Here is a 56,380-nt window from a genome sequence, read left to right as displayed (position 1 = left end):
CCGGATCACATTCACCGCCGATCACCAGCATCGGCAGGTTGGGATCGATCTGCGCGAGGTTACCCGGCTGGCTGATCTGCGCCAAGCCTTGCAGCAGGTCGAGCCACAACTGGTTGGTGCAGCGAAAGCCGCATAACGGGTCATTCACGTACTGATCGACCTCGCCCGGGTCGCGGCTGAGCCAGTCGAATGCCGTGCGGTTGGGCTTGAAGGCGTTGTTGAACGAACCGAAGGACAACCATTCGATCAGTGCACTCTTGCCCAGTGGCCCCTGGCGCCAGGACTCCAGCCGGGCAATCAGCCGCGCAACGCGGTACAGCACGGCCGGTTGGTAGTTGGAGCCGCTGAGGATCGCCCCGTGCAGGCTGCCACTGTGATGCAGCAGGTAGGCCTGGGCGATGTAGCTGCCCATGCTGTGGCCGAACAGGAACAGCGGCGTGCACGGGAACTGCTGGCCGATGTGCTGGGCCACGCATCCCAGGTCGTTGACCACGGCATTCCAGCCATGATGGCGGGCGAACAGGCCGAGGTTGCCCAGTTCGGCAGTGCGCCCGTGGCCACGCTGATCGGCAGCGAACAGAGCAAAGCCGGCCTCGCTCAGGGCCTGGCCCAGGCGCTGGTAGCGCCCGGCATGCTCGGCCATGCCATGGGCCAGCAGCACCACGGCCTTTACCGGTGTGGCCGGCAGCCATTGGTATACATACAGGCTGCAGTGCTCACTGGCGGGCAGCCAGAAGGCGTCGTGGTGCATGGCGGGTCCTTGTGCGCGCGGTTACCCGAACAGTGTATGCACAACCGGCCGGATTGCAGGAGGGGCACAAATAAGATTCACAATGTTAATGGCGGGACTTGGCGTATATGCCACCTTGGGTTTACCTGCTAACGTCGAATCAACGCCTTTTCGCCAGTAGGCGGTCAGGCAAAGGACTAAAGGACGCAGTGCAGGTCCAGGCAGAGGAACAATAATAAATGCAAGCCGACTTCTGGAATGACAAGCGCCCGGCGGGCGTGCCTTCCACCATCGACATCAATGCCTACGCCTCGGTCGTCGAGGTGTTCGAACGCTCCTGCAAGCGCTTTGCGGACCGCCCGGCGTTCAGCAACCTGGGCGTGACCCTCAGCTACGCGGAACTGGAGCGCCATTCGGCAGCCTTCGCTGCCTGGTTGCAGCAGCACACCGACCTCAAGCCGGGTGAGCGCATCGCCGTGCAGATGCCCAACGTGCTGCAGTACCCCATCGCCGTTTTCGGTGCCATGCGCGCCGGACTGATCGTGGTCAACACCAATCCGCTGTACACCGAGCGCGAGATGCGCCACCAGTTCAAGGACAGCGGCGCGCGTGCGCTGGTGTACCTGAACATGTTCGGCAAGCGCGTGCAGGAGGTGCTGCCCGATACCGGTATCGAGTACCTGATCGAGGCAAAGATGGGCGACCTGCTGCCGACCGCCAAGGGCTGGCTGGTCAACACCGTGGTCGACAAGTTGAAGAAGATGGTGCCGGCCTACCAGTTGCCTCAAGCGGTGCCGTTCAAGCAGGTGCTGCGCGAGGGCCGCGGGCTGTCGCCCAAACCGGTGTCGCTGAACCTCGATGACATCGCTGTGCTGCAGTACACCGGCGGCACCACTGGCCTGGCCAAGGGCGCCATGCTCACCCACGGCAACCTGGTGGCCAACATGCTGCAGGTGCTGGCCTGCTTTTCGCAGCACGGCCCCGATGGGCAGAAGCTGCTGAAGGACGGCCAGGAGGTGATGATCGCGCCGCTGCCGCTTTACCACATCTATGCATTCACCGCGAATTGCATGTGCATGATGGTGACCGGCAACCATAATGTGCTGATTACCAACCCGCGGGATATTCCCGGCTTCATCAAGGAGCTGGGCAAATGGCGTTTCTCTGGCTTGCTGGGCCTCAATACCCTGTTTGTCGCACTGATGGACCACCCGGGCTTCCGTCAGTTGGACTTCTCGGCGCTGAAGGTCACCAATTCTGGTGGCACAGCGCTGGTCAAGGCCACCGCCGAGCGCTGGGAAAACCTTACCGGGTGCCGCATCGTTGAAGGCTACGGCCTGACAGAAACCTCGCCTGTAGCCAGCACCAACCCATACGGCCAGCTGGCGCGTCTGGGGACGGTGGGCATCCCTGTGGCGGGTACTGCGTTCAAGGTCATCGATGATGACGGCAACGAACTGCCGCTGGGCGAGCGGGGCGAGCTTTGCATCAAAGGCCCGCAGGTCATGAAGGGGTACTGGCAGCAGCCCGAGGCAACGGCCCAGGCACTGGATGCAGAAGGCTGGTTCAAGACCGGTGATATCGCGGTGATCGACCCGGACGGCTTCACCCGCATCGTCGACCGCAAGAAGGATATGATCATCGTCTCGGGCTTCAATGTGTACCCCAACGAAATCGAGGATGTGGTGATGGGGCATCCCAAGGTCGCCAACTGTGCGGCTATCGGCGTGCCGGACGAGCGTTCAGGCGAGGCGGTCAAGCTGTTCGTGGTGCCGCGCGAGGGCGGGGTGAGCGTTGATGAGCTGAAGGCCTACTGCAAGGCCAACTTCACCGGCTACAAAGTACCCAAGCACATCGTGCTGCGCGAATCGTTGCCGATGACGCCGGTGGGCAAGATATTGCGGCGGGAGTTGCGCGATATAGCTTGATACGGGGATGGCGTCTTCGCGGGTAACCCGCTCCTACACCGCCCAATGTAGGAGCGGGTTTACCCGCGAATGCCTTAAACCGCTCTAACAGGCTCTATACAGCCTTATCTGCGACATTTTGGATAATTACTCTAAAAATGACCTGTATTGTTCATTGAGTCACTTTTGTGACCGTAAGGCCTGTTTTGGCCTCTAGGCGACCCCGGACAAAGCTGTTACTCTCGGCCCGCTTCCAGATGATCCGGTTTGCAACGAACCGTCATCCCATATCAATAATAAGCGCATCGACGCGTGAATCGAACTTCGCTGTTGCTGAAGGAGTGGGCTTCCATGATCGAAAATTTTTGGAAGGATAAGTACCCAGCCGGGATTACGGCGGAAATCAATCCTGACGAATTCCCCAATATCCAGGCGGTACTCAAGCAATCCTGCCAACGCTTTGCCGACAAACCGGCCTTTAGCAACCTGGGCAAGACTATCACTTATGGCGAGTTGTATGCGTTGTCGGGGGCGTTTGCCGCCTGGCTGCAGCAGCATACCGACCTCAAGCCGGGTGACCGCATTGCCGTGCAATTGCCCAATGTCCTGCAATACCCGGTCGCGGTCTTCGGTGCCATGCGTGCCGGGCTGATCGTGGTCAACACCAACCCGCTGTACACCGCGCGGGAGATGGAACACCAGTTCAACGACTCCGGTGCCAAGGCCCTGGTGTGCCTGGCCAACATGGCTCACCTGGCCGAGAAAGTGGTGCCAAAAACCCAGGTCAGGCACGTTATCGTCACCGAAGTGGCCGACCTGCTGCCGCCACTCAAGCGCTTGTTGATCAACAGCGTGATCAAGTACGTGAAGAAGATGGTGCCGGCCTACAGCCTGCCGCAGGCCGTGCGTTTCAATGACGCCCTGGCGTTGGGCAAGGGCCAGCCAGTGACCGAAGCCAACCCGCAGGCCAACGACGTGGCGGTGCTGCAATACACCGGCGGTACCACCGGCGTGGCCAAGGGCGCCATGCTGACCCACCGCAACCTGGTGGCCAACATGCTGCAGTGCCGGGCACTGATGGGCTCCAACCTGCACGAAGGCTGCGAAATCCTCATCACCCCGCTGCCGCTGTACCACATCTATGCGTTTACCTTCCATTGCATGGCGATGATGCTGATCGGCAACCACAACGTGCTGATCAGCAACCCGCGAGACCTGCCGGCGATGGTCAAGGAACTGGGCAAGTGGAAGTTCAGCGGCTTTGTCGGCCTCAACACCCTTTTCGTTGCCCTGTGCAACAACGAGGCATTCCGTGCCCTGGATTTCTCGGCGCTGAAGATCACGCTGTCGGGTGGCATGGCCCTGCAGCTGAGTGTGGCCGAGCGCTGGAAGGCCGTTACCGGTTGCGCCATCTGCGAAGGCTACGGCATGACCGAAACCAGCCCGGTGGCGGCGGTGAACCCGTCGGAAGCGAACCAGGTGGGTACTATCGGTATTCCGGTGCCGTCGACCCTGTGCAAGATCATCGACGACGCCGGCAAAGAGCTGCCGCTTGGCGAGGTGGGCGAACTGTGCGTCAAGGGCCCGCAGGTGATGAAGGGCTACTGGCAGCGTGAAGACGCCACGGCCGAGATTCTCGACAGCGAAGGCTGGCTGAAGACCGGTGACATCGCCCTGATACAGGCCGATGGCTACATGCGTATCGTCGACCGCAAGAAAGACATGATTCTGGTCTCGGGCTTCAATGTGTACCCCAACGAGCTGGAAGATGTGTTGGCGGCCTTGCCGGGCGTGCTGCAGTGCGCAGCCATTGGTGTGCCGGACGAGAAGTCGGGTGAAGTGATCAAGGTCTTCATCGTGGTCAAGCCGGGCATGACCGTGACCAAGGAACAGGTGATGGAGCACATGCGTGCCAACGTTACCGGCTACAAGGTACCGCGCCATATCGAGTTCCGCGATTCGCTGCCAACCACCAACGTGGGCAAGATCCTGCGCCGCGAGCTGCGTGATGAAGAGCTCAAGAAGCAAGGCTTGAAGAAGATCGCCTGACTATAAGCCTGCACGCTCAGTGTGGCAGCGGCCTCGTGTCGCGAAAGGGCCGCGAAGCGGCCCTGGGATTTTGGCGGCGATGCGACAATGGTTGGGGGCGCTATGCGCCCCTTTCGCGACACAAGGCCCCACAATAAGATGCGGCGCCGTCTTCAGACATTGTGAGCCCCTGTAGGAGCGGGTTTACCCGCGAATACGGTAGTGGCGACAACGGTGAACGGCGGGTGGAGATCGGTCAGCAGGGCCGGCCCTTTCGCGGGTAAACCCGCTCCTACATCCGCGCAACTCAGCGCAGCTTCTCGAGCATCTGGTAGTACCACATCCCCGCCGCCAGCAGCGGGTTCCCCAGCAAGTCCCCCATCGGCACCCGCACATGCTTGCACTGGGCGAAGGTGTCGAACTTCTCCAGCGTCCCGGTCAACGCTTCGGCCATGATCTCGCCCATGATGTGGCTGGTGGCAATGCCGTGCCCCGAGTAACCCTGGCAGTACCACACGTTGTCCGACAGCTTGCCCAACTGCGGAATGCGGTTGACCACGATGCCCATGGCGCAGCTCCACTGGAATTCGATCGGCACCCCCTTCAATGCCGGGAAGGTGCGTTCGATGCAGGGGCGCAATTCGCCTTCGATGTCGCGTGAATCCTTGCCGGAGTAGTTGGCGCCGCCGCCGAACAGCAGGCGTTTGTCGGCTGTCAGGCGATAGTAGTCGAGGACGAAGCGGCAGTCGTACACCGCCAGGTCCTGTGGGTTGATCTGCTCGGCCAGCTCACCCAGGGGCGCGGTGGTGACGATACCGCCCATGGCCGGGAAGATCTTGCCCTTGAGCTGGCGCTTTTCCAGCTTGTGATACACATCACCGGCCAACATCACCTGGCGTGCTTCCACCCGGCCGTGGGCGGTAACCACCGCCGGGCGCGGGCCGTGGACGATGTCCAGCACTTCCGAATTTTCGAATATCAGTGCACCCAGGCCATGCGCGGCACGGGCTTCGCCCAGGCACAGGTTGAGTGGGTGCAGGTGCAGGTTGCGCAGGTTCTTCAGCGCGCCCAGATAAAGCGGGCTTTGCAGATGCTCCGCCACTGCAGAGCGGTCGAGCAGTTGCACCTGCTCGCCCATGCCACGGCGTCGTGCTTCGGCCTCGAACGCACGCAGCTCGTTCATGTGCGAAGGCTTCATGGCTGCATGCAGGTGGCCACGCTTGAGGTCGCAATCGATGCCATAGCGCGCCACGCGCTGCTCGATCACCTGGTGCCCGCGCCAGCGCAAGTGCCAGATGAAATCGTCGACTTCGGCGCCCAGGTGGTTGCGCATCTGCGCGCGCATGGCCTCGTCGCCCGACAGGCTGCCGGTGACCTGGCCACCGTTGCGCCCGCTGGCGCCCCAGCCGATGCGGTTGGTTTCGACGATGGCGACCTTCAGGCCGCGCTCGGCCAGTTCCACCGCCGTGGCCACGCCCGTAAAGCCACCGCCGATGATCGCCACATCCACCTGCACTGTGCCCTTGAGTTGCGGGTACTCGCTGTGGTCGTTGAGGGTAGCGCTGTAATAGGACGGCGCGCGCTGCGCCGGGCCGTTGTTCAATGCTGCATTCATGGGTGTTCCTTGTTATGTGGGGGCTCAGGCCTGGTGCAGGTACCAGCGCCAGTCCTGTTCGCTGACTTCGGCCATGAACTGGCGGTACTCGGCGCGCTTGACCTTCAGGTACACGCCAAGGAAGTCTTCGCCCAATGCTTCGCGGGCCCAATCGGAATGTTGCAGGGCGTCGAGGGCGGTCAGCCAGTCGGTGGGCAGGTGTTCGGTGGCCTGGGCATAGCCGTTGCCTTCAACGGGGGCGCCTGGGTCAAGCTGTTCGCGGATGCCCCGGTGGCTGGCAGCAAGGATCGCCGCTGCAGCCAGGTAAGGGTTGGCATCAGCGCCACAGATGCGGTGCTCCACATGCCGGCTGTTGGCCGGGCCACCCGGCACGCGCAGGCTCACGGTGCGGTTGTCCACGCCCCAGGTTGGCGCCAGGGGCGCATAGCTGTTGGCCTGGAAACGGCGGTACGAGTTGGCGTTGGGGCAGAACAGCAACAGCGAGTCGCGCAGGTGACGCAGCATGCCGGCCACGGCCTGGCGCAGCAACGGGGTGCCGGCCTTGTCTTCACTGGCGAACAGGTTGTTGCCAGCGCTGTCGGCCAGGCTCAGGTGCATGTGCATGCCGGTGCCGGCCAGTTGGGCGAATGGCTTGGCCATGAAGCAGGCCTGCATGCCGTGAGCATGGGCCACACCTTTTACCAGGCGCTTGTAGCGCACCGCCTGGTCCATCGCCTGCAGCGCATCGCCATGCTCCAGGGTGATTTCTACCTGGCCGGGGGCGTACTCGGAAATGGCCGTGCGCGCCGGGATGCCTTGGGCCTTGCAGGCAGCGTACAGGTCGGCGAGGAACGGTTCGATCTGCTCCAGTTCGCGCAGGCCATAGACCTGGGTGCTGCGGGGGCGACCACCATCGTTGTCCAGCGCCGGTTGTGGGCGGCCTTGGGCATCACGCTGCTGGTCAAGCAGGTAGAACTCCAGCTCGCAGGCCATCACCGGGTGATAACCGTCAGCCTTCAGCGCTTCGATGGTGCGCAGCAGCACATGGCGTGGGTCAGCGATGCTGGCCGGCAGCCCCTCGCTGGGGTGCATGCTCACCTGCACTGCGGCAGTTGGCACCCGGCGCCAGGGCAGGCGCACCAGGCTGCCGTCAAGCGGGTAGGCACGGCAGTCGATATCACCGACGTCCCACACCAGGCCGGAGTTTTCCACGTCGTCGCCATTGAGGGTCAGGCCCAGGATGGTGCTGGGCAGTGGCCGGCCGGTCTGGTACACGGCCAGCAGTTCCTCGCGGTGCAACAGCTTGCCGCGTGGCACGCCGTTGGCGTCGAGGATGAACAGTTCGAACAGCTCGATATCGGGGTTGTCGGCCAGAAAACGGGTAGCCTGCTCTACAGGGGCAAAGTGCATGATCAATTCGCTCATAGACGCGCAGGGCCACCGCGCAAGCAGGCGGCCCGGTTGAGTCAAACGGCCAGAAGGTGGCCGGGTTTGGTCACAATGGCGTGAGCGAGGTGTCCGGTGGGCGCGCGTGACGGCAGTGCCACAAGGCCCAGAAGGCGAGGATGATGTGGACCAGCGGATTTTCCCCGGCACGCCTCCGGGCCTTCGGCAGCGAAGGGCGGGACGACGGTGGGGCGATGGGCTGGGCGGGAGTCATGCCTTTGATACTCACATGCGGCGTAAGGTTGATTAAAGCAGTGAATGGCAACCTTTACATCGCACTTGGCTAAACATTCGTGTTGAAAGCATCACGGTCAAAGTGGGAGCGGCCTTGCGTCGCGAAAGGGCCGCGTAGCGGACCCCGGCCATCAGCGACCACGCAGAAATTGCTGGGGCCGCTTTGCGGCCCTATCGCGACACAAGGCCGCTCCCACAGGGAGCGTGCAGGCAGCAGAGAATCCGCAAATCTGCGACAATCGCCCGACTTTCCGAATGCCGATCATGAAAAAGCAGGCTCACCTGCATCACTAAAAAGCCCCATGACTGACCACGCCATCGACAAACTGCTGCAAAACCTCGACCACGCCATGATTGCCGACCGCCATCGCCTGCGCCGGCAACTGCACGAACTGCGCAAGCGCCCCGACGAGGCGAAGCTGGCGCAGTGGGTGGAGAAGGTCCAGGCCTCCTGCGCTCAGGTCACCGCGCGTCAGCAGAGCGTGCCGACCGTACGCTACGACGACAACCTGCCCATCGCCGCCAAGCGTGACGAAATCAAGAAGGCCCTGGCCGAAAACCAGGTGTTGGTGATTGCCGGCGAAACCGGCTCTGGCAAGACGACCCAGTTGCCGAAGATCTGCCTTGAGCTTGGCCGTGGCAGCCATGGGTTGATCGCCCATACCCAGCCACGCAGGATCGCAGCGCGTAGCGTGGCAGCGCGGGTCGCCGAAGAGCTTGGCACGCCCTTGGGCGCGCTGGTCGGCTACCAGGTGCGTTTCGAAGACCAGAGCGATTCCAACACCTTGGTCAAGCTGATGACCGACGGCATCCTCCTGGCCGAAACCCAGCACGACCGCTTCCTTGAACGCTACGACACGATCATCGTCGACGAAGCGCACGAGCGCAGCCTGAACATCGACTTCCTGCTCGGCTACCTGAAAACGTTGCTGCATCGCCGACCGGACCTGAAGCTGATCATTACCTCGGCCACCATCGACCTGGAGCGCTTTTCCAGGCACTTCGACGGCGCACCGATCATCGAGGTGTCCGGGCGCACCTTCCCGGTGGACACCTGGTACCGCCCGCTGACCAGCGAACAGGACGAAGAGGGCAACCAGATCGAGGACGACCTCACCGTCGATCAGGCCATCCTTGCCACCCTCGATGAGCTGGCACAGCACGAACGCAGCGAAGGCAAGGGCCCCGGCGATGTGCTGATCTTCCTGCCGGGCGAGCGGGAAATCCGTGATGCCGCCGAGATCCTGCGCAAGGCGCAACTGCGCCATACCGAGATTTTGCCGCTGTACGCGCGCCTGTCACCGGCCGAGCAGCAGCGTATCTTCCAACCGCACACCGGGCGCCGCGTGGTGCTGGCCACCAACGTCGCCGAAACCTCGCTGACTGTGCCGGGCATCCGCTATGTGATTGACACCGGTACTGCGCGCATCAGCCGCTACAGCTACCGCGCCAAGGTCCAGCGCCTGCCGATCGAGGCAGTGTCACAGGCCAGTGCCAACCAGCGTAAAGGCCGTTGCGGCCGGGTCGAGCCTGGCATTTGCGTGCGTCTCTACAGCGAAGAGGACTTCAACAGCCGGCCAGCGTTTACCGACCCGGAGATTCTGCGCACCAACCTGGCGGCGGTGATCCTGCAGATGTTGCACCTGCGCCTGGGTGCAATCGATGCCTTCCCGTTCATCGAGCCGCCAGATGGCAAAGCCATCAGCGACGGCTTCAACCTGTTGCAGGAGCTTTCGGCGGTCAACCGCGAGAACCAGCTGACGCCAATTGGCCGCCAGTTGGCGCGCTTGCCGATCGACCCTCGGCTGGGCCGCATGCTGCTTGAAGGCGCACGCCTGGGCAGCCTGCAGGAAGTGCTGATCGTCACCAGCGCGCTGTCGGTGCAGGACCCGCGTGAACGCCCTCCAGAACGCCAGCAGGCCGCCGATCAGGCGCACGCACAGTGGAAGGACGTGGACTCGGACTTCGCTGCGCTGGTCAACCTGTGGCGTGGTTTCGAGGAACAACGCCAGGCGCTGACCGCCAACCCGCTGCGCAACTGGTGCCGCAAGCAGTTCCTGAACTACTTGCGGCTGCGCGAGTGGCGCGATGCTCATCGTCAGTTGGCGCTGATTTGCCGCGACCTGCAACTGACGGTGAACAAGGAACCGACCGATTACCAGAAGCTGCACAAGGCAATCCTCAGCGGGCTGCTCAGCCAGATTGGCCAGAAGACCGAAGAGGGCGACTACCAGGGCGCCCGCCAGCGGCGCTTCTGGGTGCATCCGTCGTCGGGCCTGGGGCGCAAGCGCCCGCAGTGGGTCATGGCTGCCGAGCTGGTCGAAACCACCAAGCTGTATGCGCGCATGGTGGCCAAGATCGAGCCGGACTGGATCGAACCGCTGGCCGGCCACCTGATCAAGAAAAACCATTTCGAGCCGCACTGGGAGAAGAAGCGCGGGCAGGTGGTGGCCTACGAGCAGATCACCCTCTACGGGCTGATCCTGGTCGGCCGCCGGCCAGTGCACTACGGCCCGATCGACCCGGCGACCTCGCGCGAGCTGTTTATCCGCGAAGGCCTGGTGGGTGGCGAAATCCAGTCGCGGGCCAAGTGCCTGACGGCCAACAAGCGCCTGCTTGAAGAGCTGGACGAGCTGGAAGCCAAGGCTCGCCGGCGTGACATTCTGGCTGACGAAGAAACGCTGTACGCTTTTTACGAAGCGCGCCTGCCGGCAGAAATCCACCAGACGGCGACCTTCGACAGTTGGTACCGCATGGGCAGCCAAAAGGACGCCAACCTGCTGATCATGCGCGAGGAGGACGTGCTGGCCCGTGAGGCCAGCGAAGTGACCGCCGCACAGTACCCCGACAGTATGCAGGTGGGCGATTTGCGTCTGCCGCTGAGCTACCACTTCGAGCCCGGCCACCCCCGCGATGGTGTGACGGTGCGGGTGCCGGCGCCGCTGTTGCCGAGCCTGCCGGGCGAGCGCCTGGAGTGGCTGGTGCCAGGTCTGCTGGAGGCCAAGTGCGTGGCGCTGGTGCGTAACCTGCCCAAGGCCTTGCGCAAGAACTTCGTCCCGGTGCCAGACTTCGTCAAGGCTTCGCTGGCGCGCATGACCTTCGGCCAAGGGGCGCTGCCGCAGGCCCTGGGCCAGGAGCTGCTGCGCATGACCGGTGCACGTGTGTCGGACGAGGCCTGGGACGAGTCGGTCAACCAGGTCGAAGGCCACCTGCGCATGAACATCGAAGTGGTCGATGGCCAGGGCAAGTTCCTTGGCGAAGGCCGCGACCTGGCAGAACTGACCGCGCGCTTTGCTGCCGCCAGCCAGGCTGCCTTGGCCGTGCCGCGTGACGCCAAGGGTGAGCAGCCGGTGCAGGCCAAGGCCTTCAGCGAAGTGAAGCAGACCGCCCAGCAGAAGATCGCCGGCCTGTCGATGACCGTGTACCCGGCACTGGTGGAAGACAACGGCACCGTGCGTGAAGGGCGCTTCTCGACCCAGGCCGAAGCCGAGTTCCAGCACCGCCGCGCATTGCAACGGCTGTTGCTGCAGCAGTTGGCCGAGCCGGCCAAGTTCCTGCGCGGCAAGCTGCCGGGGCTGACCGAACTGGGCCTGCTGTACCGTGAAATGGGGCGGGTCGAGGCGCTGGTCGAAGACATTCTGCTGGCCAGCCTGGACAGTTGCATCCTTGAAGGCGAACAACCGTTGCCACGTGATGGCGCGGCCTTGGCCGGGCTGGCTGAACGCAAGCGCGGCAGCTGGGCCGAGCATGCCGAGCGCCTGGCCAGGCAGACCCTGGAAGTGCTGAAACTGTGGCATGGGCTGCAGAAACGCTTCAAGGGCAAGATCGACCTGAGCCAAGCGGTGGCACTGAACGACATCAAGCAGCAGCTGGGCAACCTGGTGTACCCGGGCTTCGTGCGCGAAACGCCTGGGGTGTGGTTCAAGGAGTTGCCGCGTTACCTCAAGGCGGTTGAATTGCGCCTCGAGAAACTTGGCTCGCAAGTACAGAAGGACCGGGTGTGGAGCGGCGAGCTGGCCAATTTGTGGACGCAGTACAAGGCCCGTGCCGACAAGCATGCCCAGGAAGGCAAGCGCGATGAGCAACTGACCGTGTACCGCTGGTGGCTGGAAGAGTATCGAGTGTCGCTGTTTGCCCAGCAGTTGGGGACCAAGGTGCCGATTTCTGACAAGCGATTGAGCAAACAATGGAGTCAGGTGGAAGGCTAACCTTCATTATTTGTGGCAAACTTTGGGGCGTTTGGGGCCGCTTTGCGGCCCTTGGCGGGTAAGCCCGCCCTGCGGGGGTAAATGTACGCCCCTGAATTGGCACTAAAGTGCCATTAACCTGTCATATTCCCAGCCAGCGCCTTGTGGCGATGGCCTTTGACCAGAGGAACGACCGTGCATAACGTCGTGATCAGCGGCACCGGCCTGTACACCCCGGCCCAGAGCATTTCCAACGAAGAGCTGGTGGCTTCCTTCAACGCCTGGTCGCAGCAGTTCAACCAGGACAACGCTGCCGCCATCGAGCGCGGAGAGGTCGAAGCGGCGCCGCTCTCCGACCCGGCGTTCATCGAAAAGGCCTCGGGCATCAAGAGCCGTTTTGTCATGGACAAGGCCGGTATCCTAGACCCGCAGCGCATGAAGCCGCGCCTGCCCGAGCGCAGCAACGATGAACCGTCGGTGCTCTGTGAAATGGCCGTGGCCGCTGCCCGTCAGGCCCTGCAGCGCGCTGGCCGAACGGCGGCCGATGTCGACGGGGTGATCGTCGCCTGCTCCAATTTGCAGCGCCCGTACCCGGCCATCGCCATCGAAGTGCAACAGGCATTGGGTATCCAGGGTTTTGCCTTCGACATGAACGTGGCCTGCTCGTCGGCCACCTTCGGCATCCAGACCGCCGCCAACAGCGTAGCGCTGGGCCAGGCGCGGGCAGTGCTGATGGTCAACCCCGAAGTGTGCACTGGCCACCTCAACTTCCGTGACCGCGACAGCCATTTCATATTTGGCGATGCTGCCACCGCCGTGTTGCTGGAGCGTGCCGACCAGGCCACTTCGGCGCACCAGTTCGACGTCGTCAGCAGCAAGCTCTGGACTGAGTTCTCCAACAACATCCGCAACAACTTCGGCTTCCTCAACCGTGCGGCGGAAGAGGGCGAAGGCGCTGCGGACAAGCTGTTCATCCAGGAAGGCCGCAAGGTGTTCCGCGAGGTGTGCCCGAAGGTGGCCGAGCTGATCGGTGAGCACCTGCAGGAGAACGGGCTGCAACCGGGCGACGTGAAGCGCTTCTGGCTGCACCAGGCCAACCTCAGCATGAACCAGCTGATCGTCAAGAAACTGTTGGGGCGTGAGGTGGCCGAGGAAGAGGCACCGGTGATTCTGGACCGTTACGCCAATACCAGCTCGGCGGGGTCGGTGATTGCCTTCCACCTGTACCAGGATGACCTGGCAAAGGGCTCGTTGGGCGTGTTGAGCTCGTTTGGTGCGGGGTATTCGATCGGTAGCGTGATTTTGCGCAAGCGCTGATTGAGCAGAAGCCTGTTCCGGCCCTTTCGCGGGTAAACCCGCTCCTACGACGGGCCGTGCCGGACCGCCCATGCGTGTACACCACCGACCGTTGTAGGAGCGGGTTCACCCGCGAATACGGTAGCGCCGGCACCGGTGAACGCCCGGTAGAAAGTGGCCGATGCATTTCTGGCAGGCAAAAAAGCGGGAAACGCCGGATGGGGTCGGCATTTCCCGCTTCAGGTGAAGCAGAGCAGGGTGTCGCTTAGAACTTGGCTTCCAGATCAACCTGCAGGGTGTCTACGTCAGCATTGCTGTTCGGCAGCTGCGACAGGTCGGTCTTGGCCATCAGATAGGCAGCACCCAGGGAGAAGTTCTTGTCGATCTCGTAACCGACCTTGAACTTGTGACCACGCGAACCGGTGAAGCCGTTGCCGAAGTCCGAATCGGTGAACAGGCTGACCACCGCGTTACGCTGCACATCGCGGTAGTTGTAGTCCAGGCTCCAGGCGCCCATTTTGGTTTTCAAGCCAGCCAGCCAGGCCTGATCTTCGCCATCGGTGCTCTCGGTATTCTTCACGTACTGGCCATAGGCCGACAACGGAATGGCCAAGCCGGTGAAGTCGATCTGGCCAAAGCCTTCCACCAGATTGAACTCGTTGGTGGTGTTGCCGAACGACTGCAGGATGGCTGCTTCCTTGTCGTTGTCGTAACCATAGATGCTGGCACCCACGGTGAGCTTGAGCACGTCGGCCGGCGCAAACTTGGCGCCCAGCTGGCCGTGGTAGACCTGCGCATCGTGCTTGTACTGGACGCCGTCACCATCGACGTTATCCTTCAGGGTGTACTGACCGGCGCTGGCAAAGACCTCGGCCCCGCCCAGGTCAGCCTTGTAAGTGGCAGCCACACCTTCCGGGTTGATGTCGCCATCCCAGATGATGTCGCCCATGCTCACCCAAGGCTGTGGCATCTTGCCGCCAATCAGGTGCAGGTTAGGGACTGCAGTCGGGTGCCAGTCGAGGTAGGCCAGGTCGACCCACAGCGACTTCTTGTCGAAGTAGTTATCGAGGCTCTGGTTGGTCGAGCGCCGGTCGGCGCTGCTGCCAGTGGCTATACGAACCCCTGCGTCGACCTGCGGGTTGATCTCGCTGTAGAAGCCGACACGGGCACGCACGCGCTGGCGATCCTGGTTGCCGCTGCTGCTGTTCGGGTCGTCGACGTTGACGTCTTCGTAACGCAGGCGCACGTCACCTTTGATCTGGGTCTTGGCGGCCCATGCCACTTTTTGTTCGAAGGAGCTCATACGTTCGGACTGAGCTTTCTGGTCGGCCTTTTCCTTGGTTTCTTTTGCCAGGTCGCCCTGCAGTTCGTTGTACTGCGCCTGGTTGATCGAGCCATTGGCGCGGAGCATTTCGAGCAGCTTGGCGTCGACAGCAGCACTGGCCGGGGCACTCAGGGCCAGCATCATGCCGGTGAGGCTTACTCCGGTAAGTGTGGAAACAAGACGCATAAGGTTCTCCCTACTGAAAAAAATGGGGGAGGCTCAAGCGCCTGCCCCTGCATTGGCATGTCTTCGGAAAGGGCCTGAGTAGACAGGTTCTGTGGATCCGGAAAACAGGCGCAAGTATTGCGGGGGCCAATGACAGATTAATGTCTGATTAGTGGCACTGTTGTTAAGTAATTGAGAATGAAGGGATCAACCCGTCGATCGTCATTTGAGCGGCGGGCCTTCCTTGGGGATACTGACGGTCTTCAGACAGCGAGCCGAAAACGTGACCAGCCTGTACAGCCTTGCCCATCTGCGTGATCTTCCGACGGCCACCTGGGATGCCCTTGTGCCAGCCGGTCAACCCTTCCTGCGCCATGCTTTTCTCAGTGCAATGGAGGACAGCGGCAGCGTGGCGCGCAACACCGGCTGGGCCAGCGAGCACCTGGTGCTGGAGCGTGACGGGCAGGTGCGGGCGCTGTTGCCCGCGTACCGCAAGTGGCACTCGTTTGGCGAGTATGTGTTCGATCATGGTTGGGCCGATGCTTGTCAGCGGGCCGGTATCGCCTACTATCCAAAACTGCTTGGCGCTGTACCGTTCAGTCCGGTCAGCGGCCCTCGGCTGCTGGCGGCCGATCCGGCTGACGGTTTGTTGATGCTGCAGGCCCTGCCGGAGTATCTGGGCAAGGGTGGGCTTTCCGGAGCGCACATCAACTTCACCGACCAGGCGCTGGACGCGCAGTTGGCGGGCCTGCCAGGGTGGATGGAACGCCTGGGTTGCCAGTTTCACTGGCAAAACCGGGGGTATCGCGACTTCCAGGACTTTCTCGACAGCCTCAGCTCGCGCAAGCGCAAGCAGATGCGCAAGGAGCGCGAGCAGGTGGCCGGGCAGGGCATCGAATTCCGTTGGTACCGCGGCGAAGAGCTGGACGAGGCGCAGTGGGACTTCGTCTTCCTGTGTTACGCCAACACCTATGCGGTACGCCGCCGGGCACCTTACCTGACCCGCGAATTCTTCAGCCTGCTGGCCGAACGCATGCCCGAAGCGGTGCGCGTGGTGATGGCGCGCCAAGGCGGGCGTGATGTGGCAATGGCCCTGAGCCTGGTGGGGGGGGACAGCCTGTTTGGCCGCTATTGGGGCTGCCTGGATGAGTTCGATCGGCTGCATTTCGAGACGTGTTTCTACCAGGGCATGGACTTTGCCATTGCCGAGGGTTACCAGCGTTTCGATGCCGGGGCGCAGGGCGAGCACAAGCTGATTCGCGGGTTCGAGCCGGTGTTGACGCGGTCCTGGCATTACCTGCTGCACCCGGGGTTGCGGCGGGCGGTGGAGGACTTTCTGCTCCAGGAACGGGAAGGGGTCAAGGGGTATGCCGAGGAGGCGCGGGGGATGTTGCCCTACCGCCGGGACTGATCTGGGTTGCCTGTGCCGGCCTTTTCGCGGGTAAACCCGCTCCTACAACGGCCTGTGTTCAACCCACGGTGTGTGTCCACCGCAGATCAGTGTGTAGGAGCGGGTTTACCCGCGAAAAGGCCGCACAGGTGTCAGTCGACCCCGACAAAGCCTCCGGTCTGGTGGTGCCACAATCGGGCATACAGCCCTTGCTGCTCCAGCAACTCACTGTGGCTGCCACTCTCGGCAATTCGCCCCTTGTCCAGCACCACCAGCCGGTCCATCCGGGCAATGGTCGACAGCCGGTGGGCGATGGCAATCACCGTCTTGCCCTGCATCAGCGTCTCCAGGCTTTCCTGGATCGCCGCTTCCACTTCCGAATCCAGCGCCGAGGTGGCTTCGTCCATGATCAGGATCGGCGCATTCTTCAACAGTACCCGGGCAATGGCGATGCGCTGACGCTGACCGCCCGACAACTTGACCCCGCGCTCCCCCACATGGGCATCGAAGCCGGTACGCCCCTGGGCGTCCGACAGTTGCGGGATGAACTCGTCGGCGCGGGCACGGCGCACGGCTTCTATCAACTCCGCCTCGCTGGCGTCTGGGCGACCATACAGCAAGTTGTCGCGGATCGAACGGTGCAGCAGCGAGGTGTCCTGGGTGATCATGCCGATCTGCGCACGCAAGCTGGCCTGGCTGACCTCGGCAATGTCCTGGCCGTCGATCAGGATGCGCCCACCCTGCACGTCGTACAGGCGCAACAGTAGGTTGACCAAGGTCGACTTGCCTGCCCCGGATGGGCCGATCAAGCCAATTTTCTCACCAGAGCGGATGTCCAGGTTGAGCCCTTCGATGACATTGGCAGCCTTGCCGTAATGGAAGTCGACGTCATCGAAACGCACCGCGCCGCGGCTGACCTTCAGTGCCGGCGCATTGGGCGGGTCGGTGACGGTGACCGGCTGGGCGATGGTCTGCAGGCCGTCCTGCACCATGCCGATGTTCTCGAAAATGCCGTTGACCACCCACATGATCCAGCCTGACATGTTGACGATGCGGATCACCAGGCCAGTGGCCAGGGCGATGGCGCCAACGGTGATCAGCGACTGGCTCCAGAGCCACAGGGCAAGGCCGGTGGTAGTGACCACCAGCAGGCCATTGAGCGTGGTGATGACCACGTCCATGCTGGTGACCACCCGTGAGGCCAGCTGGGTTTTTTCGGTTTGTTCGCGGATTGCTTCGCGAGCGTATTGCTGTTCGTAGTCGGTGTGGGCGAACAGCTTGAGGGTGGCGATGTTGGTGTAGCCATCGACGATACGCCCCATGAGCTTGGAGCGGGCGTCGGAAGAAATCACCGAGCGTTCCTTCACCCTCGGCACGAAGTAGCAGAGCGCGGCGATGTAGCCGATGATCCACATCAGCAGTGGCAGCATCAGGCGCCAGTCGGCCTCGGCAAACAACACCAGCGACGTAATGGCGTAGATCAGCACATGCCATAACGCGTCCACGGCCTGCACGGCGGAGTCGCGCAGCGAGTTGCCGGTCTGCATGATGCGTTGGGCAATGCGCCCGGCAAAGTCGCTCTGGAAGAAGTTCAGGCTCTGCTTGAGCACGTAGGTATGGTTCTGCCAGCGGATCAGGCTGGTCATGCCAGGGTTGATGGTCTGGTGCACCAGCAGGTCATGCAGGCCGAAGAACACTGGCCGCAGCAGCAGGATCACCACCAGCATCCAGATCAGCTCGCCGCTGTGCTCGCTGAAGAAGTTGGCATTGGGCGTACCCTGGGCCAGGTCGATGATGCGGCTGAGGTAGCTGAACATCGCCACCTCGATCAGCGAGGCGAACAGGCCAACCACCAGCAGCGCGAGAAAAGCAGGCCATACCTGGCGCAGGTAGTACAGATAGAACGGCCACACCGTGCTCGGTGGGGCTTCGCTCGGTGCCGCGCGGAAAATATCGATCAGTCTTTCGAAACGACGGTACAGCATGGTCGACAACACTCCTGTTCGTCCGACCCTCAGGCGGTTTCACATCCTTGTGAAGCCTGCAGTCAGTCGATACGTTTGGCAGACTTGATATAGACCGGATCGGCCGGTACGTCGCGCATGCCTTTTTTGATGGTGGTGGGCGAGTTGACGATCTGGTCGACCACTTCCATGCCCTTGGTCACTTTGCCGAACACGGCGTAACCGGCGTCGCGGCCCGGGTTGAGGAAGTCGTTGTCGGCGACGTTGATGAAGAACTGGCTGGTGGCTGAATTCGGGTTGGACGTGCGCGCCATCGACAGTGTGCCGCGGGTGTTCTGCAGGCCGTTGCTGGCCTCGTTCTTGATCGGGTCGTTGGTGTTCTTCTGCACCATCTGGTCAGTGAAACCGCCGCCCTGGACCATGAACCCCGGGATCACGCGGTGGAAGATGGTGTTGTTGTAGAAGCCGCTGTCGACGTACTCCAGGAAGTTCTTGGTACTGATCGGTGCCTTCTCGGCGTTCAGCTCGATTTCGACCTGGCCGAAGCTGGTGTCCAGCATGACGTGCGGGGTCTTGTCGGAAGCCATGACACTGGTGGCGAAGGCAACCGAGCAGGCGGTGAGCAGGAGTTTTTTCAGCATGGGCTCAAAGATCCTTGAGAGGTGGAAGCGGCTGCGAGGAACTGCAGCAGGGTCTGGTTGAAGACCTCGGGTTGATCGAGGGGTGTAGCGTGCCGGGAATCGTCGACGACGACCAGCCTGGCGTTGGGTATTAGGGCGACGTAGCGCTCTTTGAGTTGTATCGGCGTGTAATCGTGGTCGGCGGCGATCACCAGGGTAGGGCAGCGAATCTGCCCGATGCGTTCCTGCACACCCCAGTCGACGATAGCGTCGAAGCTCTTGAGGTAGGCGCGTTTGTCGTTGCGCGCCCAGCGCTGGGCCATCTTCTGCCGCAGGTCTGCTTGTTGTGGTTTGGGGAACAGTCGCTCGGCCAGCCCCTTGCCGACGGTTTCGACACTGAGGACGCGCGCCAGGCTCCAGCGCTTGAACCACCATAGCCAGTCACTGCGGGTGCGGCGCTTGACCTCGGGGGCGCTGTTGACGATGCACAGGCTGCGCAACCATTGCGGGTGGTCGACGGCAAACTGGAAGCCGACCATGCCGCCCATGGACAGGCCGACGAAGTGCACCGGGCCTGTGTGCAAGTGTTCGAGCAGGGCCAGCAGGTCGGCACTGAAGGTGGCGATCTGGTAACCGTCAGCGGGTTTGTCGGAGCGACCGTGGCCGCGGATGTCCATAAGGATCACCCGATAGTGGCGGCTGAGCACTGGCACCTGCAACTCCCAGTCCTGGCAGCTGGAGCCCAGCCCGTGCAGCAATACCAGGGGTTCGCCCTGGCCATATTCCTCGTAATGCAGTGTGCATCCTTCGTGTTCGAAATAGGCCATGGGCGCGGTCCTCTCAGGCTTGCGGGGGGGCTGCGAAGGGCACGTCCAGTGGCGCGGTGTCAAAATTGCGCAGCAGGTCGATGAGAATCTGCGTGGCCGGGCCCAGGGTCTTCTCTTTGCTCGAGTAAAGGTAGAACAGTGGGTGGCGGCTGCCACCCTGATCCAGCGGCAAGGGCTTGAGCACGCCTTCGCGCAGTTCACGCTCGATCATGTGACGGGGCAGCCAGGCAAAGCCCAGGCCGCTACTGACGAAGGTGGCGGCGGTGCCCAGGCTGCCGACAGTCCAGCGCTGCTCGGCGCCCAGCCAGCCTACGTCACGCGGTTGGGCGCGGCCGGAATCGCGGATCACCACCTGCAGCTGGCTTTCCAGGTCCTGGAAGGTCAGTTCACGTCCCAGGCGGTGCAGGCTGTGCTCGGGGTGGGCGACGGCGATGAACTCCACGGCGCTCAATTCGGCACCCAGGTAGCCGCCGATGCTGTAGCTGCTGATGGCCAGATCGGCGATGCCTTCGTGCATCACTTCCTCCACGCCAGACAGCACCTCTTCACGCAGGCGCACCCGGCAGCCGCGGCTTTGCGGCATGAACGCAGCCAGCGCGCGCACCAGGCGGGCACTGGGGTAGGCGGCATCGACCACCAGGCGCACCTCGGCTTCCCAGCCTTGTTCCATGTGGTGGGCCAGGTCTTCGAGCTGGCTGGCCTGTTTGACCAGGTGGCGCGAGCGGCGCAGCAGCACATTGCCGGCCTCGGTCAGCACCGCCTTGCGGCCATCGATGCGCAACAGCGGCACGCCCAGTTGCTCCTGCATGCGGGCCACGGTGTAGCTGACCGATGACTGCGAGCGGTGCAAGGCCTCGGCGGCCTGGGCAAACCCGCCGTGATCGACCACTGCTTGCAGGGTTCGCCACTGGTCAAGGGTTACGCGTGGCGCTTTCATCTTTCGCTCCTGTTGTCCTAAGCTGCGCTCTTTCAAGGAGAACGGCCCATGAAGAAATGTTGTGCGGCAATACTGATGTGCCTGCCCCTCGGGGCCATGGCTTATCCCATCGATGTAGAGAAGGAGCTGACCGGGGTCAAGCTCGACTACACCGCCTATGACACGGCCTATGACATTGGCGCCATCACCCTCAACAACTATGGGCAGGTCCCGGCGGCGTGCAAGGTGACCTTTCGCAATGGGCCGGAGGCACCGCGGGTGCGCCGGGTGAACGTACCGGCAGGTAAAAGCGTCGATGTCACCGCCAAATTCAATCGACAAATCATCAAACTGCGCATCGCCTTGAACTGCAGTGCGGAATAAACTGATTAATCGATAGATTGGACCCACTTTTTACGCTTTTTTATCGATAGGTCAAGCCTTAATCTCACCTCCATCGAATCGCTCCCTTTTTGCCGATGGAGGCACCCCATGTCCCGCGTACTGATCATCGAAAGCAGCGCCCGCCAGCAGGATTCCGTTTCCCGTCAGCTGACCAAGGATTTCATCCAGCAATGGCAGGCCGCTCACCCAGTCGATCAGATCAGCGTGCGTGACCTGGCTGTAAACCCGGTGCCGCACCTGGACGCCAACCTGCTGGGTGGCTGGATGAAGCCCGAAGAACAGCGCACCGCCGCCGAACTGGAGGCCCTGGCCCGTTCCAACGAGCTGACGGATGAATTGCTGGCTGCCGACGTGCTGGTGATGGCGGCGCCCATGTACAACTTCACCATCCCCAGCACTCTCAAGGCCTGGCTGGACCACGTGCTGCGTGCGGGTATCACCTTCAAGTACACCCCGACCGGCCCGCAAGGCCTGCTGACCGGCAAGCGCGCCATCGTCCTGACTGCCCGCGGCGGCATCCATGCTGGTGCCAGCAGTGACCACCAGGAACCGTACCTGCGCCAGGTAATGGCTTTCATCGGCATCCACGATGTCGACTTCATCCATGCCGAGGGCCTGAACATGAGCGGCGAGTTCCACGAGAAGGGCGTCAACCAGGCCAAGGCCAAGCTGGCGGCGGTGGCCTGAGGCTCACGAATTCCCAACCCTGACACCTGTTTTTGCTCCTTTGGGTGTACCTGCCCGGCTTGTATGGCCGGGTTTTTTTATGCCTGGGGTTTTGAGGTCGCCAGTGCCGGCCTATTCGCTCGCCGGAAGATATGCAGGTCCCTGTGGGAGCGGGCGTGCCCGCGAAGAGGCCGGTACAGCCCCTACATTCCTCATGGTTGAACTCATTCGCCGCAACCCGCTAAGGTCGCCGCCTTGATTCACGAGAGGCAACCATGGGCTACCTGATAATCGTCGCGCTGATCCAGGCGTTTTCCTTCAGCCTGATCGGCGAGTACCTGGCCGGGCACGTTGACAGCTATTTCGCGGTGCTCGCGCGGGTACTGCTGGCTGGCCTGGTGTTTCTGCCGCTGACCCGCTGGCGCCACGTCGAGCCGGGCTTCATGCGCTGGATGCTGCTGATCGGTGCGTTGCAGTACGGCATCACCTACGTTTGCCTGTACCTGAGTTTCCGCGTGCTTACCGTACCGGAGGTGCTGCTGTTCACGATCCTCACGCCGCTACACGTGACCTTGATCGAAGATGCCCTGAACCGGCGCTTCAACGCTTGGGCGCTAGTGGCCGCGCTGGTCGCAGTGGCCGGCGCCGCCGTGATCCGCTTCGACAGCATCAGCGGCGAGTTCTTCATCGGCTTCCTGCTGCTGCAACTGGCCAACTTCACCTACGCTGCCGGCCAGGTGCTGTACCGTCACCTGGTCGCTCGCTACCCCAGTGACCTGCCACACTACGCCCGCTTCGGGTACTTTTACCTCGGCGCGTTGCTGGTGGTGCTGCCGGCCTTCTTGCTGTTCGGCAACACTCAGCACCTGCCGAGCACGGATGTGCAATGGCTGGTGCTGCTGTTCCTGGGCCTGTGCCCGACGGCGCTGGGGCTGTACTGGTGGAACAAAGGTGCATGCCTGGTTTCTGGCGGTACGCTGGCGGTCATGAACAACCTGCATGTGCCGGTAGGGCTGCTGCTGAACCTGTTGATCTGGAACCAGCACGAGCCGCTGGGGCGGCTGTTCATCGGTGGGGGGATCATCCTGGCGTCGGTGTGGCTGAGCCGCCTGGGTGGGCGCGCACAGGCGCCGCTGGCCGGCAAGGCCTGACGCGCCCTTTGATCCGGGGGCTGCTAGGCAGCCCCGGCACTCTCAAGCTTCGCTCACTTCTTCCAGGCGATGCGGCAGCGCTTCAACCGAGCGCCCCGCCAACCCCACCCGCATGTCATTGCCACTCGGCTGCTGATACAGGCTCAAGCCGAACTCCGGCAACACTGCCAGCAGGTAGTCGAAAATATCCCCCTGAATCCGCTCGTACTCTTCCCACGCCGTGGTGGTAGTGAAGCAGTAAATCTCCAGCGGCACGCCTTCGGCCGTGGTCTGCATCTGCCGCACCATGCAGGTCATGTTCTTGTGCACGTTGGGGTGGTTCTGCAGGTAAGCCAGGGCAAAGGCACGGAAGGTACCGATATTGGTCAGCTTGCGGCGGTTGGCCGACAGCTCCGCCACCGGCCCCAGCGCCTCGTTCCAGCTCTGCAGTTCCTGGCGCTTTGCGGTCAGGTAGTCACCCAGCAGCCGCACCTGGTTCAGGCGCTGCTCTTCTTCGCGGGAGAGAAAGCGTACGCCGCCGGCGTCGATGAACAGGCTGCGCTTGATCCGTCGGCCACCGGACTGCTGCATGCCGCGGTAATTGCGGAATGACTCGCTCATCAGGCGCCAGGTGGGGATGGAAACGAGGGTCTTGTCGAAGTTCTGCACTTTCACCGTGTGCAAGGTGATGTCTACCACGTCGCCATCGGCGCCTACCTGCGGCATTTCGATCCAGTCACCCACATGCAGCATGTCGTTGCTGGTCAACTGCACGCTGGCGACGAATGACAGCAGGGTGTCCTTGTACACCAACAGCAGCACCGCCGACATCGCACCCAGGCCGGACAGCAGCAACAGCGGCGAGCGGTCGATCAGGGTGGCGACGATGACGATCGAGGCGAAGATCCACAACATCAACTTGGCCAGTTGCACGTAGCCCTTGATCGAGCGGGTGCGGGCGTGTTCGGTGCGGGCATAGATGTCGAGCAGGGCATCCAGCAGGCACGACAGCGCCATGGTCATGAACAGCAGGGTAAAGGCCAGGGCGACATTGCCGAGGAAGTGCTGGGCGGTGTCGGACAGCTCAGGCACCAGCTTCAGGCCGAATTGCAGCACCAGTGACGGGGTCGTTTGTGCCAGGCGGTGGAATACCTTGTTGTGGCGCAGGTCGTCCAGCCACTTCAGCGCATGCTGACGGGCCAGCAGGCGCCCGCCTTGCAGTACCAGGAAGCGCGCCAGGCGGCCGACTATCAGGGAAATGAGCAGCAGTGCCGCCAGGCCGATGGCGGCGTGCAGCATTGGATGTTGGTCGAGGGTGCCCCACAGGTCGAGGGAATCACGCCAGATTTGTTGGATATCCATGGGCTTGCGTACAGTCTTGTTGCGAAACGAAGCTGTATTAGAGCGCGGATAGCGACAAAGTTGCCAAAAGAAATTCGGCTAAGGCGGCAGAAAACGTTACCCTATGCAACTGAATTTCCCGCACTTGTCTGAGGTTACCTCCGTGTTCTCCCAATTCGCCCTGCATGAACGCCTGCTTAAAGCCGTGGCCGAGCTTAAATTTGTCGAGCCAACCCCGGTGCAGGCCGCGGCCATCCCCCTGGCCCTGCAAGGGCGTGATCTGCGTGTGACTGCGCAGACCGGCAGCGGCAAGACGGCGGCCTTCGTATTGCCGCTGCTCAACCGTCTGGTCGACCTCAGCGGCCCGCGTGTCGAGATTCGCGCGTTGATCCTGCTGCCGACCCGTGAACTGGCCCAGCAAACCCTCAAGCAGGTGCAGCTGTTCTCGCAGTTCACCTACATCAAGTCGGGCCTGGTTACTGGCGGTGAAGACTTCAAGGAACAGGCCGCCATGCTGCGCAAGGTGCCCGACGTGCTGATCGGCACCCCGGGTCGCCTGCTCGAGCAGCTCAATGCGGGTAACCTCGACCTGTCCCACGTGCAGGTCCTGATTCTGGACGAAGCCGACCGCATGCTCGACATGGGCTTTGCCGAAGACATGGAGCGCCTGTGCAAGGAGTGCGAAAACCGCGAGCAGACCTTGCTGTTCTCGGCTACCACCGGTGGCGCGGCCCTGCGCGATATCATCGGCAAGGTGCTGAAAGACCCTGAGCACCTGATGCTCAACAGTGTCTCGCAACTGGCCGAAGGCACCCGCCAGCAGATCATCACCGCCGACCACGACCAGCATAAAGAGCAGATCGCGCAGTGGTTGCTGGCCAATGAAACCTTCGACAAGGCGATCATCTTCACCAATACCCGTGCCATGGCCGACCGTATCTATGGTCACCTGGTGGCCAAGGACGTGAAGGCTTTCGTGCTGCATGGCGAAAAGGACCAGAAGGACCGCAAGCTGGCCATCGAGCGCTTCAAGCAGGGCAGCTCCAAAGTGCTGGTTGCGACCGACGTGGCAGCCCGTGGCCTGGATATCGACGGCCTGGACCTGGTGATCAACTTCGACATGCCACGCAGCGGTGACGAGTACGTCCACCGTGTGGGCCGTACCGGCCGTGCCGGTGGTGAAGGCCTGGCGATCTCGCTGATCACCCACAACGACTGGAACCTGATGTCGAGCATCGAGCGCTACCTCAAGCAGCAGTTCGAGCGCCGGGTCATCAAGGAAGTGAAGGGCACCTACAACGGGCCGAAGAAGGTCAAGGCCTCGGGCAAGGCGGCCGGTAGCAAGAAGAAAAAGGTCGAGAAGAAGACTGGCGACAAGAAAGCTGCCGCCAAGCGCAAGCCTACTGCCAAGCCGAAGGCCAACGCGCCTCTGGCCAGTGCTGACGGCCTGGCGCCGCTGAAGAAGCGCAAGCCTGCTGCTGAATAATACTCACGCAGGCCCTTTGCAGAAGCGACGCAAGTTCGCATCTGCGAAGGGCGTGCGCAGGCGACGAACGATCACTCCGCCTTTTTCTCTGCCTGTTTCAACTCCTTGATCCGCTGGTCGATCAGCTGACACTTGTCGGGCAAGTCCTTGCTCGCCGTCCCCAGATCCATCCCCTGAAGCTCATCATTGATCTCCTTGGCCTTTTGCGGGTTCTGCTCGGTCAACTGAGTGACCAGCCCGGCCAGCTCCTCACGTTTCTGCGTTGCTTCTTCACGTGTGCATGCCCAAGCGGGCAGGGCGCAGAGCAGGGCAGTGGCACAGGCTATGGGCAGTAGCGGTTTCATCCTTCCAACCTCCGGCGGTAGTGATGCCCGGTGGAGGGCTGTGGGGGCAGGGAAGTTCAGGGCTTGCGACCGATGGAAGATTTCTTTGGTGGTGGTCCTTGGGAGACCGAGCGCCGCGCGGGCGGCGCTCGATTTGCGCAATCTCCCCACACACAATCCGCAGCCCTTTTTCCCCAGTATCGCGTGCAGAGATTTTTTGTCGTCACAACGGTCTTGGTCGAGATCTAAAAATTTGCTCGAACCCTTTGAGAGCGGGCTGACTTCATCGGCAAATCTGTAAGCAATTTCCCAAAGTAGCCTTGTTTGCTCGCGTTCTATTGCCCCGCCAGGTGTGGGGAGCTAGGGTCAATCGCACCTGAGGGCACGCAGCGCAATCCGCCCTTCGCCTTCGGGAACTACCTCAAGACGGCGATCTCGAAATGCCGTCGTTATCAGCCCAATCCTTACCAAGGAGAGGTAAGCATGGCCTTCGATGCTTATATTCAAATCGCAGAGATCACTGGCGAAGCACTGGACGAGCAGTACGCCAACTGGATCGAGATCATCGGCTACAAGTTCGGCGCCAACCAGAGCACCTCTGCCACCGCAAGCTCCGCGGGCGGCGCATCTTCCGGGCGGACCACGCTCACCAACTTCACCTTTACCAAGTATCTGGACAGCGCCAGCTGCAAGCTGCTTGAGGCCAGCTGTGCCGGCCAGCACCTGAAGGAAGTGAAGCTGGTGGTGTGCCGGGCCGGTACCGAAAAGCTCAAGTACTACGAAGTCATTCTCGAAGAAGTGATCATCGCCGATTACGCCCAGAGCGCCAGCGCCGGGGTGCCGATAGAAGTGATTCAATTGAACTACGGCCGCATCAAGACCACCTATACGCGGCAGAAGCGCCGCGACGGCAGCGCGGGCGGCAACGTGACCGGCGGCTGGGACCGCATCGCCAACAAGAAGTATGCGTGAGGTGCGACCATGTCCGAGGCACGCAGCTTTATCAATCCTCAGGCGCAATCGTTGAGTCGCTGAAGGCCGGCACGCCCATGTCGGCCAATCAGCGGGCCAAGTTTGATGTGCTAAATGCGCATATCGCCAATGGCGTGGTTGTTGGAGGGGAACTGGTGATTGTTGGTGACCCCAGTACGCCATTGTGTACGAGCCATGAGGCTTTTTTAATGGCGAAGGCAGCGGGAATACATCATCAGCTGGAGGTCAATGGTGCTGGGGTGGATGACTTCTTTCTGGACAACTACGAGATGCTGAAAAGTTTCCTCACCCACGCCTCCATGGGGGCTGGCGCTGTAAGCGATGGCTGGAGTAGGCACCTTGAGTCGATCAAGAAGACCCTGGAAGATATTGAGGTCTTACATCGTCAATATTTGAGAGATGGCACATTTAAGGGGCGTAATGAGTTTTATGCCAGGCGAATGACCTTATTCATGAAGCTAGAAGAGCAGCTGAATAAATTGGCTGCGTACGGTTCAGGCCTGCGAAATAGAGGTTCGGTGAAGAGAGTCCTCGAGATATCAACCAAGAGCTACCTGCATACGGGTGAGATTGCTGGGTACGCCGAGAAGATCGCAGGAATCTCGAGAGCAGCCAATTTGATAAAGAAGGGTACTTATATCGGCTTGGGGCTCGACGTGGCTTCAACAGGGCTAAGTATTCATCATGCATGTACCTTTGGACGCTCTGAAGACTGCAGAAAGGCCAAGTATGTGGAAGGCGTCTCTCTGGTTGGCAGTACGGGGGGATCGATCACTGGCGGGGCGATTGGTGGATTTCTAGGGGGAACTGGTTGCGTGCTTTTCCTTGGAGTGACGACAGGCGGTCCGGGGGCTCTCGCGTGCACTGTCATTGGCGGTGCCGTGGGTGGCGCTACAGGCGGTTCGATCGTAGGTGATATCGGTGAAATGCTTGGTGAGTTGATATATGAGGTGGCGCAATGATTGAGTTCGACGCCAGGTGGTTAGGCCTTCCCTTGATGGTGGCTATTTTCATAGTCATATTTATATGGGTTTATGTCTCGGTTCGCTATGTGAGTCAAATAGAGTCGTTGCTTTCTAATAGTTTGATGGTTTCTGGTAATAAAAAGATTTTTGGTCATGCAGGTTTGGTAGGTAAAGTGATGCGTACCGGCTCGGCATCCGTGATGTTGTCGATGAGGGCGATTTGCGTTCGTAAAGGCCTTCTAGACGTTCAGGATGTAAAAAAATTTCCTGGTGGATTGCGCCGCATGCTGGTTAGCTTGTGGTTTCTTCATGTCGCTATTTTCTTGTCGCTCATTGGCCTTTGGAGCTGGTTGAAATTGGGGGGTTATTAAATTTCGTGTCTGGACAGGAAAATTTGCGCCTATCGTAGTGTTTTCAGCGCCTGGGAGACCGGGCGCCGCCCGCGCGGCGCGCAACAACGCCAGCGCTAAGCGCTTCGGAACGCTTGGCAACCTTGGCAGGTCCCAACCTGTGTACCCCTTTTCGTCCACAGCAGGAGCCCATAGCCATGAGCATCGCCTACGACTGGGACCTGATCGAACGCTTGCTGCACGAAGTGCAGAACGGCGCCGGTCACAGCTTCACGCCCCGCCCCTATGCCGAGCAGCATGCTGCTGCACTGGCCGCCAAGGGTGAGCCGGTGGGTGACCTGGATCACCTGAAAACCCGTGCATGCGAGTATGAAAAGCTGCTATTCGAGCGCGGATTCATTGAATGCCGGCCTGAAGAGGACGGCGGCAATGGCGAAAACTTCGTCCTGACCGAACGCGGCTCGCGCTTGATGAGCCTGATCGACAGCAGCATCCCCGGCTTCGAGCACCCGCGCCAGGTGCTGGATGAGCAGGAGGATGCGCTGGACGAAACGACGTTCGAACAGGTATCTGCGAAGGCACAGATTGCTTGAGGTCGTTTTAAGGCTGGCAAGTGCAGCGTTCAAAACCCGATAATCGGTAGCTTCTGAACGCTGCCGAGCCTTGCCCATGCCTACGATCACCCCAGAGGCCCGCTTATGAGCGCGGTCCGCAAGAACCCTGATGCCTTTGCCTTCCAGGTAATGCTGGGGCTTTGCCTGATCTGGGGCTGCCAGCAGGTACTGATCAAGACCGCCGCCGTCGACATCGCGCCCGTGATGCAGGCAGCACTGCGCAATGGCATTGCCGCTGTGCTGGTAGGCCTGATGCTGTGCTGGCGGGGAGGCTGGGAGCAGGTCGGCAGCACCTGGCGCGCTGGGTTGCTGGCGGGCGGGCTGTTCGGGGTGGAGTTTCTGTTCATTGCCGAAGGGCTGAAACTGACCTCGGCGGCGCATATGTCGGTGTTCCTCTACACCGCGCCGGTATTTACCGCCTTGGGCCTGCATTTTCGGCTATCCAGTGAACGCTTGCGGCTGTTGCAATGGCTGGGCATTCTGCTGGCCTTCGGCGGCATAGCCATGGCCTTTGCCGGTGGCACTTCGTTCGAGCACATGGACGGCCGCACCTTGCTGGGTGATGCCTTTGGCGTGATCGCCGGGCTGGCTTGGGGCGCGACTACGGTGGTGGTACGTTGCTCACGGCTATCGGAGGCGCCGGCAACCTTGACCCTGTTCTATCAGCTGGCGGTCGGGTTTGCCGGGCTGCTGCTGATTGCCCTGGTCAGCGGGCAGATCGGCGCGGTGTCGCTGACGCCGCTGGCTATGGGCAGCGTGTTGTTCCAGGGGATTGTGGTGTCGTTCGTCAGCTACCTGACCTGGTTCTGGTTGCTACGCAAATACCTGGCGTCGAACCTCGCGGTGTTTTCCTTCATTACCCCGTTGTTTGGGGTGACCTTTGGCGTTTTGCTGTTGGACGAGCCGCTCAGTGCGAATTTCGTGGTGGGGGCGTTGATGGTGTTGCTGGGTGTGATCCTGGTAAGTGCCGAGCCTTGGGTGAAACAGCAATTGCGGCGGTTGGTAGGGTGATGCGTTGCCTATACCGGCCTTTTCACGGGCAAGCCCGCGCCTACACAGCCGTTGTAGGCGCGGGCTTGCCCGCGAAGAGGCCGGTACAGACTGCATCGATTCAGGATGCAACCTTGGCCTGACAGGCGCTTCCCTGTTGTGCATTACCCGGCAACTGGACCAACCCGCCAGCCACCGCCAACCCGCCCGCCGCCAGCATCAATGCGGGTTGCAGCCCGCCGCTGTAATGGCTGCTGAGCGCGGCCAGCAGCGGACCACTCAACTGCCCCAAGGCAAAGCACGCGGTCAGCAGCCCGGCATTGCGCTGTGTGGCATGTGGCGCCAACTCGCGCGAGCGTTGCATGACCAGTTGCATGCAGGCCAGGAATGGCCCGCCACACAGCGCAACACCCAGCGCCAGGCCGGTCCCTCCACCCATCAGGCAGGCCAGCACACCCAGCCCTTGCAACCACAGGGTGACGGTCAACCAGGTTGAAGTGCGACCGCCACGGCGCACGCTCACCAGCAGGACGCCCAGCGCCGCCGCCAGGCCAAACGCCGGCCAGAACAGGTCGGCCAGCCACTGCCCGCGAAACTGCTGATTGGCCATCTGTGACAGAAAGGTAGCTGGCAGGATGTAGCCCATGCCATACAGGCCATACACCAACCCCAGGCGGCCAGTGCCGACACTGCGCGTCGGGCCTTGTCGTACTGGCAACTGAGTCGGCGCGGTTTGCAATGCCCGTGGCAACCATGGCCGCACGGCCAACAGCATCACCAGGGCAGCCACGGCATAGATCAGCCACAGCGCTGCCGAGCCCAGTCCCTGCACATGTGCGGCCATTGCCAGTAGCCCGGTCACGGCAATACCCAGGCCGGGCCCGGCGAATACCAGCGCTCCCAGGCGTTGGCGGTTGTGCACATTGGCTACCTGCTGGCTGAGGCTGGTGATCATCACCAGCACCCAGGCGCTGGCTACGCCTGTGCCAAAGCGCAGCAGCAGGTGGCCCCAGAAGCCGTCGGCAGCCCACGAGGCCAAGGTCAGCAGCACACACAGCCACAGCCCCGCATGCAGGCGCAGGCGTACCTGGCCTGGCGAGCGGGCGAACATGGCGTCCACCGCGCCCACGAAATAGCCCAGGTAATTGGCCGCCGCGACCAGCCCGGCGACTGTCAGGTCGAACTGGCCTTCGGCAATCAGTTGTGGCAGTTGCGGGGTGAGGGCGAAACGACCGATGCCCATGGCCATCATCAGCGCCACGGCGCTGGCGAGCAGTTGAATGAGTGGCGACATGACAGGTCTCCTGCGCAGATAAAGTGATGGCTGGCAGGTTAGGGCGCTTTTATTTTCAATAAAATTGAATAATGATGATCAAGTTGTTCTGTTTTGGAGAATGCTGTGGAATTCAGCCAACTGCGTATCTTTCAGGCCGTGGCCGAGGAAGGCTCGGTTACCCGTGCCGCAGAGCGTCTGCACCGGGTGCCATCAAACCTCTCCACGCGCCTGCGCCAGCTCGAGGAGCAGTTGGGCGTCGAACTGTTCCTGCGCGAACGCCAGCGCCTTCAGTTGTCGCCAGCAGGCAAGGTGCTGCTGGACTATGCCAACCGCATGTCAGCCTTGCGCGACGAAGCGCTGGGCGCCGTGCGTGGCGGTCAGCCGGCTGGGGACTTCGTGCTGGGGACCATGTACAGCACGGCGGCGACCCACCTGCCGGGGTTGCTGGCGCGCTATCACCAGGCTTACCCGCAGGTGAACCTGCAAGTGCGTGCTGCACCCAGCGGCGAGTTGCTTGAAGGGCTGCTGAACCACACCCTGGATGCTGCTCTTGTGGACGGGCCACCGAGCCTTGCCGGGCTGGATGGCGTGCCGCTGTGCGATGAGCAACTGGTACTGATCACCAGTCCCGAGCACATGGCGGTACGCACCGCCAAGGACGTGGCGGGCAAGGCGGTGTTCACCTTCCGCCAAGGCTGCTCGTACCGCATGCGTCTGGAGGCCTGGTATGCCCATGCCCATACGCCGATGGGGCGGGTGATGGAGATCGAGTCGTACCAGAGCATGCTGGCCTGTGTGATCGCGGGTGCGGGTGTGGCGATGATGGCCCAGTCGATGCTCGACAGCCTGCCTGGACGTGATCGGGTGAGGGTGCACCCGCTGCAGGCGCCTTTCGATCAGGCGGTCACCTGGCTGATGTGGCGCCAGGGTATGCGCGGGGCTAATCTGCAGGCATGGATCGACCTGCAACAAAGCGAAACGATTAACCAGTCGTCGGAATGCGCCGCCACGGCTTGATCCGCGTCAAAATGGCCCTTATCTGTAGGAACAGAGGCATGCGTAATACAGGACATCGGGCTATGATCTGTATGAAACATCGCAGGATTGATTCGCCGTGAGGCTGACCCGTCAAGGGGGCATTATGAATAAACCACTGTCAAACTGGCTCCACGACCTGGCCGTCGCCTTGGGGCTGATTCCACCACCCCTGCAGCCGGTACCGATCCCGACTGATGAAGAGCAGCGCAAACGTCAATCACGTCGTCGCTGATTAACGACAGAGGCCGCTGCACCCGAGTGTGTGCAGCGGCCTTTTTGTGTCTGTTGATTGTCTATTGCCTGTACTGGCCCTTTCGCGGGCAAGCCCGCTCCTACAAGTGAAAGGGCCGGTACAACGGTCAGGCCAGCTTCACCGCCGCTACTGACTTGCGCGACACCAGGCTCACCACTACAAAGCTCACCAGCCCTACTGCCAAGCTGTAGTAGATCGGCGTATTGGCTTCCATCCCGTCCATGAACATGAACAGCAGAGCGGTGGCAAAGCCCAGCGACATGCTGGCAATCGCGCCTGCGGTGGTCGCACGCTTCCAGAAGATCGCCCCGATCAGCGGGATCAACATGCCGCCGACCAGCAGGTTGTAAGCCAGGGTCAGGGCGTTGATCACATCATTTACCACCAGCGCGATGCCCAGCACCACCAGGCCAGTGAGCAGGGTGAACAGGCGGCTGGTACCCAGGCTCGACTGCTTGCCGCCACGCAGCTTGGGCAGCAGGTCTTCGGTCACGGTGGTCGAGGCAGCCAGCAGGCCGGCACTGGCGGTGGACATCATCGCCGCCAGGGCCGCGGCCATCAGCAGGCCACGGATGCCATCGGGCAAGGTGGTCTTGATCATCTCGGCAAAGGCGTTGTTCGGGTTGGCCAGGTCGGGCATCAGCACGTGTGCAGCCATGCCAATCGCCGCACAGGCCAGGCCATACAGCACGCAGTACACACCAGCGGTGGTACCGGCACGCTGACAGACCTTTTCGTCACGGGCGGTGAACACCCGCTGCCAGATGTCCTGGCCGATGAGGATGCCGAAGAAGTAGATCAGGAAGTAGGTGATGATGGTGTCCCAGCCAATGGTAGTCAGCTGGAAGCTGGCCGCTGGCAATTTGGCCACCAGGGTGTCCCAGCCACCGGCCTTGTACAGGCACACTGGCAGCAGGATGAACATCAGGCCGACGGTCTTGATCACGAACTGGACGATATCGGTCAGGGTCAGCGACCACATGCCGCCGATGGTCGAGTACAGCACTACCACGCCACCGCCGAGCATCAGAGAAGCCCAGAACGGCAGGTCCAGCAGCACCTGCAGGACCGTGGCCATGGCCAGGGTCGAGGTGACCCCGATCATCAGTGCATAAGCCAGCATGATGACGGCGCTGGCCTGGCGTGCGGTGGGGTTGTAGCGCTGTTCCAGTACCTGGGTCACGGTGAAGATGCGCAGGCGCAGCAGCGGTTTGGCGAGGAACAGGTTGATGGCGATGATGCCCATGCCCAAGGCTGCGCACAGCCAGAAGCCGGAGATGCCGTGGACGTAGCCCAGGCGCACGGTGCCGACGGTGGAGGCGCCACCGAGTACGGTGGTGGCCATGGTGCCCATGTACAGCACCGGGCCGAGATTGCGCCCGGCTACCAGGTAGTCTTCATGGGTTTTCGCGCGGCGCATGCCATACCAGCCAAGCCCGAGCATGCCGGCGGTATAGATCATTACAACAATGATGTCCAAGGCCATTGGGGTCTCCCGATTATCTTTATTATGGCGAGATCGACCACGCGGGCGGGGTTCATGGCGCCCGGCGGTCCTGTCGTGTGTTGGCGGGCCTCAGTGGCCCTCCCTCATGGCTCCTGCCGGGGTGTAACGGTTTCAGGCTCTGTATGAAAAGCCTAGCGACGCACCACGCCCGGTAGCACGCAGAGCATCTCGAACAGCAGGTTGGCACCGAGCAGCGAGGTGTTGCCGGTGGTGTCGTAAGGCGGGGAGACTTCGACAAGGTCACAGCCGATCAGGTCCAGGCCGTGGCAGCCGCGAATGATCTCCATCGCCTGGATGGTGGTCAAGCCGCCGATTTCCGGGGTTCCGGTACCGGGCGCCCAGGCCGGGTCGATGCCATCGATGTCGAAAGACAGGTAAACCGGGCCACCGCCGACTTTTTCCCGCACTTCGGCCATCAGTGGCTCCAGTGACTTGTGCCAGCACTCTTCGGCCTGGACCACGCGGAAGCCCTGGCGACGGCTCCAGTTGAAGTCATCGGCGGTGTAGCCCTGTGCGCGCAGGCCGATCTGCACCACGCGCTCACAGTCGAGCAGGCCTTCTTCCACGGCGCGGCGGAAGGTGGTGCCGTGGGCGATCTTCTCACCGAACATGTGGTCGTTGACGTCGGCGTGGGCATCGATGTGCACCAGGCCGATCTTGCCGTGTTTCTTGTGCAGTGCGCGCAGGATCGGCAGGGTGATGGTGTGATCGCCCCCCAGGGTCATGGGAATGACGTTGTGCTCGACGATCTCGTCATACGCTTCTTCGATGATGCGCACGGCGTCCAGCAGATTGAAGGTGTTGATTGCCACATCGCCGATATCGGCGACCGACAGCGAGTCGAACGGGGCGGCACCGGTAGCCATGTTGTACGGGCGGATCATCACCGATTCGGCGCGGATCTGCCGTGGGCCGAAGCGAGTGCCGGAGCGTAGCGAGGTACCGATATCCAGTGGTACGCCGATGAAGGCAGCATCCAGGCCTTCGGCGCTTTGCAGGTGGGGGAGGCGGAGCATGGTGGCGATGCCGCCGAATCGCGGCATTTCATTGCCGCCCAGTGGTTGGTGGAGAGTCTTGTCCACGGTGGGCCTCATCAGTCGGTCGATTGTTGTGTTTGTTCGAACCTGTGCCGCCGCGCGCCATTCACGTGTGGTTTGCCGGCGGGCAGGGACATTTCGGCCAAGTCTGCTCAAGGTAGTGCCCGGGAAGAATCGCTACCGACAAATACTTAGTTCAGGATTTTCTGAACTAAAGGCGGGTGGAGCGGTTAGACTGCGCGCACATACCCTTGTGGAACCGTTGCACCATGGCCTCGACCTTGCCCGACCTGAAACTGCTGCGCATCTTCATCAGCGTGGTGCGCCACCAGGGCTTTGCCAACGCCCAGCGCGAGCTGAACCTGTCGACCTCGGCCATCAGTACCTACATGAGCCAGCTGGAGGGCGCCTTGGGTATCGTGCTGTGCCACCGTGGTCGGGGTGGCTTCAGCCTGACCAGCAAGGGCGAGCTGTTTCATCAGGAGACCCTGCGCCTGCTGGCCGAGCTGGACGGTTTCGAGCAGTATGCCGCCGCCCTCAAGGGCGAATTGCGTGGCACCCTCAACCTTGGGGTGATCGACTCCACAGTCGGTGACCGCGCCTTGCCGCTGGCCGAAGCCATCGGTGCCTACAGCCAGGAACACCCAGCAGTGCACCTGCATCTGTCGGTGTCCAGCCCCTACGAGCTGCAACTGGGGGTGCAGGACAACCGCCTGGACCTGGCCATCGGCGCGTTTTCTTCGCGGATGAGCGGCTTGCTCTACCAGCCGTTGTACCGCGAACAGCACTGGCTGTACTGCAGCAGCCGCCACCCGTTGTATGCCGAGCGGCGCATCCCCGAGCAGGTGGTGACCCAGCAGCGCATGGTCGGGCGTGGTTACTGGAGCCAGGCCGAACTGGCCCGGCATGGCTTCAAGCACAGTGCAGCGACGGTTGAAAGCATGGAGGCGCAGCTGATCCTGATCCTTTCCGGGGCCTATATTGGCTACTTGCCTGAGCACTACGCCCAGGCCTGGGTCGACAAAGGTGACTTGCGCGTGCTGTCGCCGTCGACCTTTGGTTACCAGGCCCCGTTCTCGCTGATCATTCGCCGCGGACGTAGCCGTGAACCGTTGATCCAGACCTTCCGTGACCTGCTGAAAAGCCAGCTCAACGTGGGCTGAGATGCGACGCATTCATGCATTCCGTCGGGAGGGGGTTAAAATCCGGTAAACGTTGGCCGCTAACCTGATAGCGCTCTGCTACATATCAACTTGCGCTGATGATTTTCCCTCATTTCATCCTGCAAGGATCGCCCAAGATGCGCATGAATTTGCCCGTCACTGAGCACGAAAGAACCTTCCCCGGCGATCAACGCCTTATTTCCACGACTGACCTCGACAGCCGCATCACCTACTGCAACGACGCCTTTGTTGCGATCAGCGGCTTTACCTACGACGAGCTGGTCGGTCAACCGCACAACCTGGTGCGCCACCCGGACATGCCGCCGGCAGTGTTTGGCCACATGTGGGAAACCATCAAGCAGGGCAAACCCTGGATGGGCATAGTCAAGAACCGGGCGAAGAACGGCGATTACTACTGGGTAAGCGCTTACGTCACGGCGATCTACGAACAGGGCCGGATCAGTGGCTACGAGTCGGTGCGCTCGGTGCCCACGCGCGAGCAGATCCGCCGCGCCGAGGCATTGTATGCGCGCTTGCGCGATGGCCGCGGCCCGGTGCCTTGGGCTGCCCGCCTGGGGCACGGCCTGGGCCATGGCTGGCCGCTGATCGGCGCCGGCCTGCTGTCGGCGGCGGGTTACCTTTGGCTGCCACCCTATGCCGCACTCGCGGTGCTGATGGCAAGTCTGCTCCTGGCTTGGTACGTGGTCGAGCGCCGGCAGAACCAGGCCATCCGCCGCACGCTGGCCGAGCATCCCAAGGCCTTTACCAGTCCGTTGGTGGCACTGACCTACAGCGACAACCCAGGCCTGCAGGGCCAGCTCGACCTGGCTATCATCAGCGAAGAAGCCCGCCTGCAAACGGCCCTGACCCGGCTGGTGGATGCCGGGGTCGGGGTAAAGTCGCGGGCGGCGCAATCTTCCGACCTGTCCGATGCCCAGGCGCAGATGCTCGACCGGCAGCGCAGCGAGACCGACCAATCCGCCACGGCTATCGCACAGATGGCGGCAACCATCCAGCAGGTTACCCACAACGTGCAAAGCACGGCACACGCGGCAGGTGATGCCGACCAGCTGGCGCAGCAGGGCAGCGAGCTGGCCCTGAAGAGCCTGCAGGCCATGGGCAGCATGAGCGATGCAGTCAATGACATTGGTCAGGCGGTCAACGCCTTGGCCGAGCAGACCCAGTCGATTGGTAGTGTGGTCGACGTGATCACTTCGATTGCCGAGCAGACCAACCTGCTGGCGCTTAACGCCGCCATTGAAGCGGCGCGCGCCGGTGAGCAAGGGCGCGGGTTCGCCGTGGTGGCTGATGAAGTGCGGTCGTTGGCGCAGCGCACCCGTGCGTCGACCGAAGAGATCCACCATATCATCGCTTCATTGAGGGCCGGGGCGGAGCGAGCGGTGAGCACTGCCAGCCGGGGCGAGCAGATTTCCCGGGACAGTGTGCACAGTGTCGAGGCGGTGCAGGCGGCGCTGAGCGGGATTGCCCAGGCGGTCAGCCGCATCACCGGCATGAGCCAGCAGATGGCCACGGCATCGGAGCAGCAAACCCATGTGGCAGAAGACATCAACCAGCAGATCGTGAGGATTGCCCAACTGTGCGACCAGAGCGCCGGGCAAGCCAGGCAAGGCGCGGAAATCAGCCAGGACCTCGAGCGCATGGCGGAGTACCTGCATAGCCTGGCGGAAAGGTTCAACCGTTGAAATCGCGGGGCCCGCTAAGCGGGCCCCGGTTATGTGGCAAACTGTCCCCGCCAAGGAGACCGCCATGCCCAGACCCCGCTGCGAGCGCTGCCAGCGCCCGCTCGACCATTGCCTATGCCCACTGATCCCCGCGCTCGACAGCCGCACCCGTGTGATTCTGCTGCAGCACCCCAGTGAAACTGCCCACGCCCTGAACACGGCGCGCCTGGCTGCCCTTGGCCTGAACAATGCCGAACTGCGTATTGGAGAGGTGTTCGATGACCTGCATGACCTGCTCGCCACCCCCGGATACCACCCGGTGCTGTTGTTCCCTGGTGATGATGCTCAGGTGCTGACAGCGTATGGCGAGGCGGGCGACAAACCTTTGCTGCTGATCGTACCCGACGGCACCTGGCGCAAGGCGCGCAAGCTGCTGTACCTGAACCCGTTGCTGGGGAGGCTGCCACGGGTGACGCTGGGGCAGGTGGCCGCTTCACGCTATCGGTTGCGCAAAGCGCCGGAGGCGGGTGCAGTGTCGACGATCGAGGCGGTGGTCGGGGCATTGAACACGCTGGAGCAACCGGCCTGCTTCGATGCACTGTTAGCGCCGTTCGAGGCGTTGATCGAGGGGCAGATCAGGGCCATGGGTGTAGAGACGTTTCAGCGTAATCATGGCCGCGGGTGAGGGTTGGGGGCTGCTTTGCAGCCCATTCGCAGCACAAAGCGGCCCCGCTACCTCAAATCCGCTCAACGCATCTCAGGCAGACGTGCCTCGGTGCGTACTTCGGTAGTCGCCAGCGCCTCTGGCGGCAGCGAAATATGCTGTTTGCTCAGCAATTCACCCATGGTCGCCAGTACGCGGTAGCGCGAGAACTCTTCGGTATAACGCACCTCGGTGTAGCGGCGGTCGGCGTTGTACAGCTCGTTCTCACTGTCGAGTACGTCCAGCAGGGTGCGCTGACCCAGGCCGAACTGGTCCTGGTAGGCCGCACGCACACGTTTGGTGGTCTCGGCGTATTCGCGCGCGGTCGGCAGCTGCTTGCTGGCGTTGTTCATGGCATTCCACGCCAGGCTCAGGTTCTCGGTCAACTCACGCAGGGCGTTGTTGCGAATGTCCAGTGCCTGGTTGATCTTGTGCGCGTCCGACTGCAGACGAGCCTTGTCGCTGCCCCCGCGGAACAGGTTGTAGTTCATCTCCACGCCAGCTTGCCAGTCGTTGTTGTTGTGGCCTTTTTCGCCGCCGGTGTTGTTGTTGGCACCGGTTGCCAGAATGGCGTCGAAGCGTGGGTAGAAAGTCGACTTGCCCACTTCGTACTGCTTCTCGGCGGCGTTGACGTCAGCCTGGGCAGACTTGATGTACGGGTTGTTCTGACGCATGCCATCGCGGGCTTCTTCGAGGGTGCCTGGCACCTCGCTCTTGATGGTCTGCGGGCTTTCCAGCTCGTCCGGGGCACGGCCGATCACACTGAAGAAGTTGGCCTCGGCATCGGCCAGGTCGACTTCGGCGGTGTCCAGGTTGTTTTCTGCCAGGGCGCGACGGGCGCGGGACTGGTCGAGGTCGGCGGTGCTGCCGACGCCGCGCTCGTTGCGCAGGCCAATCTGGTCGTTGACGCGCAGGTGAGCTTGCAGGTTGTTCTTGGCCAGGGTCACCAGTTCACGGCGTTTGAGCACCTCCAGGTAGACCTCGACTGCACGCAGTGCGACATCCTGGGCAACGGCCTGGGTGTAATAGGCGCGGGAGGTAGAGACCGCCTCGGTGCGGCCCACTTCATTCGCGGTGTTGAAGCCGTCGAAGATCATCTGCCGCAGACGCAGCTCGGACTGGGTGTAGTTGAGGGTTTCCTTGTTGTGATTACCCGCAGCGCGGGTAGTGGCGTTGTCCGAGCGCTGGCGGCCGTAGCCGGCAACCAGGTCCACGGAAGGGTAGTAGCCACCACGCGCGAACTTCACGTCTTCATCGGCCGACAGCTTGCTGTTACGGTTGGAGCTGACTTGTGGGTGGTAGTCCACGGCGCTTTGGACAGCCTCGGTAATCGACATCGCCTGTACGTTGGCACTCGCCAGGGCCAACAATAAAGCACTGGTGATGGGGTTCAAAACGCGCATGGTACATCTCCCTGATCCTGGAATTGATCCTGCTGCTCGCCAAAAAAATGACGATAAACTTATCGCGTATAGTGTTGCAGGTTTTTAACAACACAGCTAAGTACATTCAACGCGATAGGTAAGAAGATTTATTCATATCAAATTGCCATAAAAGATCTTTATTGTCTAATAAGTGTGCATTCAAGCGCACGAAATGGACACGAAGAATGCCTTGAAAACCAATGGATACAAGGGCTATGCGCAGTTCCAGAACTAATTCGGATAAAGAGGGTGTTGATTAGGCGAAAGCGATATTTGGCGACAAAATATTGTCACTTTGGCTTGTGCAGGGTTTTCAGGCTGAGAATGTACAGGGTGACCAATGTGGCACTGGTCAGCATGAAGGTGCGCGCCCAGAACAGCGGCACCAGATAGCACGACAGGCCAATGCTGGCCCACATCAGGCCGATGGCGTAGACCTTGCCCTTGAGGGGGATGCCTTCACCACTGAGGTAGTCACGGATCCATGGCCCCAGCTTGGGATGATGGACCAGCCAGTGATGGAAGCGCGGCGAGCTGCGGGCAAAGCAGGCCGCCGCCAAAAGCAGGAATGGGGTGGTGGGCAATACCGGCAGGAATATCCCCAGCACCCCCAGCGCAACGCTGAGCCAGCCCGTGGCCAGCAGCAGGTAGCGCACAGCTTGCTCAGTGGTGGCGTGGCTTGAGCAGCGCCGGTTTTTCGTCAGGGGCGTGCAGCAGCAGGAACAGTGCACTCAGCGCCTCGGGGATCTGCACGATCATGTCATCCTGCAGGTTGGCGTTGCTGGCGATGTCGGCGAACTCTGGTTGCTCGTCAAACAACCCCGAACCCACCATGATCGGCAGCAGCATCTCGCTGACCTCTTCTTCGGCGTTCTCGAACCACGCCTCTTCCCGCAGGAACACGCCTTCCATGAAGCCGATGCACCAGCCGCGCAGGTCGGAATCGTCCGGCTCATCGGTCAGGTCGAGGTCGCATGGCAGGTCGAATTCTTCGTCGCTGGCCAACTGGCGGGCAATGTGCGCCTTGAGCGCCACCAGGGTGGCCTCGATTTCGGTGCGCTGGGCTTCGCTGGCGTAGTGCGGCTCTTCGGCGAACAGGGCGTCGATCCACTCGCGCTCGGGCACGTCCTCGGCGTTGATCGAAAGAGCAGTGAGGTAGCCATGTGCGGCGACGTAGTCCAGCGCTTCTTCGTGCAGCTCGTCGGCGTCGAGGAAGGCTTGCAGGCGGGTCAGTTGCTCGGCGAAGGACATTACAGGGCTACCTTGGGGAATAAACGATAACGAATTCTAGCACCTTGCAGCGGCAGCGGGGCAAAGGGAACGTCTATCGCCGTGGTGCCTGTGCAGGGCGGTGCTGCGGTATACTCCGCGATTTTTCATCCAGGGGCAGGTTTTGCCGGCTGCCTGGCAAAAACCGCTTACGCATTTGGCGTGTGCGGGGCGGGTTTTTCGTCCAGCCTTTATCCAGGATGGTACGGCGATTTGGAGTTGCACATGCTCGAACAGGCTCAGCGCGTTCTCAAGGACATCTTCGGCTACGACAGTTTCCGTGGGCGCCAGGCAGCGATCATCGAATGCGTGGCCAATGGCGGCGATGCCTTGGTGCTGATGCCCACCGGTGGTGGCAAGTCGCTGTGCTTCCAGGTGCCGGGGCTGCTGCGCCCGGGCCTGACGGTGGTGGTATCGCCACTGATCGCGCTGATGGACGACCAGGTCGCCACCCTTGACGAGCTGGGTGTGTCTGCGGCCGCCCTGAACTCTACCCTGACGGCAGAGCAGCAGCGTGAGCTGGCCGGGCGCCTGCGCCGTGGTGAAGTCAAGATGCTGTACCTGGCGCCGGAACGTCTGGTGCAGCCGCGCATGCTCGACTTCCTGCGCGATCTGGACATCTCGCTGTTCGCCATTGACGAGGCCCACTGCGTATCGCAATGGGGTCACGATTTCCGCCCCGAGTACCTGCAACTGGGCCAGCTGGCCGAACTGTTCCCGCATGTTCCGCGCATTGCGCTTACCGCTACGGCCGACATGCGGACCCGCGAGGAGATTGTCCAGCGCCTGCACCTGCAAGGCGCCGAGCGCTTCCTGTCGAGTTTCGACCGGCCCAACATCTTCTACCGCATCGTGCCCAAGGAGGCACCGCGCAAGCAGTTGATGGCCTTTCTCGGCGAGCGCCGTGGCAACGCTGGCATCGTCTACTGCCTGTCGCGCAAGAAGGTCGACGAAACCGCCGCCTTCCTCTGTAGTCAGGGTTTCCCCGCGCTGCCGTATCACGCCGGCCTGGCCGCCGAGACGCGGGCGGCCAACCAGCATCGCTTCCTGAACGAGGAAGGGCTGATCATGGTCGCTACCATTGCTTTCGGCATGGGTATCGACAAACCCAACGTGCGCTTCGTTGCCCACCTCGACCTGCCCAAATCGCTTGAGGCCTACTACCAGGAAACCGGCCGTGCCGGCCGTGACGGCCTGCCCTCCGATGCCTGGATGGCCTACGGGCTGCAGGACATGGTGATGCTCAAGCAGATGCTGCAGAACTCCGAAGGCGACGAGCGCCACAAGCGCATCGAGCAGCACAAGCTGGATGCCATGCTGGCGCTGTGCGAAGAAACCCGCTGCCGCCGCCAGTCGCTGCTGGCCTACTTCGACGAGACCCTCGAACAACCGTGCGGGCATTGCGACAACTGTGTCGACAACATCCAGACCTGGGACGCCACCGAGCCGGCCCGCCAGGCGCTGTCGGCGGTGTTCCGCACCGGCCAGCGCTATGGTGTTGGCCACCTGGTCGATGTGCTGTTGGGCAAGGACACCGAGAAGGTGCGCAATTTCGGCCACGAGAAGCTGTCGGTATTTGGCGTTGGCAAAGGTCTGGCCGAGGTCGAGTGGCGCTCGCTGTTCCGTCAGTTGGTGGCGCGCGGGCTGGTCGATATCGACCTGGAAGGCTACGGCGGCCTGCGCCTGTCCGACAGCTGCCGGCCGCTGCTGCGCGGCGAGGTGACCTTGCAACTGCGCCGTGACCTCAAACCGCAGACCACGGCCAAAACCTCGTCGTCCGGTGGCGGCAGCCCTGCCAGCCAGCTGGTGCGTGCCGAAGAGCGCGATCTGTGGGAAGCACTGCGCACCCTGCGCCGCAAGCTGGCCGAAGAACACAGTGTGCCACCCTACGTCATCTTCCCTGACTCGACACTGCTGGAGATGTTGCGTAGCCAGCCGGTCAGCCTCAGCGACATGGCCCAGGTCAGCGGTGTGGGGGCGCGCAAGCTGGAGCGCTACGGCCAGGCGTTCCTCGAAGTGCTGAACAACAGCGGAGGCACCGACGAGGCACCGAAAGTGGTGCTCGACCTGCGCCACGAACTGGTCAGCCTGGCCCGTGCCGGCATGACCCCGGCGCAGATCGCCGGGCAGCTCAATTGCAGCGAGAAGAACGTGTATAGCCTGTTGGCCGAGGCGTTGGGCCGCCAGGAGCTGAGTCTTGACCAGGCCATCGACCTGCCGGAAGACCTGATGATGGAGGTACAGGACGCCTTTCTTGATGGCGAAGGTGAACTGCCACCGGTGTCGGCCATTGCCCCCCAGTTCGGGGCGCGGGTACCGGAGGGCGTACTTTATTGCGTGCGGGCAGCACTGGCGGCGGAATTCGAATTGTGAGCACAGGCAGGATCGAAGGCAGAAGCGCCATCTGCTGACCTTTGTCATGCTTTTTGACGATTTTCGACCGAGCAGGCGTGGCCGAGCCTTGCCTCGTGGGGCAGGGCATGGTTAGCTGCCTAATAATTAGATCTACTCAATGAGCTCCTTATGCCCCTGAACGACAACCAACACCGCTTTGGCATGCAACTGGCCCAGATGTCCCGAGGTTGGCGTGCCGAGCTGGACCGCCGCCTGGCCGGGCTCAACCTGTCCCAGGCGCGCTGGCTGGTGTTGCTGCACCTGGCTCGCTTCGAGGAAGCCCCGACCCAGCGTGAGCTGGCCCAGAGCGTAGGCGTTGAAGGCCCGACTCTGGCGCGTCTGCTTGACAGCCTGGAAGCGCAAGGGCTGGTGCGTCGTCAGGCGGTGCTGGAGGATCGGCGGGCGAAGAAGATTGTGCTGTGCCCGCCGGCCAAGCCGTTGATCGATCAGATCGAGACCATCGCCAACCAGTTGCGGGTCGAGCTGTTTACCGGCGTGGACGAGGCTGACTTGCAGGTCTGTATGCGCGTGCATGCCAAGATCCTGGCCAACCTCGAAAAGTCCTGAGCCCGCCCATCGATTCAGGTGCAGTGCAAGCCTCAGAAGGTGTGCCCAAGGTTCAGGTACACCGCTTGTTCATGTGCACTGTTGGCGCCATAGCTGAAGTTCAGCGGCCCTAGAGGCGTCTCCAACCCCAGGAAGATGCTCGCCGCATTGATGTACCCACTGTCGAACTCGTTGTCGTTGTTCCATGCCCGCCCACGCTCCAGCGAGCCGCCTATGTATAACGGGAAGTCCAGCGGCACATAGGCCCGCGGCGTCAGCCGACGGTAATAGACCATGCGCAGCAGGCTCGCGTTCTGCCCCGATACCGAGTCCTGGCGGAAGCCTGACAGCTGTCGCGCCCCGCCCAGCACAAAGCTCGACGTCACCACTTCGGTATCGTCCAGCGTGCGCCCGTAGCTCCCACCCAGCACGAACGTGTTCGGCCCGCTGCTGAGGGCCTTGTCCAGGGTAAACAGCCACTGCCGGTAATTCTGGTCGGAGTCCAGCGACTTGTCGTATTTGCGCAAGGTCAGGCCGATGTCCTCGCCATGGTGCGGGAAGTACACGTTATCGAGGGTGTCGAACGAGTACTTCAGTTCGTAGAAGCCTTCGTTGAAACTGACTTTGGGCAAGTCCTGGTCGCCGATGCGCACTTCGGCTTCGCCCCAGGCCTTGCCCGCGCCCAGGCGCACTTCACCGCTGTTGCCGATCTGCCGGCCTACATTCAGGCCAAAGCCGTAGCGCTCCAGGCGATACTCGGCGACGGGGTCGTTGTCCAGGGTCGCTTCGATGTTCTGCGAGCCCAGGTCCAGGTACGGCGCGATGAAGTAGCGTGAGCCCACATCCAGGGGTTGGTAGAATTCACTGTACAGCTCTTGCTGGTCGCCGATCTGGCCGCGGGTCAGCCATTCGGCGCCAAGGCTGTTGATGCCGTTGACCCGGTAGCTGGCGCCCAGGTTGAAAGCGCTGTCGCCACGCAGGTCATCGGACAGGTTCAGGCCCAGGCGCAGGTAGTCGGTGCCGCCGCGTCTGCCACGGGCGTTGATTACCAGGGTGTGGTCGTTGCCCTTGTGCACCACGCGGTACTGCACCCTGTCGAAGTAGTCCAGGCCATACAGCGTACCCATGTCGGTCTGCAGGCGGTCCAGTTCCAGCGGTGCGTCGATCGGCTGGCGGATGTACGAGCGGATCACATCATCGCTGACCTTGGAGTCGTTTTCGATCCGGATTGCGGTGATTACCGGCGTGCGCTGGTGCGGCGAGCGGGCCACGGCCAGGCTGGCGTCGCCCTCGAGCTGGCGCAGGGCGGCCAGGCGCGGGTCAAGCAGGCGGGTGGCGCGGTAACCGGCGTCGATCATGTCGCGGGCACGGCCGAAATCTGTCACGCCGAAGGCGGTGAGCGATGGCTGGATGAGGATGTCGTCGCGGTGCAGGCTGGCCAGCTGTTCTTCGGAGTTGCGCCGGGTCATCAAGGTGATCGACTGATTCAGCACGTCGACCACCGTCAGCAATTGCTTGCGATCGCGCAGCGGGGTGCCGATGTCGACCACGATCGCCAGGTCCACGCCCATGTCGCGGGCCACATCCACCGGAATGTTGTCGACCATGCCGCCGTCCACCAGCAGGCGACCGTCCAGTTCGACCGGGGCGAACACGGCGGGGATCGACATGCTGGCGCGGATTACCTGGGGCAGGTGGCCGCGGCGGAAAACGACTTTTTCGCCACTGGCGATGTCAGTGGCCACGGCACGGAAGGGGATGGGCAGCTTGTCGAAGTCGCGGGTGTCGGCGGTATGCGCCAGTTTGCTTTCCAGCAGCAGTGACAAGTTCTGGCCCTGAATCACACCCAGCGGCAGGCCCAGGCTGCCATCGTCGCGAAAACTGAGCTTCTGCTTGACCAGGAAGTCGCGGTCATCCTGCTTGCGTCGGAAGGGCACATCCTCGCGCGGCGGGGCATCGGAGAGCGCCTGTTGCCAGTCAAGGGTGGTAGCGAGTTTTTCCAGCTCTTCAACACTGTAGCCCGAGGCGTACAGGCCGCCGACCACCGCGCCCATGCTGGTGCCGGCGATGGCGTCAATGCGCACACCCTGTTCTTCCAGCGCCTTGAGTACGCCAATGTGGGCCAGGCCACGGGCTGCACCGCCAGACAATACCAGGCCGACCTTGGGCCTGGCGGGTTCCGCAGCGATTGCCGTAAGGGAGGTAATGAGGAGCAGAAAACAGAGCAGCAAACGGCGCATCGTGAGTCTCAAACCGTGGGCTAAAGACCGCTAGTATAAGCGGCCCTTTACCTGGAGATGTTTCACCATGGCTGACAACAAGCCGGAAATCGTCATCACCTATTGCACCCAGTGCCAGTGGCTTTTGCGTGCTGCCTGGCTGGCTCAGGAACTGCTCAGCACCTTTGCCGACGACCTTGGCCGGGTAGCGCTGGAGCCGGGTACCGGGGGTATCTTCCGCATCACCTGCAATGGCGTGCAGGTCTGGGAGCGCAAGGCCGACGGTGGTTTCCCCGAAGCGAAGGTACTGAAGCAGCGGGTGCGCGACCAGATCGACCCGCAGCGTGATCTTGGTCACAACGACCGCTGATCAGGCGCCCTCGGTCAGTGGTCGCTGCCTGGGCGGTTGCTCGGCAGCCAGACGGCTGGACAGCACGATGGCGAAGATGATCAGCGCGCCGCCCAGCAGCATGCGCACGGTCGGGGTCTCGGCGAATACTGCCCAGGCCACGGCAATGCCGTAGACCGGCTCCATGCCGAACACGACGGCGGCGGTGCGCGCCTTGATCACCGCCAGGCTGGCAACGAACAGGCTGTGCGCCACTCCCGTGCAGAAGATGCCGAGCAGGGCGATCCACAGCCAGTCCAGGGGCGCAACGTCGGCCAGGCCGGGCGCCGCGAACGGCAGCAGGCACAGGCCCACCACCAGGTTCTGCCACAGGGCTGCCTGTACCGCAGGCAAACGGCCGGAGCCGGCCCGGTTGGTCAGTGACAGTAGCGAGAACAGCAGGCCCGAGAGCAGTGCCCAGAGTAGGCCGCCGGTGGCTTCGCTGGCCAGATCGAATGCCGGCGTGACCAGTATCAGGCCGATGCTGACCAGCACGACCAATACCACTTCGTTACGGCGGATTCGCTCGCGGAACAGCAGGCTTTCGAGGATCACCGTAAAGGCCGGGAAGCTGGCGAAGCCGAGGGTGGCGATGGCCACGCCGCCCACTTTGACGGCGATGAAGAAGCTGACCCAGTGGCCGGCCAGCAGCACGCCGCCGAGCAACAGGCGGCGCGCGTCCTGGCTGTTCAGGCGTTGCCAGCCCGGGCCGGCCAGGCTGACGAACAGGGCCAGGGCGAGTACGGCGAAGGCAGCGCGACCGAAGACGATGATCGCCGGGTTGGCGCTGGCAGCCAGTTTGCCGAAGACGCCGGTAAGGCCGAAGAACAGCGCGCCAATGTGCAGTGCGCCGAGGGCGGTGCGGTGGTTCATGGTAGTCCTTGATGAAGATCTCTACAGGCAGTGCCGGCCCTTTCGCGGGTAAACCCGCTCAGGTTGTGCACAACCTTCAGGGCTGCGGAAATCCTGTAGGAGCGGGTTTACCCGCGAAAGGGCCGGTAAAGGCAAAGTGTAAAGCCTCAGGCAAACACATTCTGTCGCAAGACTGCTGTCAGTTATCGCCAGGCTCTCGTCGCAAAGCCAACGGTGTACACCCGAACGCCCGCAGCATCGCCGCTGAAAAGGCACTTTGCGAGCTATACCCCACCTGCGCCGCAATTTCGCCCATCGGCAGCACGGTCTGCACGATTAGCCGCCGCGCCTTGAGCAAACGCCGCTGGCGAATGTAGTCCATCGGAGTCATCCCGCACTCTGCGGTAAAGCGCGCATGCAGTCGGGCAATGGACAGCCCGGCGATGCGCGCCAGGTCGGCAACCTGCAGCGGGTAGGCAGCATACTGTTCGATATGCGCATCGAAGGCTGCGTAGGGCAGGCGCTGGCTGGTGTGCACGCTGGCTGCCGCCGTGGCGTTGAGGCTGGCCAGCAGCAGTGCCGCGCCTTGCCTGGCGATCAACGGGTCGTGCATGGGGCTGCTCGCCAGCCAGTCCACCAGTTGCTGCTGGCGTTCATCCAGGCCCAGGGTGACGGGGCGGTCGAGCAGGCGGCGGCTGGCATCGGCATGCTCGCCCAGGTGCTCGCGCAACCAAGGCTCCCCAGGCACATCAAGCACCAGACAATCACTGCCGGCATCGCTGGCGCACGTGTGATGAGCACCCGCCGGGACCACTACCAGCCCCTGCCGATCGATCCCGGCGCCATGCCCCTGGACCTCGAAATCCAGGCGGCCGCGCAGGCCGAACACCAGTTGCGGGTGTTCGTGGCTGTGGGCGATCAGGCTGTCACGGTAATGGCGCAGCGAGAGGATCGGGCCGGCGGTCATGGGGGCTCCTCGCAGGGCAGGCGCCCATTGTGCCTCAATCCCTGCACGCCATCACTCGTCACTGTTTTGCCATGGCGCTGTCATGTGCGCCTGCCAGTCTCCAGCAAACTGCGCCGGAGCCTGCCCATGACCCATGCCGAACTGTCCCGCCCCTCGCGCAAGCAACGCGTGCGTACCCTGTGGATCTCCGACGTGCACCTGGGTACCCGCGACTGCCAGGCTGAACACCTGTCGCAATTTCTCAAGGGCTACCAGGCTGATCGCGTCTACCTGGTGGGCGATATCATCGATGGCTGGAAACTGCGCGGCGGGATCTACTGGCCGCAAGCTCACACCAACGTGATCCGCCGGCTGTTGACCATGAGCAAGCGCGGCACCGAGGTGATCTACGTCACCGGCAACCACGACGAATTCCTGCGCCGCTACTCAAAGCTGATTCTGGGCAACATTCAGCTGGTGGACGAGGCCGAGCACCTGACAGCCGATGGCCGCCGTCTGCTGGTTGTCCATGGCGATCAGTTCGATGTGATTACCCGTTACCACCGCTGGCTGGCGTTTCTGGGTGACCGCGCCTACGAATTCACCTTGGTGCTCAACCGCTGGCTCAACCACTGGCGTGCGCGGTATGGCTATGGTTACTGGTCGCTGTCTGCGTACCTGAAGCACAAGGTGAAAGGGGCGGTGAACTTCATCAGTGACTTCGAGAATGCCATTGCCCACGAGTGCACCCGCCGTGGTTTTCATGGGGTGGTGTGCGGGCATATCCATCATGCCGAAATCCGCAAGGTGGGTGAGGTGGACTACCTCAATTGCGGGGACTGGGTGGAATCGTGCACGGCACTGATCGAGCATTGGGACGGCAGTGTCGAACTGTATCGGCTGGCTGAGGCACAGGCAGCGGCGGCGTTGCGCGAGTCGGCTTAAGGGCCTCAGATGCTTACAGCCTGAGCTTGCCCAGCAGGATATCCCGGAACATCACGAAATCCCCGGCCAGGCTGTAAAGCGGATAGGTGAAGGTCGCTGGCCGGTTTTTCTCAAAAAAGAAATGCCCGACCCAGGCAAAGCCATAGCCGAACACCGGCACGGCCAGCAGCAGCAACCATTTGCCACTGCCAATGGTGTAGGCCAGCAGCGCTATCACCAGGCTGGTGCCGACGAAGTGCAGACGGCGGCAGGTGGGGTTGCTGTGCTCCCCAAGATAGTACGGATAGAACTCGGCAAAACTGCGAAACTGCGCTTTGCTGTTCATGGCAGTGCTCCGGGATTAATACTTCTGGACAAGATACACGGCGTGGAGCCTGATTCGAGTCTAGAGTGACTGACGGGGCCTACCAGTGACAATAGGCGCCAAATGAGTATCCTTGGGGTTCACCGCAGGAGCGGTCGGTAAAAGAAGCCTGTCATGAGCGAAAGAACAACGTCAGCCAGTTGGGCATCAGGGATCGTGAAGGCACTTGAACTGGAAGGGCTGGATTGCAGAGCCATGTTCAAGCAGTTGGGGCTGGACTTTGCCGCCCTCGATGACCCTGATGCACGTTTCCCTCAAGATTCCATGACCCGTCTCTGGCAACTGGCGGTGGAGCTGTCGGGCAATGAGGCCATCGGCCTGAACATGGCACGGGTGGTCCGCCCGGCGTCGTTCCATGTGGTGGGCTATGCGTTGATGTCAAGCCGCACCCTGGCCGAGGGCTTCGAGCGCCTGGTGCGCTACCAGCGCATCATCGCCGAAAGCTCCGACCTCAGTTTCGTCCTTGGCGCCGAGGGCTATTCGCTGATTCTGACCGTGCATGGCGACCACCTGCCGCCGACCCGGCACAGCGCCGAAGCGTCGCTGGCCTGTGCGCTGGCGCTGTGCAAATGGCTCAGTGGCCGGCCGGTACAGCCGCGGCGGGTACTGGTGCAGGGGCCGCAGCCGAAGAATGTCGAGCCTTACAAGGTGGCGTTCCATTCGCCGCTGGTATTCGGTGCCCCGCATGATGCGCTGGTGTTCGAGCGGGCCGACATGGAGGCGCCGCTGCCGACCGCCAACGAGGCCATGGCGGTGCTGCACGACCGGTTTGCCGGCGAGTACCTGGCACGCTTTTCCGAAAGCCGGGTCAGCCACCGCGTGCGCCAGGTGTTGTGCCGCATCCTGCCGCAGGGTGAGCCCAAGCGCGAAACCCTGGCCCAGGCCCTGCACCTGTCGCAGCGCACCTTGCAACGGCGGCTGCAGGAGGAAGGCACCAGCTTCCAGACCTTGCTTGACGACACCCGCCGCGAGCTGGCCGAACAGTACCTGGCCCAGCCGGGCATGACCTTGCTGGAAACCGCCTACCTGCTGGGCTTTGCCGACCCCAGCAACTTCTATCGGGCGTTCCGTCGTTGGTTCGATGCCACGCCCAGCGAGTACCGCGCACGCCTGGGCACGGAAGGCGAAGCGCTCAGTGACGCCAGAACGCCGGCATGCACAACACCAGCACCGTGATGATTTCCAGGCGACCCAGCAGCATGCCGGTCGCCAGAATCCATTTGGCCGCGTCAGGCAGCGTGGCGTAGTTGCCCGACGGGCCGATCACTTCGCCCAGGCCCGGGCCTACACCCGAAACCGTGCCCGCAGCGCCGGTCAGCGCGGTCATCCAGTCCACGCCCAGCAGCGACAGCAGCAGCGCCATGACACAGATGGTGATGGCGAAGAAGAACGAGAACGTCAGGATCGAACGCACGATGTCTTCATCGAGGCGATGGCCGTTGTATTTCTGCTTGATCACCGCGCGCGGGTGAATCAGCTGGTTGAGGCTGGCCTTCAGCAGGATGTAGGCCACCTGGAAGCGGAAAATCTTGATACCGCCTGCGGTCGAGCCGGAGCAGCCGCCAACGAAGCCCAAGTAGAAGAACAGCATCAGCGAGAAGTTGCCCCACAGGCTGTAGTCACCCAGGGAGAAACCGGTGGTGGTGACCACTGAGGTCACGTTCAGCGCTACATGGCGCAAGGCATCGAGCCAGTGCAGATCGGTGCTGTACCAATACCAGGTGCCCAACACCAGCCAGGTGGCCACCAGCATGCCCAGCAAACCTTGCACCTGCTGGTCGCGGATCAGCGCCTTGCGGTTGCCACGCAGGGTAGCTACGTAAAGGGTGAACGGCAGGCTGCCCATGATCATCACCACCACCGCAACCCAGTGCACGGCCGGGATATCCCATTTCGCCAATGACTGGTCGGAGGTGGAGAAACCGCCGGTAGAGATAGCCGACATGGCGTGGTTTATTGCATCGAACGGGCTCATGCCCGCCCACCAGAAGGCCAGCGCGCCCAGTATCGAGAAGCCGACGTAAACCCCCACGATCGACTTGGCGACCATGTGCGACCGCGGCATGACCTTTTCCGAGCGGTCGGACGATTCGGTCTGGAACAGGCGCATGCCGCCGATGCGCAGCAGCGGCAGGATCGCCACCGCCATGGCGATGAAGCCGATACCGCCGAGCCAGTGCAGCATCGAACGCCACATCAGGATGCCCGGCGACATGTTATCGAGCCCGCTGAGCACGGTGGCGCCGGTGGCGGTGATGCCTGACATGCTTTCGAAGAAGGCGTCTGTGTAGCTGATGTGCTGGGTCAGCAGGAACGGTAGCGCGGCGAACACGCACACCACCAGCCAACTGCTGACGGTCAGCAGGTACATGTCGCGCGGGCGCAGGTGTACATGCTCCGGGCGCCCCTGCACCACCAGGGCCAAGCCGGCGATGAAGGTGATCAGGCTCGACCAGAGAAACGACGGCATGTCGCCGGTGCGCTCGAAGATCACCAGGGTCGCCATGGGCACGGCCATGCTCACGGCCAGCGTAATCAGGAAGATGCCGATGATGAAACCAATAATCCTTAAGGTCGGCAACGCCATGTGATCTGCTCAGACTCGAAACGGAAGGGCGCCATTCTACCTATGGGTCCGGTGATGTAAACGCTAGAATGGCCGCACATTCAACTGCCAGGAGGGTAGCCGATGGAGGCTCTCGACGCATTGCTCAACCGTGTTTCCGTGCCACGCCTGACCGACCCGGCGCCCAATGCCGCCCAGCGTGAGGCGCTGTTCCAGGCTGCCCTGCGCGCCCCGGACCACGGCCAGCTGCGGCCGTGGCGTTTTCTTACCATTGAAGGCCAGGGCCGCGAGAAGCTCGGCGAGCTGTTCGCCGAAGCCTTGCAGCACAAGGGCGATGCCAGCCAGGCGGCACTGGACAAGGCCCGTGCCATGCCGCTGCGGGCGCCATTGTTGATCGTGGTGGTGGCCAGGTTGCAGGACCACTTCAAGGTGCCCAAGTCCGAGCAGCGTCTGGCCGCAGGCTGTGCAGCGCACGGCATTCTGATTGCTGCGCATGCGCAGGGGATCGGCGCGGTGTGGCGTACCGGTGACATGGCCTTCGATGCCCATGTGCACAAGGGGTTGGGGTTGGCCGAGAACGAGGAGCTGATCGGCTACCTGTACGTCGGCACGCCGCTGACCGAGCCGCGGACGGCGCCGGTGCTGGAAACTGCCGATTTCGTCAGTGGCTGGGGTGAGTAAGGCTGCCTTGGACTGATTGATGTATCAAGGCTTCCGGCCTCTTCGCGGGTAAACCCGCTCCTGCAACGGCATCTACATCCCCTGTAGGAGCGGGTTTACCCGCGAAGAGGCCAGGCGCCGTTACACCCATCAACTGCCTGCTGCTTCAGCCAAGGGGAACTCCAGCCTGGCCACAAACCCACCCTGTGGATGATTCTCCAGCACCAGGCTACCGCCATGGCGCTCCGCTGCCTTGCGTGCAATCGCCAGCCCCAGGCCATGCCCCGGCGCTGCCTGCCCCGGCGCGCGAAAGAACGGCTCGCCCAGTTGCGCCATGTGCTCCGCTGCTGCCCCAGGCCCATGGTCACGTACGCTGATCACGATGCGGTTCTGCTCGCGTGCAGCGCTGACCTCGACCGGCTGGCCCGCCGGGTTGAAACGCAGGGCATTGCGCAGCAGGTTGTCCACGGCACGCTCGATCAGCGTTGGCCAACCCTGCAAGCTCAACCCTGGCTGCGCCTCCAGGCGCACGTCCTGCTCCGGCGCGCTTAGCAGGGCATCCTTGCGTACGCTGCCGAGCAAGGCATTGATGTCGACCGGTTCGGCATGAGCCTGCTCGGCATCCACCCGGGCCAGGGCGAGGATTTCGCTGATCAGGTCTTCCAGGCGGTCGCATTCGCGGGTCAGGCGCGGCCACAGGGTTTGCCGCTGCTCGTGATCGGCACGCTCTGCCAGGGCCAAGGCGATACGCAGCCGGGCCAGTGGCGAGCGTAGCTCATGAGACACGTCGCGCAGCAACTGGCGCTGGCTGCCGATGGTGCTTTGCAGGCGTGCGCCCATCTTGTTGAAGTCCTTGGCCAGCACGCCAAACTCGTCGCGCCGAGCTGCCAGCCGTGCCAGGCTGTTCTGCTGATAGGTAGACTGGCCCAGGTCGTGTACGGCGCTGCGCAGGCGGCTTAACGGACGGGTTATGGACAGCGTCACCAGCAGGCTGAACAGGGTCAGCACGACCAAGGCAATGCCCAGTGCGCTGAGCGGCCACAGCAGGCTTTCACGGTGCCAGGCATCCAGCGCCGGATGGGGGATGCGGTAGATCAGCAAGTAGGTTTCGCCGGTGTCGGGGCTGGTGTATTCCTCGGTCAGCCGGCGCCATGGCAAGCGCCGCTGGTCATTGTGCTGGCGCGCTTCGAAGGCTGCCGCACGGCGTGGGAAGGTACCCGGCACCACGGCCTCACCGCTATCGTCGAGCACCTGCACGTCGATCTTGTAGCGGTCCTTGCGTCGTTCCAGAAAGTGCTGGGCCGCATCCAGGCCTTCCTGCTCATAGTGCTTGGCCCACTTGCTGGCCAGGGTGTTCAGGCCCGGGTGGCGGCTGAGGATCCAGGCGTCCTGGTTGAGCATGTGCCCCAGCAGGATCGACAGGCCTGCGACCAGGGTGATGGCCAGCCAGAAACTGGCCAGGATGCGCCAGAACAAAGAACGCAAGTGCACCTCCTAAACGGGAAAAGCCCGGCCCGCAGTGATGCGGACCGGGCAGGGGGCGGACAGCTTACTGGGCCTTGGCGCCTTTTTCAGCTTTCCAGGCCTTGAACTCCTGCCACTCGGCTTTCTTGGCGGCGCGTTCCTTTTGCAGTTCATCGAACTTCTTCTGCTGGTCAGGCTTGAGCAGGTTGCGCACCGCGCTGTCGGTCTTGTCGCGGCTGGCTTTCAGCTCGTCCTTCATGGCCTTCTGGTCGGCGGCCGGCAGCTTGGACAGGTAGCGCTCGGTGATGTCGCGGCGCTGCTGCATCTGCTCGCCCATCAGCTTGCCGATCTGCTGGCGCTGCTCGCGGCTCAGGTCCAGTTGGTGGAAAGGCGCATCACCGCGATGATGCGGGCCGTCGTGGCGCGGGCCGCCGTCAGGCATGGCCATGGCAACGGTCGGCAGAGCGGCAGCGAACATCAGGGCGATAAGGGTCTTGCGCATGGTGTCTCTCCTTTACATGGGCCGGTGATTACCGGATGAGCACAGTCTAGGGAGATCACCGTCAAGCGCAGTCAGGGGAGGGTAAAGGCAAAGTAAAGATGAGTGGCCCGTGCAGGCGCGGCCTTGTACCGCGAATGAGGCGCGCAGCTTTACAGGCAGTAGTAATAGCCACGGCTACGCAGCGCCACGATGCGTGGACGGCCATCGGCGTGTGGGCCGATCTTCTTGCGAAGGTTGCTGACATGCATGTCCAGGCTGCGGTCGTACAGGGTCAGCTTGCGGCCCAGGCCGATCTGCGCCAGTTCCTGTTTGTCCAGCGGCTCGCCGGGCTGACGCAGCAGCGCTTCAAGAATACGGCTTTCGGACAGGGTCAGGGTCATTTCGCGGCCATCGATCCTGGCCACACCCCGCGCAGGGCTGTAGACCAGGTCACCCAGTTCCATCTGGCTGGTCGTGGCGGTGGGGTGGCTGCGGCGCAGTACCGCGCGCAGGCGGGCAGTGAGCTCGCGCGGGTCGCAGGGTTTTGCCAGGTAATCGTCGGCGCCCAGTTCCAGGCCGAGAATGCGGTCCAGCGGCTCGCCGCGGGCTGACAGCATCAGCACCGGCAACTCGGCATGCTCGCTGCGCAACTGCTTGAGAAGCTCCAGGCCGCTGCCGTCGGGCAACATCACATCCAATACCACGGCAGCAGGCGCATGCTCGGCCAAGGCCTGGCGAGCGCTCTGGCCATCGTGGCAGGCACGCACGGAAAACCCTTCCTGGGTCAGCCAGCTGCCGAGCAGCTCGCACAGTTCCTGGTCATCATCAATCAGTAACAGCTCGCTCATGACTCACTCAATTCAACCAATGACGGCGGTGATTCGGCCCGCCAGTGGCAAAGATACCGCAGACTGATGGCCTGAGTATAACTGCTGGTACCGCGTGGCCCTCTTCGCGGGTGAACCCGCTCCTACAAGGGTCTGTGTCCAACCACCGACGTGTGTCCACCACCAAATCTGTGTAGGAGCGGGTTTACCCGCGAATACGGTAGCGGCGGCAACGGTGAACGGCGGGTGGAGATTGGCCAGCAGGCCCGGCCCTTTCGCGGGTGAACCCGCTCCTACAAGGGTCTGTGTCCAACCACCGACGTGTGTCCACCACCAATCTGTGTAGGAGCGGGTTTACCCGCGAATACGGTAGCGGCGGCAACGGTGAACGGCGGATGGAGATTGGCCAGCAGGCCCGGCCCTTTCGCGGGTGAACCCGCTCCTACAAGGGTCTGTGTCCAACCACCGACGTGTGTCCACCACCA

48 protein-coding genes and 1 pseudogene (1 of these 49 cut by a window edge) are annotated in these 56,380 nt (G+C 62.3%); 25 read left to right on the top strand and 24 right to left on the bottom strand.

What is annotated here, in order from left to right; all coding sequences use genetic code 11:
* On the bottom strand, nt 1–751 hold the 5' portion of the coding sequence (locus ACF8EF_RS24580) for an alpha/beta hydrolase (RefSeq protein WP_209967513.1). It extends 194 nt beyond the left edge of the window; 751 of the gene's 945 nt are visible here — the first part of the coding sequence; it begins with the start codon at nt 749–751; its stop codon lies beyond the left edge, outside the window.
* Between the two features lie 218 nt (nt 752–969).
* On the opposite strand from ACF8EF_RS24580, the gene fadD2 reads away from it, so the two are divergent.
* Nucleotides 970–2,658, top strand: coding sequence for a long-chain-fatty-acid--CoA ligase FadD2 (fadD2, locus tag ACF8EF_RS24575; protein ID WP_176685581.1), 1,689 nt, complete (start codon nt 970–972; stop codon nt 2,656–2,658).
* Nucleotides 2,659–2,988: 330 nt separating this feature from the next.
* Nucleotides 2,989–4,686, top strand: coding sequence for a long-chain-fatty-acid--CoA ligase FadD1 (gene fadD1 / locus ACF8EF_RS24570; RefSeq protein ID WP_176685580.1), 1,698 nt, complete (start codon nt 2,989–2,991; stop codon nt 4,684–4,686).
* Between the two features lie 286 nt (nt 4,687–4,972).
* On the opposite strand, the gene ACF8EF_RS24565 is transcribed toward fadD1, so the two are convergent.
* Entirely contained in the window at nt 4,973–6,280 is a 1,308-nt protein-coding gene (locus ACF8EF_RS24565; protein WP_021783406.1) for an FAD-binding oxidoreductase, read from the bottom strand.
* Between the two features lie 24 nt (nt 6,281–6,304).
* On the bottom strand, nt 6,305–7,669 hold the full coding sequence (locus ACF8EF_RS24560; RefSeq protein ID WP_339443854.1) for a glutamine synthetase family protein: 1,365 nt from the start codon (nt 7,667–7,669) through the stop codon (nt 6,305–6,307).
* A gap of 572 nt (nt 7,670–8,241) precedes the next feature.
* On the opposite strand from ACF8EF_RS24560, the gene hrpA reads away from it, so the two are divergent.
* Nucleotides 8,242–12,147, top strand: a complete 3,906-nt coding sequence (gene hrpA, locus ACF8EF_RS24555; RefSeq protein WP_209967506.1) for an ATP-dependent RNA helicase HrpA — start codon at nt 8,242–8,244, stop codon at nt 12,145–12,147.
* Between the two features lie 174 nt (nt 12,148–12,321).
* Nucleotides 12,322–13,443 (top strand): beta-ketoacyl-ACP synthase III, encoded by a 1,122-nt coding sequence (locus ACF8EF_RS24550; RefSeq protein WP_176685578.1) that lies wholly within the window; start codon nt 12,322–12,324, stop codon nt 13,441–13,443.
* Nucleotides 13,444–13,687: 244 nt separating this feature from the next.
* Here ACF8EF_RS24550 and ACF8EF_RS24545 read toward each other — a convergent pair whose 3' ends face one another.
* A complete protein-coding gene (locus tag ACF8EF_RS24545) occupies nt 13,688–14,932 on the bottom strand; it encodes a putative porin (RefSeq protein WP_176685577.1) in 1,245 nt (414 codons plus the stop codon).
* A 262-nt stretch (nt 14,933–15,194) separates the two neighbouring features.
* Between ACF8EF_RS24545 and ACF8EF_RS24540 the strand changes: the two genes are divergently transcribed.
* On the top strand, nt 15,195–16,322 hold the full coding sequence (locus ACF8EF_RS24540) for a GNAT family N-acetyltransferase (RefSeq protein ID WP_392462473.1): 1,128 nt from the start codon (nt 15,195–15,197) through the stop codon (nt 16,320–16,322).
* 131 nt (nt 16,323–16,453) lie between these two features.
* Here ACF8EF_RS24540 and ACF8EF_RS24535 read toward each other — a convergent pair whose 3' ends face one another.
* The 4 genes from ACF8EF_RS24535 to ACF8EF_RS24520 all read right to left on the bottom strand — a co-directional run bounded on the left by ACF8EF_RS24535 (nt 16,454) and on the right by ACF8EF_RS24520 (nt 20,649).
* On the bottom strand, nt 16,454–18,286 hold the full coding sequence (locus ACF8EF_RS24535; protein WP_392462472.1) for an ABC transporter ATP-binding protein: 1,833 nt from the start codon (nt 18,284–18,286) through the stop codon (nt 16,454–16,456).
* 62 nt (nt 18,287–18,348) lie between these two features.
* Nucleotides 18,349–18,906 carry a peptidylprolyl isomerase gene (locus ACF8EF_RS24530; protein WP_021783413.1) on the bottom strand — a complete coding sequence of 186 codons (558 nt, stop codon included), beginning with the start codon at nt 18,904–18,906 and terminating at the stop codon, nt 18,349–18,351.
* Nucleotides 18,900–19,712, bottom strand: coding sequence for an alpha/beta fold hydrolase (locus tag ACF8EF_RS24525; protein WP_176685574.1), 813 nt, complete (start codon nt 19,710–19,712; stop codon nt 18,900–18,902). Before ACF8EF_RS24525 ends, ACF8EF_RS24530 begins: the two co-directional genes overlap by 7 nt.
* Nucleotides 19,713–19,725: 13 nt before the next feature.
* Nucleotides 19,726–20,649 carry a LysR family transcriptional regulator gene (locus ACF8EF_RS24520; RefSeq protein WP_003254610.1) on the bottom strand — a complete coding sequence of 308 codons (924 nt, stop codon included), beginning with the start codon at nt 20,647–20,649 and terminating at the stop codon, nt 19,726–19,728.
* Between the two features lie 48 nt (nt 20,650–20,697).
* Here ACF8EF_RS24520 and ACF8EF_RS24515 point away from each other — a divergent pair, with 48 nt between their 5' ends.
* The 3 genes from ACF8EF_RS24515 (at nt 20,698) to ACF8EF_RS24505 (ending at nt 22,850) form a co-directional block, all read left to right on the top strand.
* Nucleotides 20,698–21,012 (top strand): hypothetical protein, encoded by a 315-nt coding sequence (locus ACF8EF_RS24515; protein ID WP_012051530.1) that lies wholly within the window; start codon nt 20,698–20,700, stop codon nt 21,010–21,012.
* A gap of 108 nt (nt 21,013–21,120) precedes the next feature.
* Nucleotides 21,121–21,720, top strand: a complete 600-nt coding sequence (locus ACF8EF_RS24510; RefSeq protein WP_176685573.1) for an FMN-dependent NADH-azoreductase — start codon at nt 21,121–21,123, stop codon at nt 21,718–21,720.
* A 254-nt stretch (nt 21,721–21,974) separates the two neighbouring features.
* Nucleotides 21,975–22,850, top strand: coding sequence for a carboxylate/amino acid/amine transporter (locus ACF8EF_RS24505; RefSeq protein WP_392462470.1), 876 nt, complete (start codon nt 21,975–21,977; stop codon nt 22,848–22,850).
* A gap of 42 nt (nt 22,851–22,892) precedes the next feature.
* On the opposite strand, the gene ACF8EF_RS24500 is transcribed toward ACF8EF_RS24505, so the two are convergent.
* On the bottom strand, nt 22,893–24,191 hold the full coding sequence (locus tag ACF8EF_RS24500) for a mechanosensitive ion channel family protein (RefSeq protein ID WP_392462468.1): 1,299 nt from the start codon (nt 24,189–24,191) through the stop codon (nt 22,893–22,895).
* A gap of 103 nt (nt 24,192–24,294) precedes the next feature.
* Between ACF8EF_RS24500 and ACF8EF_RS24495 the strand changes: the two genes are divergently transcribed.
* Nucleotides 24,295–25,656, top strand: a complete 1,362-nt coding sequence (locus ACF8EF_RS24495) for a DEAD/DEAH box helicase (protein WP_012051553.1) — start codon at nt 24,295–24,297, stop codon at nt 25,654–25,656.
* A gap of 71 nt (nt 25,657–25,727) precedes the next feature.
* Here the strand turns inward: ACF8EF_RS24495 and ACF8EF_RS24490 are convergent, their stop codons facing one another.
* Nucleotides 25,728–26,000, bottom strand: a complete 273-nt coding sequence (locus ACF8EF_RS24490) for a hypothetical protein (RefSeq protein WP_339534903.1) — start codon at nt 25,998–26,000, stop codon at nt 25,728–25,730.
* 462 nt (nt 26,001–26,462) lie between these two features.
* Between ACF8EF_RS24490 and ACF8EF_RS24485 the strand changes: the two genes are divergently transcribed.
* The 5 genes and pseudogenes from ACF8EF_RS24485 (at nt 26,463) to ACF8EF_RS24465 (ending at nt 29,912) form a co-directional block, all read left to right on the top strand.
* The gene (locus tag ACF8EF_RS24485) at nt 26,463–26,951 is read left to right on the top strand and encodes a type VI secretion system tube protein Hcp (RefSeq protein WP_176685194.1); all 489 of its coding nucleotides are present in this window, start codon (nt 26,463–26,465) and stop codon (nt 26,949–26,951) included.
* A gap of 9 nt (nt 26,952–26,960) precedes the next feature.
* Nucleotides 26,961–27,934 (top strand): annotated as a pseudogene (locus ACF8EF_RS24480) (hypothetical protein).
* Nucleotides 27,931–28,308, top strand: coding sequence for a hypothetical protein (locus ACF8EF_RS24475; RefSeq protein WP_392529377.1), 378 nt, complete (start codon nt 27,931–27,933; stop codon nt 28,306–28,308). The pseudogene ACF8EF_RS24480 and the gene ACF8EF_RS24475 overlap by 4 nt, the downstream one beginning before the upstream one ends.
* Before the next feature lie 176 nt (nt 28,309–28,484).
* Nucleotides 28,485–28,880, top strand: coding sequence for a transcriptional regulator (locus ACF8EF_RS24470; RefSeq protein WP_176685197.1), 396 nt, complete (start codon nt 28,485–28,487; stop codon nt 28,878–28,880).
* Nucleotides 28,881–28,985: 105 nt separating this feature from the next.
* Nucleotides 28,986–29,912 carry a DMT family transporter gene (locus ACF8EF_RS24465; RefSeq protein WP_176685198.1) on the top strand — a complete coding sequence of 309 codons (927 nt, stop codon included), beginning with the start codon at nt 28,986–28,988 and terminating at the stop codon, nt 29,910–29,912.
* Between the two features lie 100 nt (nt 29,913–30,012).
* Here the strand turns inward: ACF8EF_RS24465 and ACF8EF_RS24460 are convergent, their stop codons facing one another.
* On the bottom strand, nt 30,013–31,185 hold the full coding sequence (locus ACF8EF_RS24460; protein WP_176685199.1) for an MFS transporter: 1,173 nt from the start codon (nt 31,183–31,185) through the stop codon (nt 30,013–30,015).
* 105 nt (nt 31,186–31,290) lie between these two features.
* Here ACF8EF_RS24460 and ACF8EF_RS24455 point away from each other — a divergent pair, with 105 nt between their 5' ends.
* A complete protein-coding gene (locus ACF8EF_RS24455; protein WP_176685200.1) occupies nt 31,291–32,184 on the top strand; it encodes a LysR family transcriptional regulator in 894 nt (297 codons plus the stop codon).
* A 124-nt stretch (nt 32,185–32,308) separates the two neighbouring features.
* Nucleotides 32,309–32,437, top strand: coding sequence for a PA1414 family protein (locus ACF8EF_RS24450; protein ID WP_256122388.1), 129 nt, complete (start codon nt 32,309–32,311; stop codon nt 32,435–32,437).
* A gap of 127 nt (nt 32,438–32,564) precedes the next feature.
* Here the strand turns inward: ACF8EF_RS24450 and ACF8EF_RS24445 are convergent, their stop codons facing one another.
* Nucleotides 32,565–33,944, bottom strand: coding sequence for a sodium:solute symporter (locus ACF8EF_RS24445; RefSeq protein ID WP_176685201.1), 1,380 nt, complete (start codon nt 33,942–33,944; stop codon nt 32,565–32,567).
* A 152-nt stretch (nt 33,945–34,096) separates the two neighbouring features.
* Entirely contained in the window at nt 34,097–35,047 is a 951-nt protein-coding gene (speB, locus tag ACF8EF_RS24440; RefSeq protein ID WP_129932884.1) for an agmatinase, read from the bottom strand.
* A 224-nt stretch (nt 35,048–35,271) separates the two neighbouring features.
* Here speB and ACF8EF_RS24435 point away from each other — a divergent pair, with 224 nt between their 5' ends.
* The 3 genes from ACF8EF_RS24435 (at nt 35,272) to ACF8EF_RS24425 (ending at nt 38,532) form a co-directional block, all read left to right on the top strand.
* Nucleotides 35,272–36,165, top strand: a complete 894-nt coding sequence (locus ACF8EF_RS24435; protein WP_003254585.1) for a LysR family transcriptional regulator — start codon at nt 35,272–35,274, stop codon at nt 36,163–36,165.
* Between the two features lie 137 nt (nt 36,166–36,302).
* Nucleotides 36,303–37,868: a PAS domain-containing methyl-accepting chemotaxis protein gene (locus tag ACF8EF_RS24430; RefSeq protein ID WP_176685202.1), complete on the top strand. Its 1,566-nt coding sequence runs from the start codon at nt 36,303–36,305 to the stop codon at nt 37,866–37,868.
* Between the two features lie 64 nt (nt 37,869–37,932).
* The gene (locus tag ACF8EF_RS24425; protein ID WP_392462467.1) at nt 37,933–38,532 is read left to right on the top strand and encodes a tRNA-uridine aminocarboxypropyltransferase; all 600 of its coding nucleotides are present in this window, start codon (nt 37,933–37,935) and stop codon (nt 38,530–38,532) included.
* 62 nt (nt 38,533–38,594) lie between these two features.
* Here ACF8EF_RS24425 and ACF8EF_RS24420 read toward each other — a convergent pair whose 3' ends face one another.
* From ACF8EF_RS24420 to ACF8EF_RS24410, 3 genes are all read right to left on the bottom strand, one after another.
* Nucleotides 38,595–39,953, bottom strand: a complete 1,359-nt coding sequence (locus ACF8EF_RS24420; protein WP_176685204.1) for a TolC family outer membrane protein — start codon at nt 39,951–39,953, stop codon at nt 38,595–38,597.
* 311 nt (nt 39,954–40,264) lie between these two features.
* A complete protein-coding gene (locus ACF8EF_RS24415; protein ID WP_176685205.1) occupies nt 40,265–40,630 on the bottom strand; it encodes a YbaN family protein in 366 nt (121 codons plus the stop codon).
* 7 nt (nt 40,631–40,637) lie between these two features.
* Nucleotides 40,638–41,225 (bottom strand): YecA family protein, encoded by a 588-nt coding sequence (locus tag ACF8EF_RS24410; RefSeq protein WP_010955200.1) that lies wholly within the window; start codon nt 41,223–41,225, stop codon nt 40,638–40,640.
* A gap of 243 nt (nt 41,226–41,468) precedes the next feature.
* Here ACF8EF_RS24410 and recQ point away from each other — a divergent pair, with 243 nt between their 5' ends.
* Entirely contained in the window at nt 41,469–43,616 is a 2,148-nt protein-coding gene (gene recQ / locus ACF8EF_RS24405; RefSeq protein ID WP_176685206.1) for a DNA helicase RecQ, read from the top strand.
* A gap of 150 nt (nt 43,617–43,766) precedes the next feature.
* On the top strand, nt 43,767–44,204 hold the full coding sequence (locus ACF8EF_RS24400) for a MarR family transcriptional regulator (protein ID WP_010955198.1): 438 nt from the start codon (nt 43,767–43,769) through the stop codon (nt 44,202–44,204).
* Between the two features lie 32 nt (nt 44,205–44,236).
* On the opposite strand, the gene ACF8EF_RS24395 is transcribed toward ACF8EF_RS24400, so the two are convergent.
* Nucleotides 44,237–46,423: a patatin-like phospholipase family protein gene (locus ACF8EF_RS24395; RefSeq protein WP_176685207.1), complete on the bottom strand. Its 2,187-nt coding sequence runs from the start codon at nt 46,421–46,423 to the stop codon at nt 44,237–44,239.
* A 67-nt stretch (nt 46,424–46,490) separates the two neighbouring features.
* Between ACF8EF_RS24395 and ACF8EF_RS24390 the strand changes: the two genes are divergently transcribed.
* Nucleotides 46,491–46,772: a SelT/SelW/SelH family protein gene (locus ACF8EF_RS24390; protein WP_392462466.1), complete on the top strand. Its 282-nt coding sequence runs from the start codon at nt 46,491–46,493 to the stop codon at nt 46,770–46,772.
* On the opposite strand, the gene ACF8EF_RS24385 is transcribed toward ACF8EF_RS24390, so the two are convergent.
* Together ACF8EF_RS24385 and ACF8EF_RS24380 are read right to left on the bottom strand one after the other, a co-directional pair.
* Nucleotides 46,773–47,663, bottom strand: coding sequence for a DMT family transporter (locus tag ACF8EF_RS24385; RefSeq protein WP_392462465.1), 891 nt, complete (start codon nt 47,661–47,663; stop codon nt 46,773–46,775).
* Between the two features lie 178 nt (nt 47,664–47,841).
* A complete protein-coding gene (locus ACF8EF_RS24380; protein ID WP_392462464.1) occupies nt 47,842–48,609 on the bottom strand; it encodes an AraC family transcriptional regulator in 768 nt (255 codons plus the stop codon).
* Between the two features lie 126 nt (nt 48,610–48,735).
* Between ACF8EF_RS24380 and ACF8EF_RS24375 the strand changes: the two genes are divergently transcribed.
* A complete protein-coding gene (locus ACF8EF_RS24375) occupies nt 48,736–49,533 on the top strand; it encodes a UDP-2,3-diacylglucosamine diphosphatase (RefSeq protein ID WP_176685210.1) in 798 nt (265 codons plus the stop codon).
* A gap of 13 nt (nt 49,534–49,546) precedes the next feature.
* On the opposite strand, the gene ACF8EF_RS24370 is transcribed toward ACF8EF_RS24375, so the two are convergent.
* Nucleotides 49,547–49,858 carry a DUF962 domain-containing protein gene (locus tag ACF8EF_RS24370; RefSeq protein ID WP_014590083.1) on the bottom strand — a complete coding sequence of 104 codons (312 nt, stop codon included), beginning with the start codon at nt 49,856–49,858 and terminating at the stop codon, nt 49,547–49,549.
* 153 nt (nt 49,859–50,011) lie between these two features.
* Here ACF8EF_RS24370 and ACF8EF_RS24365 point away from each other — a divergent pair, with 153 nt between their 5' ends.
* Nucleotides 50,012–51,073, top strand: a complete 1,062-nt coding sequence (locus tag ACF8EF_RS24365) for an AraC family transcriptional regulator (RefSeq protein WP_209967422.1) — start codon at nt 50,012–50,014, stop codon at nt 51,071–51,073.
* Here ACF8EF_RS24365 and ACF8EF_RS24360 read toward each other — a convergent pair.
* Nucleotides 51,030–52,484, bottom strand: coding sequence for a TrkH family potassium uptake protein (locus ACF8EF_RS24360; RefSeq protein WP_021783436.1), 1,455 nt, complete (start codon nt 52,482–52,484; stop codon nt 51,030–51,032). The two genes, ACF8EF_RS24365 and ACF8EF_RS24360, sit on opposite strands and share 44 nt — an antisense overlap.
* 102 nt (nt 52,485–52,586) lie before the next feature.
* Here ACF8EF_RS24360 and ACF8EF_RS24355 point away from each other — a divergent pair, with 102 nt between their 5' ends.
* Complete coding sequence (locus ACF8EF_RS24355; RefSeq protein WP_176685213.1) at nt 52,587–53,144, top strand: NAD(P)H nitroreductase; 558 nt, start codon at nt 52,587–52,589, stop codon at nt 53,142–53,144.
* Between the two features lie 129 nt (nt 53,145–53,273).
* On the opposite strand, the gene ACF8EF_RS24350 is transcribed toward ACF8EF_RS24355, so the two are convergent.
* The 3 genes from ACF8EF_RS24350 to ACF8EF_RS24340 all read right to left on the bottom strand — a co-directional run bounded on the left by ACF8EF_RS24350 (nt 53,274) and on the right by ACF8EF_RS24340 (nt 55,916).
* Nucleotides 53,274–54,614: an ATP-binding protein gene (locus ACF8EF_RS24350; protein ID WP_392462462.1), complete on the bottom strand. Its 1,341-nt coding sequence runs from the start codon at nt 54,612–54,614 to the stop codon at nt 53,274–53,276.
* Between the two features lie 58 nt (nt 54,615–54,672).
* Nucleotides 54,673–55,089, bottom strand: a complete 417-nt coding sequence (locus ACF8EF_RS24345) for a Spy/CpxP family protein refolding chaperone (protein WP_103444750.1) — start codon at nt 55,087–55,089, stop codon at nt 54,673–54,675.
* A gap of 149 nt (nt 55,090–55,238) precedes the next feature.
* On the bottom strand, nt 55,239–55,916 hold the full coding sequence (locus tag ACF8EF_RS24340; protein ID WP_392462461.1) for a response regulator transcription factor: 678 nt from the start codon (nt 55,914–55,916) through the stop codon (nt 55,239–55,241).
* Nucleotides 55,917–56,380: the final 464 nt, after the last annotated feature.

Source organism: Pseudomonas sp. zjy_15 (genome assembly GCF_043101865.1).
Lineage (GTDB): Bacteria > Pseudomonadota > Gammaproteobacteria > Pseudomonadales > Pseudomonadaceae > Aquipseudomonas > Aquipseudomonas putida_Y.
Note: the sequence above shows the minus strand (reverse complement) of the source record. Positions and strands in the feature narration are given on the sequence as shown.

Coding starts and splice junctions, on each gene's coding strand:
- fadD2 (WP_176685581.1), top strand. CDS start 970: ATGCAAGCCGACTTCTGGAATGACAAGCGCCCGGCGGGCGTGCCTTCC.
- ACF8EF_RS24505 (WP_392462470.1), top strand. CDS start 21,975: ATGGGCTACCTGATAATCGTCGCGCTGATCCAGGCGTTTTCCTTCAGC.
- ACF8EF_RS24520 (WP_003254610.1), bottom strand. CDS start 20,649: ATGAAAGCGCCACGCGTAACCCTTGACCAGTGGCGAACCCTGCAAGCA.
- ACF8EF_RS24365 (WP_209967422.1), top strand. CDS start 50,012: ATGAGCGAAAGAACAACGTCAGCCAGTTGGGCATCAGGGATCGTGAAG.
- ACF8EF_RS24400 (WP_010955198.1), top strand. CDS start 43,767: ATGCCCCTGAACGACAACCAACACCGCTTTGGCATGCAACTGGCCCAG.
- ACF8EF_RS24345 (WP_103444750.1), bottom strand. CDS start 55,089: ATGCGCAAGACCCTTATCGCCCTGATGTTCGCTGCCGCTCTGCCGACC.
- ACF8EF_RS24485 (WP_176685194.1), top strand. CDS start 26,463: ATGGCCTTCGATGCTTATATTCAAATCGCAGAGATCACTGGCGAAGCA.
- ACF8EF_RS24390 (WP_392462466.1), top strand. CDS start 46,491: ATGGCTGACAACAAGCCGGAAATCGTCATCACCTATTGCACCCAGTGC.
- ACF8EF_RS24465 (WP_176685198.1), top strand. CDS start 28,986: ATGAGCGCGGTCCGCAAGAACCCTGATGCCTTTGCCTTCCAGGTAATG.
- ACF8EF_RS24340 (WP_392462461.1), bottom strand. CDS start 55,916: ATGAGCGAGCTGTTACTGATTGATGATGACCAGGAACTGTGCGAGCTG.
- ACF8EF_RS24495 (WP_012051553.1), top strand. CDS start 24,295: ATGCAACTGAATTTCCCGCACTTGTCTGAGGTTACCTCCGTGTTCTCC.
- ACF8EF_RS24530 (WP_021783413.1), bottom strand. CDS start 18,906: ATGCTGAAAAAACTCCTGCTCACCGCCTGCTCGGTTGCCTTCGCCACC.
- ACF8EF_RS24370 (WP_014590083.1), bottom strand. CDS start 49,858: ATGAACAGCAAAGCGCAGTTTCGCAGTTTTGCCGAGTTCTATCCGTAC.
- ACF8EF_RS24355 (WP_176685213.1), top strand. CDS start 52,587: ATGGAGGCTCTCGACGCATTGCTCAACCGTGTTTCCGTGCCACGCCTG.
- ACF8EF_RS24535 (WP_392462472.1), bottom strand. CDS start 18,286: ATGCTGTACCGTCGTTTCGAAAGACTGATCGATATTTTCCGCGCGGCA.
- ACF8EF_RS24360 (WP_021783436.1), bottom strand. CDS start 52,484: ATGGCGTTGCCGACCTTAAGGATTATTGGTTTCATCATCGGCATCTTC.
- ACF8EF_RS24435 (WP_003254585.1), top strand. CDS start 35,272: ATGGCCTCGACCTTGCCCGACCTGAAACTGCTGCGCATCTTCATCAGC.
- ACF8EF_RS24425 (WP_392462467.1), top strand. CDS start 37,933: ATGCCCAGACCCCGCTGCGAGCGCTGCCAGCGCCCGCTCGACCATTGC.
- ACF8EF_RS24565 (WP_021783406.1), bottom strand. CDS start 6,280: ATGAATGCAGCATTGAACAACGGCCCGGCGCAGCGCGCGCCGTCCTAT.
- ACF8EF_RS24510 (WP_176685573.1), top strand. CDS start 21,121: ATGTCCCGCGTACTGATCATCGAAAGCAGCGCCCGCCAGCAGGATTCC.
- ACF8EF_RS24490 (WP_339534903.1), bottom strand. CDS start 26,000: ATGAAACCGCTACTGCCCATAGCCTGTGCCACTGCCCTGCTCTGCGCC.
- ACF8EF_RS24545 (WP_176685577.1), bottom strand. CDS start 14,932: ATGCGTCTTGTTTCCACACTTACCGGAGTAAGCCTCACCGGCATGATG.
- ACF8EF_RS24385 (WP_392462465.1), bottom strand. CDS start 47,663: ATGAACCACCGCACCGCCCTCGGCGCACTGCACATTGGCGCGCTGTTC.
- ACF8EF_RS24430 (WP_176685202.1), top strand. CDS start 36,303: ATGCGCATGAATTTGCCCGTCACTGAGCACGAAAGAACCTTCCCCGGC.
- recQ (WP_176685206.1), top strand. CDS start 41,469: ATGCTCGAACAGGCTCAGCGCGTTCTCAAGGACATCTTCGGCTACGAC.
- ACF8EF_RS24500 (WP_392462468.1), bottom strand. CDS start 24,191: ATGGATATCCAACAAATCTGGCGTGATTCCCTCGACCTGTGGGGCACC.
- ACF8EF_RS24445 (WP_176685201.1), bottom strand. CDS start 33,944: ATGGCCTTGGACATCATTGTTGTAATGATCTATACCGCCGGCATGCTC.
- fadD1 (WP_176685580.1), top strand. CDS start 2,989: ATGATCGAAAATTTTTGGAAGGATAAGTACCCAGCCGGGATTACGGCG.
- ACF8EF_RS24410 (WP_010955200.1), bottom strand. CDS start 41,225: ATGTCCTTCGCCGAGCAACTGACCCGCCTGCAAGCCTTCCTCGACGCC.
- ACF8EF_RS24475 (WP_392529377.1), top strand. CDS start 27,931: ATGATTGAGTTCGACGCCAGGTGGTTAGGCCTTCCCTTGATGGTGGCT.
- ACF8EF_RS24460 (WP_176685199.1), bottom strand. CDS start 31,185: ATGTCGCCACTCATTCAACTGCTCGCCAGCGCCGTGGCGCTGATGATG.
- ACF8EF_RS24375 (WP_176685210.1), top strand. CDS start 48,736: ATGACCCATGCCGAACTGTCCCGCCCCTCGCGCAAGCAACGCGTGCGT.
- hrpA (WP_209967506.1), top strand. CDS start 8,242: ATGACTGACCACGCCATCGACAAACTGCTGCAAAACCTCGACCACGCC.
- ACF8EF_RS24380 (WP_392462464.1), bottom strand. CDS start 48,609: ATGACCGCCGGCCCGATCCTCTCGCTGCGCCATTACCGTGACAGCCTG.
- ACF8EF_RS24525 (WP_176685574.1), bottom strand. CDS start 19,712: ATGGCCTATTTCGAACACGAAGGATGCACACTGCATTACGAGGAATAT.
- ACF8EF_RS24395 (WP_176685207.1), bottom strand. CDS start 46,423: ATGCGCCGTTTGCTGCTCTGTTTTCTGCTCCTCATTACCTCCCTTACG.
- ACF8EF_RS24450 (WP_256122388.1), top strand. CDS start 32,309: ATGAATAAACCACTGTCAAACTGGCTCCACGACCTGGCCGTCGCCTTG.
- ACF8EF_RS24515 (WP_012051530.1), top strand. CDS start 20,698: ATGAAGAAATGTTGTGCGGCAATACTGATGTGCCTGCCCCTCGGGGCC.
- ACF8EF_RS24420 (WP_176685204.1), bottom strand. CDS start 39,953: ATGCGCGTTTTGAACCCCATCACCAGTGCTTTATTGTTGGCCCTGGCG.
- ACF8EF_RS24560 (WP_339443854.1), bottom strand. CDS start 7,669: ATGCACTTTGCCCCTGTAGAGCAGGCTACCCGTTTTCTGGCCGACAAC.
- ACF8EF_RS24470 (WP_176685197.1), top strand. CDS start 28,485: ATGAGCATCGCCTACGACTGGGACCTGATCGAACGCTTGCTGCACGAA.